Genomic DNA, 46,322 nt, shown 5'->3' on the forward strand with positions numbered 1-46,322 from the left:
ATTCTCGGACGTTACCTGCAGTGAGCGGAACCGTTTCCACGTGGGCTGCGTCGAACATGACAGGGGTTGATGTGCCTCGAAAAGGTTTCGACGGTGGGGGAATGGATCCGCAATGGAAATCGATGTCGAGAAGGTGGCCGGTGTCGCCGACGAGCTGGTCCGGTCTGCGGCCGCTCTGACCGACGCAGCAGATGCGGCGACCGAGCTGAGCTTCGGCCCGGCTGTCGCGGGCCGTGTGTACGCCGACCTCGGCGCGCGAATTGCTGCGGGTTACGGCGAGGTCGAGGCTGTGATTCGCCGGTGGAGCGAGGGCGAAGACGACAACGCGACGCGGCTTCGTAGCGCGGTGGCTGCGTACACCGCGGCTGATGGTGGGACGGCGCAGTCGATTCGCGGGGTGGCGCCGCGATGAGTCCGCCCGAAAAATCCATGGTCGAATCGCTTCTCGACGAGGGCAGTCGTGGACTCCTGTACTTCGAGCATTATCTTCCGATACTGCGCCGTGTGGACCCGGCATCGAACTGGAACCATCCCGATCTGTGCGCGCGATACGACGAACAACGTGGGCTGGATACGAACACGTTGGTCATCGACGCGAGCACGCTGTCCGGTTGTGTTGCGGTAGCGCGAGACCAGCTCGCTCTTCAGCAGGGGGCGATAGACCAGCTGGACAGCGCCTGGAGCGGTGCCGCGGCGGAATCCGCGGTAGCGGACCTCCGATCGGACGTTCGCCGTGGACGGGCGCGAACCGAGGCCCTGAACGAGCTGTGTGGAGCCGTGTCGTTCGCCGCTGAGTCACTCCACAGCGCCGTTGCGGACAAGGCAGCGGTGATCGGCCAATTCGATCCCACTTCGAGCGACTCACACGAGCGATCCTCGGTCGACGGTATGACATTCGACCAAGTCCGGGCTATCGATTTTCTCGCCACGATCGACCCGTCCGAGTCGTTGACCTTCGCTCAGGGCCTCGGTGACATCCGATCACTCGCTGCCGTGCTGCCGTCCGTCATCGCTCCGGCACCAGCCTCTCCCGGACCAGAGAATTTCGGACCCACCGAGCACGGGCCCACCGAGCAGTTGCGGCACGCACGGGCAGTAAGCGAGAAGTGGTTGCGTGAGACCTTCGCACCCATCGTGGACGGTGCCTGCCGGAATCTCGTGGACGTGTGTGCGGCGACGGATACCGAGGTGCGTGGCGTTCTGTCGACGCTCGCGGCGGTCGTCGATGCAGTGAACGGCGATGGACCTCCTGGGACCGAGGTGCCTGTACGTGCAGCAACCGCGGAGGCCACACCGCGCGCCGTAGGCGGTGAGAATCCAGCCGGCACCTCAGTCGCAGCGGAGCGTGCCCGAATGGCGGGAGGTGCACCCCTTGCGCCCGCGTCGGGTGAGGAGTCCACACCGACACCTGCTGACGAGCGACCTGCAGACGTGCGAGCTGCTGTCGAATCGGTGCTCGGAACCGAACCCGACTGCGAGCAACTCGGTCGGGCGTTCGAGCGGGCGGGGCACGAGCTGACCGAGCGGATGAAGTCACTGCTCGGCGAGGCCGTCGCTGCTCTGATGGCGAACGATGCCGGTGCATCGGATACGGGTGGGCAAGGGTGTCCAGGAGTTTCCGAAACCCCCAGAACTTCCCAAACTCCCAGAATTTCCGACAACCCCGATAACCCAGACGACCGCCCATCCGCTTCCGGCGGGGTGGGCCGCGACGAGGGCGGTGCCTCGGGAGCACGTCCGGCACCCGAGGCAGCGCCCCCGCATCCAATACCCTCGCAGCCAGCGCCCCCGGCCGGGGAGTTCGTCGAGCGCGGCCATTTCGAGGCGGCCCTCGACGGGCACAGTGCACGAATTGCGTTGGCACACAACGGGGCAGTGGCATTGGAGTTGGGTACGCCGATCGGGAGCAGTCGCTTCGAGCTGAAGCCTGGACCGTTCGGGCTGCCGATCGTGGTGTGCACGGACGAGCCGACGGACACTGTCGGAGCATTCACCCCGGCACCGGTTCAGCGGGTAGACAACGGGCCGCAAGCCCCTGCCGCACCCACACCGGCACCCGAGCCCGAGCCCGCTGCCGTTCCCACACCCACACCCACACCCACACCCACACCCACACCTGAACCCGCTGCGATGCCAGCGGCGGGGGAAGTGCACGGTAAATCCGGTGCACGATTGATGGAGGCTGGGCCGCTGTGATCACTCATACGCCGACCACTCATACGCCGTGGTGGCGCAGCGAGATGCGAAAATTCAGCGCAGAGCGTTCAGCAGCGCTTGCCGAGGCCGACCGAAAGTTCGGTCGAACAGTGCAGGCAGCGGCTCGGGTGCGCTCGGCCGGGAAATCGGTGCACACCGGCCAGCGCACGGCTCCGCAGCCGACTTCTCCCGACGAACCTACGTCGTACCTGGTGGCGGCCCATCTCGATCGCCGAACCCGCCCGACATGGCCGCAGGAGGAGGACCCAGACCTTCCTCGTACCAGCTGGCTGCAGTGAAGCCTCGGTCTCGATCCCGCAGGCAAGGTTGACCGTCAGCGACCGATCAGGGCGCGCACGGTGGAAATCGGGCTCGACTTCGCCTGGTCCTCGATGGGCTCGTGGGGATCGACGACGCGGGTGTTCTTCAGCTCTCCGCTGCCCGCGAGGTCCTCGTACTTCGACTCACCCGTGAGGTGGTAGAGCATGAATGCGGTCAGCAGTACCCGGGTGGTGTTGACCGTCCATCGCTCGGTCTTGGCGACCCCGAGCGGGCTCAGCAGCCTTCTGCCTTCCACCATCCCGTCGGATGATGCCTTCTCGAGCCGACGGAACGTGGATTGCTCTCCCATGGCCTGCGCCAGTGAGTTCGTGTTGTCGTTCAATGTGTCGGTCAGTGCTGCGTCGCCGAGAACCAACCCGGGCACGGTCAGTGTTGCGGCCGCGTCCTCCGCGCTCGGCGAGGTCGGCGCAGGGAAGAGCGCTGCGACGGCTTTGACATCGTGACGCGCTGCAGCTGCGAGAACCGCCACACCGGCGCCCATTCCGTGGCCTGCGACACCCAGCTTGTCGGGGTGGACGCTGATGTCGCCGCCGCCGAGTCGAACCCCTGTCACGATGTCGAGGACTGTGCCGAGATCGGTGGCGAGACCGCGGTGTGACGGCATCGGGCCGCGGCCGGTGTCGGGCGCTGCCGCCACGATTCCCCAGGAAGCGAGGTGTTCGAGGGTGCCCTTGTATCGGTTGGTTCCGAGAAGCCAGCCGTGGCCGAAAGCGACGGCAGGCAAGTTGTAACCCTCGGCTGGGGTGAATACCACTCCCGGTTGGCCGGCGAAAGCAAGGTCGCCGCGAAGCACCTTGTGCGGACCGCGTTTGCCGAGGAGTGCTGCAAGCTTCTTGGGTGTCGCCACGGCTGCAACGCTATCGGATCGGGTGGGCTCGAGGCAGGTATGGGGCCGATGCAATGCCGGGTACCCTGAACCACCATGTGCGGAATCGTGGGATACGTCGGACACCGCCCAGCTCTGGGTGTGGTGGTCGAGGCGCTGCGGCGCATGGAATACAGAGGCTACGACTCTGCTGGGATAGCCATTCTCGACGGTGCGGGGTCCACGGCCGTCGAGCGCAAAGCGGGGCGGTTGTCGAACCTGGAGGCCGAGCTCGATGAAATAGGCGCCGATAAGTTCGTGGGTACGACGGGTATGGGGCACACCCGCTGGGCCACCCACGGTCGTCCGACCGATCGCAACGCGCATCCACACCGGGACGCGTCGGGTGCGGTGTCGGTGGTCCACAACGGAATCATCGAGAACTTTGCGCCGCTGCGGTCGGAGCTGGAAGCAGCAGGAATCGAGTTTCACAGCGATACCGACACCGAGGTGGCCGTGCACCTCGTCTCCCAGGCTTACGCGAGCGGCGAGACCGCAGGTGACTTCATCGAGAGCGCCAAGACGGTCGTGCGTCGCCTCGAAGGCGCGTTCACCTTGGTCTTCACCCATTCCGACCACCCCGACACCATCGTCGCGGCCCGTCGTTCGACGCCCCTGGTAGTCGGCGTCGGCGAGGGTGAGACGTTCCTGGGATCCGATGTCGCTGCGTTCATCGAACACACCCGCGATGCGGTGGAGCTGGGGCAGGACCAGGTCGTGGTCATCACCGCCGCGGGCTACACGATCACCGATTTCGGCGGCGAAGAGGTGGCCGGCCGCCCGTTCCGCATCGACTGGGACCTGGCGGCAGCGGAAAAAGGTGGCCACGACTACTTCATGCTGAAGGAAATCGAAGAGCAGCCGGCTGCCGTCGCGGACACGTTGATCGGTCACTTCGATCATGGCCGCATCCTGCTCGACGAGCAGCGACTCTCCGATCAGGAGCTGCGCGACGTCGACAAGGTGTTCGTCGTTGCCTGCGGCAGCGCCTACCACTCCGGTTTGGTGGCCAAGTACGCCATCGAGCACTGGACTCGTCTGCCTGTCGAGGTGGAATTGGCCAGCGAATTCCGCTACCGCGACCCGGTCCTCGACCGCTCGACCCTGGTAGTGGCCATCTCGCAGTCCGGTGAGACCGCCGATACCCTCGAGGCCGTCCGTCATGCCAAGGATCAGAAGGCGCGGGTGCTGGCGGTCTGCAACACCAACGGCTCTCAGATCCCACGGGAGGCCGACGCCGTTCTCTACACCCGGGCGGGACCGGAAATCGGCGTGGCCTCGACCAAGGCATTCCTTGCTCAGGTCACCGCGAACTACCTCGTCGGCCTGGCGTTGGCTCAGGCCCGTGGAACCAAGTACCCGGACGAGGTGGCCAGGGAATTCGCCGACATCGAGGCCATGCCGGCGCTGGTGGCGCGTGTGCTCGAAACAGTCGAGCCGGTGCGTGAGCTGGCTCGTGAGCTCGCTCATTCGCCGACCATCCTGTTCCTCGGTCGGCACGTCGGATATCCGGTGGCGCTGGAGGGCGCGCTGAAGCTCAAGGAGCTCGCCTACATGCATGCGGAGGGTTTCGCCGCCGGCGAGCTCAAGCACGGCCCCATCGCGCTCATCGAGGACGGCGTCCCGGTCATCGTGGTGATGCCGTCGCCGAAGGGCCGCGCGGTGCTCCACTCCAAGCTGCTGAGCAACATTCGCGAAATCCAGGCTCGGGGTGCTCTCACCGTCGTGATCGCCGAGGAGGGTGACGAGGCCGTACGGCCGTTCGCCGACCATCTGATCGAGATTCCGGCGGCCCCGACGCTGCTGCAGCCACTGCTGTCGACTGTGCCACTTCAGGTCTTCGCCGCGGAGGTGGCCCAGACTCGCGGATACGACGTGGACAAGCCCCGGAATCTGGCCAAGTCCGTCACCGTCGAATAACCCGCTGGCACCGGAAGGGACGAGATGCGGCAGTACTACACCCCAGATCAGGTGAGGGCGGCCGAGCGGCCCCTGCTGGACTCGTTGGAACCCGGCGTGCTGATGCGTCGAGCTGCACAGGGTCTGGCGACCGTGGTGGCTGCCGAGCTGATCGCTCGAACCGGAGGCGTGTTCGGGCGCAGGGTGTGCGTTCTCGTCGGATCCGGTGACAACGGTGGCGACGGGCTGTGGGCGGGGGCGATCCTGCGCCGACGCGGGGCCGCGGTCACGGCTGTTTTGTCGAACCCGGATCGCACCCACCCAGCAGGGCTCGCTGCCTTCCGCCGTGCGGGCGGACGCGTGGTGTCGATTCCGGGGCCTGCCGATATCGTCATCGATGCCATCGTGGGCATCTCGGGGAAAGGCCCGCTGCGTCCGGATGCCGCCCACATGGTCGGCGCGATCGAAGCGCCGATAGTGGCGGCCGATATCCCCAGCGGTGTCGACCCGCAGACGGGGGCCGTCGACGGGCCGGCCGTCAGGGCGGCGGTCACCGTGACCTTCGGTGCGCGCAAACCCGCTCACGTGCTGGCCGTTCCCTACTGCGGTCGAGTCGAACTCGTCGATATCGGACTCTCGCTCCCGGAGCCGTATCTGTCCGCTCTCGAACCGGCCGAGGTGGGAGCGATCTGGCCGATACCCACCGCGGAGGACGACAAGTACACGCAGGGCGTCGTCGGTGTCATGGCGGGCAGCGATCGCTACCCGGGCGCGGCACTGCTGTGTACGGGCGCCGCGGTGGCTGCCACGTCGGGAATGGTTCGCTATCTGGGAACCGCCGCCGCCGAGGTTGTCTCGCACTATCCAGAGGTGATAGTCGCATCCGATCCGAATGATGCCGGACGCGTGCAGGGCTGGGTGATCGGACCGGGTTTCGGCACGGATGCGGATTCGAAGGCGTCGTTGGCCGAGGTTCTTCGATCGGACCTCCCTGTTGTCCTCGACGCCGACGCGCTCACCGTCATCGCCTCAGCGCCCGAACTGGTGAGCGGCCGTGCGGCGCCGACTCTGCTGACTCCGCATGCCGGCGAGTTCGAACGGCTGACCGGACACGCGACCGGTCCGGACCGCGTCGAGGCTGTTCGCGCGTTGGCCTCGCAATGGGGTGTGACCGTGCTGCTCAAGGGGCGTGCCACGGTGATCGCTGACCGGAACGGCAGAGTGCTCGTCAACGACGCAGGCGGGTCGGCGGCCTCGACCGCTGGGTCGGGAGACGTCCTGGCTGGCATCCTCGGGGCCCTCCTTGCCTCGGGCCTGGATCCGATGATCGCCGCGGCCTGCGGTGCTCGGGTGCACGCGCTGGCCGCGGCCACAGCCGCCTACGGGGCGGGAGGGGAGTTCGCGGCACCGATCTCCGCCGGTCCGCTGCTCGCATCGGTGCGCGACGCGATCAGGATCGTGCGTTCGGTCACGCAATGAGCGGAGAGCGAGAATGCTCCCCCTCGCGTGAACATGCACGCCCACGAGTGGCACTATCGACACTTGTGAAGAATGGACGGGTCGGTGCATCGGGTAGTTCCGACACCGTCTCCGAGACCGACAGGTTCTCCGAGACCGGGGGCGGCGGCTCGATCGTCGTCGATCTCGCCGCCATCGACCACAACGTTCGCGTTCTCCGCGAGCACGCGGGGGACGCCGCGACGATGGCCGTGGTGAAGGCAGACGGGTACAACCACGGCGCGGTCCACGTCGCGCACGCGGCTCTGGCTGCGGGTGCACTCGAGCTCGGGGTCACCACCGTCGCCGAGGCACTCGCGCTCCGAGACGCGGGCATCACTGCGCCGATTCTGTGTTGGCTGCACCGGACGGACACCGATTTCGCGCCGGCGATCGCCTCCGGCGTCGAGATCGGAGTGTCCTCGCTCGGGCAGTTGGCCGCCGTCGTCGATGCCGCTCGTCGCACGCATCGCACCGCGCAGGTCACGCTCAAGGTCGATACCGGACTCAATCGAAACGGAATAGCGGCCGGGGAGTTCGACGCCGTCTTGTCGCTACTCGCGCGGTCGGCGGCCGAGCAGTCGGTTCGCCTGCGCGGCATCTTCTCCCACCTCGCGTGCGCGGACGAGCCGGGGCATCCGGCGAACGACCGGCAGGCAACAGTGTTGCGGGAGTGTGTGGCCCGTGCCGTGGCGGCTGGAGTTCGCCCCGAGGTGGTGCACCTGGCCAACTCCGCTGCTGCAATGACCCGCCACGATCTTCACTTCGACATGATTCGACCCGGCATCGCGATGTACGGGTTGTCCCCGATTCCCGAACTCGGCGATTTCGGGTTGAAGCCGGCGATGACGGCGTCCGCACAGGTGGCGTTGGTGAAGAAGATCGGGGCGGGGGAGAGCGTGTCGTACGGCCACACCTGGACCACACCCGAGGACACCGTCGTCGGCTTGATTCCCATGGGCTATGCCGACGGTGTGCCACGGAGCTTGAGTGGCCGATTCGACGTTGCGATCGGGGGGCGCCGTTTTCCGTCCGTCGGTCGAGTGTGCATGGATCAGTTCGTGGTGAACCTGGGCCCGGATGGTGCGGGCGTGCAGGCGGGGGACACCGCCGTGCTGTTCGGATCGGGTGAGGCAGGGCAACCCCGTGCCCAGGAATGGGCAGATACGCTGGACACCATCCACTACGAGGTCGTCACCGGCGTCGGCGGACGTGCTCGACGTCGGTACGCCGGCCTGGCCCAGTTTGGACCTGTGGAAGGCGAACGGACACCGCAACCGACGGCACCCGAGGAGACGTCGACGTGAAGTTGGCACAGAACCTGGGAATTCTGAACAGTGTCGGAATCGCCCTTCGCGAGACAGTGCTGCGTTCCAACAAGGATCCGTTGGCCACCGAGAACTTCGAGTTGATGGATGCCGACCGAGGTTCGATCGTCATCGCGGACGACGGGGTTCCCCTTGCTGTGCGCGAGGTCGGTCCTGCGGACGCGCCGATCACCGCGGTGTTCGTACACGGCTACTGCCTGCGGATGGCCTCCTGGCATTTCCAGCGCCAGGCGCTGGAGCAGGAATGGGGATCGAGTGTCCGCATGGTCTTCTACGATCAGCGCGGGCACGGGCGGTCGGGTCTGCCAACACCGGAGAGCTGCACCATCGCTCAACTCGGACTCGATCTCGACGCGGTGCTCAGGTCGGTTGCGCCCCGCGGGCACCTCATGTTGATCGGCCACTCGATGGGCGGCATGACGATTCTGGCCATGACGCGTCAGAAGCCGGAGATAGTGCGAGAACGGGTAATCGGGGTCGCGCTGATCTCCACGACGGCAGCCGGCCTGACGAAGACCGGCCTCGGACGAAGCCTCTCCAATCCTGTGGTCGACGCATTTCGTCGGGCTGTGCGAACTTCCCCTGGCGTGGTCCAGCTGGGTCGCGGCGCGGCCAAGGCCATGGTGGCTCCGGTGCTGCGGGCCGCGTCCTACGGAACCCGCGTGAGCCCGAGACTCGTCGACTTCACACAGCAGATGATCGACGACACCTCCGTGGTCACGATCGTCAATTTTCTGGAGACTCTCGAGCTGCACGACGAGACCGACGCACTGGTTCACCTCGCCCGCATACCAGTCGCGGTCGTCTGTGGGGACGACGACTGGATAATCCCGTTCGACAAATCGGTTGCGCTGGCGGATGCGCTGCCGCACTCGGACATGGTGCGCATCCGCCAAGCCGGCCACCTCGTGCAGCTGGAGTTTCCGGACAAGGTCAACGCTGCGCTCGTGCGGTTGGGTACGCGGGCAAAGGAGATGCGGTCGAAGCGTCGATCCGGGCGGAGGGGCATTGTCTGATTCACACGGGGACGTGTCCGCCGCGGCCGAGAGTGCCGAGGACCGCGAGCGAGCTTTGCCCACCGTGGCGGACACCGAGGCCTTCGGGTTCGAACTCGCGCACACGTTGAACGCCGGGGACCTGGTGATTCTCGACGGCCCCCTCGGCGCCGGCAAGACGGCCATGGCGCGTGGGTTGGCCGCCGGACTCGGTGTGCAGGGCAGGGTGAGTTCGCCGACGTTCGTCATTGCGCGTGAGCATCGACCGGGACCGCGGCCCGGAGGGCTGCCTTCGGTGACCCTGGTTCACGTCGACGCCTACCGACTGGGGATGACCGGGCAGTCGGCGCTCGACGAACTCGATGCCCTCGATCTCGATACCGATCTGGTCGGCGCGGTGGTCGTCGTCGAGTGGGGCGAGGGCTTGGTGGAGACACTCACGGACAGTCACCTACTCGTCCAGTTGCGCAGAGACGACGAGTCGGATGTGCGACGTGTGCGTGTGCGTCGCGTCGGGGCGGTGCCCGCGCGCGGGGTGTGACTCTCGCGGCGCGGACCGAACCGGTAGTTGCGTGCGGGTACTCTGAACTACCGTGCTCGTTCTCGCCGTCGATACCTCCACTCCCGCTGTCACCGCCGGCGTCGTTCGTTTCGCACCCCGCTCGACGGCAGCCGAGGGAAGCGATGCCGGCATCGAGACTCTCGCGCAGCGCATCGTGGTCGATGCGCGACTGCATGCCGAGGTGCTCACCCCGAACATCGTCGAATGTCTCGAACAGTCGGCTCTCGCCCCATCCGATCTCGACGCCGTCGTGGTCGGCGTCGGCCCCGGTCCGTTCACCGGACTACGCGTGGGGATGGCTACCGCGGCCGCCTTCGGTGACGCCTTGGGCATACCGGTTCACGGTGTCTGCAGTCTCGACGCCATCGCCGCCGAATTGTTGTCGGAACCGGAGTTGCTGGTGGTCACAGACGCGCGCCGGCGTGAGGTGTATTGGGCGCGGTATCGCAATGGTGTCCGGGTGGCAGGTCCGCAGGTCTGTGGTCCCGAGTCGGTCGACCGCGGTGGAGCCACCGTGGCGGCAGGCTCCCCTGCGCACGCGGCACTGTTCGAGATGCCGGTGCGAGAAGTGACGTCGCCGACTCCGCACGGGCTGGTGCTGGTAGCGGCCACCGCATTGATCTCCGGAGCGACGCCGCAACCGCTCGTCCCGATGTACCTGCGGCGACCGGACGCGAAGACCATCGCCGAGCGGGAAGCAGCGAAGCAGGTCGGCAGATGAGCGTGGAGATCACGTCGATGGTGGCGGCCGATGCCGCGCGTTGCGCCGAACTCGAAAGCGTGTTGTTCCCGGGCGACGACCCCTGGTCCGAGCGTGCTTTCCTGTCGGAACTCGCTGCGCCGCACAATCATTACTTCGCTGCGCGAGAAGGGGACCACCTCGTGGGGTACGCGGGCATCGCTCTGCTCGGTCGGGGGGAAGCGGTCGAATCGGAGGTACACACCATCGGCGTCGACCCTGCCGCGCATCGCCGCGGAGTCGGCGGTGCCCTGCTGAAAGCGCTGCTCGACACTGCCGACCGGCACGGTGGCCCGGTGTTCCTCGAAGTGCGAATCGACAACACCCCGGCCATCGAGTTGTACAACAGGGAAGGATTCGTGGTGGTCGGCACTCGACGAAACTACTATCAACCCAGTGGCGCAGACGCTTTCACGATGCAGCGCCCGGTCGTGGGGGCGGTGAATCAAGCGTGAACGTCGACGGCCTGAAGGTTATGGGCATCGAAAGTTCCTGCGACGAAACCGGTGTGGGAATCGTGCGCTGGCATGAATCCGGAACCTGCGAACTACTCGCCGACGAGGTCGCGTCCAGCGTCGACGAACACGCACGGTACGGCGGTGTAGTGCCCGAGGTGGCCTCGCGTGCACATCTCGAAGCGATCGTGCCGACGATGCGGCGTGCACTGGCTACCGCCGATATCGACCGCCCGGACGCGGTAGCGGTGACGATCGGTCCGGGTCTCGCGGGCGCCCTGTTGGTCGGCGTCGCTGCTGCCAAAGCGTATGCGGCTGCGTGGGGTGTGCCCTTCTACGCGGTCAATCACCTCGGTGGTCACGTTGCCGTCGACACGCTCGAACACGGTCCGATGCCCTCGTGCGTGGCCCTGCTGGTTTCCGGTGGACACACTCACCTCCTGCACGTCGACGACCTCGGTGCGCCGATCGTGGAGTTGGGGACCACGGTGGATGACGCGGCGGGTGAGGCCTTCGACAAGGTCGCCCGACTCCTCGGACTGGGCTATCCCGGTGGTCCGGCTCTCGATGACGCTGCACGCGAGGGTGATCCCGCTGCGATTGCGTTTCCTCGAGGAATGACCGGCCCACAGGATGCGCGCTACGACTTCTCGTTCTCGGGTGTGAAGACCGCGGTCGCGCGCTTCGTCGAGGCGCGCCGTCGTGCCGGGGACAGCATTCCTGTCGCGGACATCGCGGCGTCGTTCCAGGAATCGGTTGCGGACGTGTTGACGATGAAGGCGGTGCGTGCGGCCGAGGACGTCGCTGTGGATACGGTTGTCCTGGGCGGCGGTGCCACGGCCAATTCCAGAATCCGATCGATGGTCGAGGCACGCTGCGGCGCAGCGGGTCTGACGCTCAGAATTCCGAAGCCGCGACTGTGCACGGACAACGGCGTCATGATCGCTGCATTGGGTGCGCACCTCGTCGCCGGGGGAGCCGAGCCTTCCGATTTGTCGGTGGCGACCGATCCGGGTCTCCCGGTTTCGACCAGTTTCGTCACAAAACGCAGCTAGCGGGTCAACCGACCGGTTCCGCCGCGTCGGACTCGGCAGTTCCGCTGCTCGGCGGCGGAGTCCATACCGTCGACGGGGGAGCCAGGGTGGGCGATGTCGGCTCGGCCTGGGCGTCCGTGGTGGGCGTGACCAGAGTGGGCGTCGCCCCTGTGGTAGCCGTGGGCGGTTCGGTCGTCGAGTCCGGCGTCGGCTCCACCGGAGTGTCCGATTCGGTGGGATTCTCGCTGGGCGGAACGGCGGTCGTCTCCTCGGGCGCCGGGGTGGCGTCGGGCTCCGTCGAATCGGTCGGGCTCGGCACTGCTGCGCTCGGTGGGGACTCCGGCTCCGTCGAGGTCGGCGCCGATCTCGCAGGGGTCGGGTCGGGCGCGAGCTGGCGGGTGGTCGATCGTGCGGGCCACTCGATGATCGGAAGGTCGGGCGCGGGCGTGAGTGTCGGGGTCGGGGTCGCGCGCGTAGTGGCAGGCCCGCCCCGAGGCATCGACGGCACACTGACGGTCGAATCAGTGCCGGTCGAGGTCGGAACCGAAGGCGCCTCGTCCTCGGGCAGTTCGGGCCGTGTCTCGTTGTTCGCCGATTCGACGGCCGAACCAGCCGGCGTGACATCGGCTTCGCCGCGCAGAGCAAGGGCCTGCACCCCGTAGGCCAGTACGATCACGCCGGCAACGAGTGCTGCGAGCACTGCGCCCGAATACTTGCCGACCGATCGACTACTGGTGTTCGTTGCGCCTCCGACGGTGTCGTAGGTGCTCGCGTAGTGCGTTCCGGCAGCATGCATACCTGCCGAGGAGTCGAGTGCGAGTCGAGCAGCGCCTTTCGCAAGCACGGTATCGGCCTCGTCGGGCACGAGCGTGGGGACCTTCAGCGCCGATTCGAACGTGGATCGCACGAGAGGAATGCTCGCGCCTCCGCCGATGAGAACGACAGCCTCTATCGCCGCGTCGACCGACGCGGCAGTCTCTCTCGTGAACTCGGCTACGCCGTCGACCCGAGGTCGTAGTGCATCCGCGAACGATGCCCGATCGACCGATGCGCCCTCGATCCCGCTCACAGCCGCGGAATCCGCAGTCGACAGGTGCTCCTTGGCCGCCCGGTATCGGGCGGAGATTCGGCTCCGCTCGCCGCGTTTGACCCCTCGGTCGTTACGCAGGCTCGGTTCCGCAATTGTGTTGTGACCGTGCACCAGGTTTCCCAGGATTCGGTCCGCCACCGTGCCGCCGAAGCGGTCGGTGCGATCGGCGGCGTGAACGGTGCCGGTGTGAGGGTCGATGATGGAAACTGTCGTACCGGAGGCGCCGATGTCGACGACGGCCACGGAGTCGTACCGCGCGACCAATCCCGAATTCTCGAGGAAAGCATGCGCCGCGGCGGCTTCGGGCACGAGAAGAACGCTGCGGTCCGAGTGGGCGAGCGCCGACCGGATCGACGAGGCTTGTTCGGTGGTGCGATACGACACGGCGATCGCGTTCGGCGCGCGTCGACCGGTTGCTTCCGGCGACGTGGGATCGGAAGGTGCGAGGGAGGCCATAAGTTCGATGGCCGAGGCCACGAGTTCGCCGATGTCGGAGTTGACATCCCCATCGGCGGAAATCGTTCGGTACTCGACCGAGTGGGTGCCATCGACGCATTCGACGAGGAGGACCGCGCACACCACGTCGGTGCCGGCGGATACTCCGATACCGATCTTCATGGTGCACCTCCCGCCTCGTTCGCATACGAACGCAGCCGGTGAGCCTGGTTCGCCGGTTCCGGCGCTTTCGGCCAGTCACCACGTGTATTCCTTCACGGATATCACGTCTCGTTATCTTAACGTTACAGAACCGAAAGGGTGAATGTGAAACGCGGCTCGCGCGAACGGGGGGCAAAAGCTGGAGCTCTGTTCGAGAATTCGAAGGTCCGGTCACAAACGATTCCTACGAAGGTGGAAAAGATGACGTCCTCGGATTCGTACCAGCAACTGGACGATTCTGCCAGGCGCGCGGTCATTCGGCGCGCAGTGCTCCGTCCGATCGCCACCGCGGTTGTGTTGACCACGGGCTACTTCGTTGTTCCGATGGACGACGTTGCCGATCTCGGTTCCGTAGTCTTGCTGGTGGCGACCCTGGTCGTGGTCGTACTGGTGTGTATATGGCAGGTGCACCGAGTGGTGCGTGCCGACTATCCGGCCCTGCAGGCCGGGGAAGCGCTCGGTGCAGTCATCTCCGTCTACCTCATCGGTTTCGCGGCGGGCTACTACCTCTTGGCTGAGCGTCATTCGGGCGATTTCTCCGAGTCGCTCACGCGCGTGGGAAGTCTGTATTTCACGCTGTCCGTTTTCTCGACGGTCGGCTTCGGGGATATCACCGCCTCGACCGATCTGGCCCGCGCAATCGTCTCGGTGCAGATGGTCTGCAATGTCCTTTTCGTCGCACTGGGCGGACGATTGCTCGTCGCGGCAGTGCGCCGCGGGCAAGCGCGGAAAGCTCGAGGCTAGTGCCGGTTAGGCTTTTTTCATGAGCAATCCCCCGTTCGAACTGGGAGTCACCACATTCGTCGAGACGTATCCGGATCCGCATACGGGCGATCTCACCTCGCACGGTGATCGACTCAGGCAGGTGGTGGAGGAAGCGCAGGCCGCCGAGGCGGCGGGTCTCGACATCTATGGCGTCGGTGAGCATCACCGTGAAGATTTCGCGGCATCCGCACCGGCCGTCGTACTGGGGGTGATCGCGGGCTCGACCCGGTCGATACGACTTACCAGCGCAGTGACCGTACTGAGTTCCGACGACCCTGTGCGGGTCTTTCAGGACTTCGCCACGCTCGATCAGATGTCGTCCGGGCGCGCCGAGATCATCGCTGGCCGAGGCTCCTTCACCGAGTCGTTCCCGTTGTTCGGCTACGACCTGCCCTGGCCGAGCTCGGCAAACCTCACGCCCCGATCGCAGCACATGCCCACGGGTATGTCGGCGATGCCACGCAGGCAGCAGCAGACGAGTTCTTTCCGCCCTACCGGGTGGCGATGTCCCACATCGGGCGCGAGCGAGGATGGGGACCGATTTCGCGGTCGTCCTTCGACGCTTCCAGGTCCCCGGATGGCGCACTCTACATCGGAGACCCTGCGGTCGTCGCCGACAAGATCGTCTCGACCGCGCAGCAACTCGGACTCGAGCGCTTCATGTTGCACATCAGCGTCGGGACCTTGCCGCACGAGAAAGTTCTGCATGCGATCGAGTTGCTCGGCACCGAGGTGGCCCCGCTGGTGCGTGCGGCCATGACGGACTGCACCTGAAGTGTTTGCACACGTTGGGGTTGAGTGCTGGCACTCGCGTGTATAGAGTGCTAGTTGGCGCTGAGCGAAGTCCCGGAACCCGCGACGACGGGAACGAGCGAAGAGCTGCGAACGTAGAACAATATCGGCAAAACACAGCAGTTCGGGGATCCGACCCCGGACGCGTACCCCATAACAATGGAGGGCTCAACGTGGCGAGCGTGAAAATCAAGCCGCTCGAGGACAAGATCCTCGTCCAGGCCAACGAGGCCGAGACGACGACCGCCTCCGGTCTGGTCATCCCCGACACAGCCAAGGAGAAGCCTCAGGAAGGCACCGTCGTCGCAGTCGGCGAGGGTCGTGTCACCGAGAAGGGCAACCGGATCCCGGTCGACGTCAAAGAAGGCGACACCGTCATCTACAGCAAGTACGGCGGCACCGAGATCAAGTACGCCGGCGAGGAGTACCTGATTCTGTCGGCACGCGACGTGCTGGCCGTAATCGGTAAGTAAGCCTCACGCATTCCGCCCCGGAGCCCGACACACTCGGTCCCGGGGCGGACTGCGTTTCGATCGACTTTCCGCACTCGAAGGAGTAGCCCCAGAAGATGTCCAAAGAAATCATTTTCAATGAGAACGCGCGTCGCGCTCTCGAGCGTGGCGTCGACAAGCTCGCCGACGCCGTCAAGGTCACGCTCGGGCCACGCGGCAGGCATGTCGTGCTCGCCAAGGCCTTCGGTGGTCCCACTGTCACCAACGACGGTGTGTCCATCGCACGCGAGATCGACCTGGAAGACCCGTTCGAGAACCTCGGCGCGCAGTTGGTCAAGAGCGTCGCGACCAAGACCAACGATGTGGCCGGTGACGGCACCACGACGGCAACCGTGCTCGCGCAGGCGTTGGTTCGCGGTGGACTCAAGAACATCGCGGCGGGTGCAAACCCCATCGCGCTGGGCTCCGGCATCGCCAAGGCTGCCGACAAGGTCGCCGAGGCACTTCTGGCTGCAGCGACTCCCGTCGAGGGCAAGGAAGCCATCGCGCAGGTCGCTACCGTTTCCTCCCGTGACCCTGAGATCGGTGAACTCGTCGGTGAAGCTCTCACTCGTGTCGGTGCCGACGGCGTCGTCACGGTCGAGGAATCGTCGACTCTGAGCACCGAGCTCACCGTCACCGAGGGTGTTCGGTTCGACAAGGGCTACCTCTCGCCCTACTTCGTGACCGATCTCGACTCCCAGCAGGCCGTGCTCGAGGACGCATACATCCTCCTGCACCGCGAGAAGATCACCTCGCTTCCGGATTTCCTTCCGCTTCTGGAGAAGGTCGCCGAGAGTGGCAAGCCGCTGCTGATCATCGCCGAGGACACCGAGGGCGAAGTTCTGTCCACCCTCGTCGTGAACTCGATCCGCAAGACGATCAAGGCAGCGGCCGTCAAGGCTCCGTTCTTCGGTGACCGTCGCAAGGCGTTCCTCGATGACCTCGCAGTCGTCACTGCCGGCCAGGTCATCACCTCCGATGTGGGTCTGAGCCTGAAGGAAGCCGGTCTGGAGCTCCTCGGCCAGGCTCGTCGCGTCGTGGTGACCAAGGACGACACCACCATCGTCGACGGGGCGGGCACCCAGGTCGATATCGACGCTCGCGTTGCGCAGCTGCGTCGCGAAATCGAGAACACCGACTCCGAGTGGGATCGCGAGAAGCTCGAAGAGCGTCTGGCGAAGCTGTCCGGCGGCGTCGCGGTCATCAAGGTCGGCGCCGCAACCGAGACCGAACTCAAGGAACGCAAGTTCCGTGTCGACGACGCCGTCAACGCGGCGAAGGCGGCGGTCGAAGAGGGCATCGTGCCCGGCGGTGGTTCTGCTCTGACGCAGGCCGCGCTGTCTCTCGCCGACGATCTGGGTCTCACCGGTGACGAGGCGACTGGTGTCGCAGTCGTGCGCAACGCGCTCAACGCTCCGCTGTTCTGGATCGCCACGAACGCCGGTATGGACGGATCAGTCGTGGTGAACAAGGTCGCCGAGCTGGCCAAGGGACACGGTTTCAACGCCGCGACCCTCACCTATGGCGACCTGCTCGCTGATGGTGTCGTCGATCCGGTGAAGGTCACTCGTTCGGCAGTGGTCAATGCAGCGTCCGTCGCGCGCATGATCCTGACGACCGAGAGCGCCATCGTCGAAAAGCCTGTCGAAGAAGAAGAGTCGGCGGGCGGGCACGGTCACAACCACTGACCTGAACTGCCGAGAACGAACGAGGACCCCGCCCGAGCAATCGGACGGGGTCCTCGTTCGTTTGATGTTCTCTTGCGTGTGCCCCGTCAGACGGCGATGCGGCGACGGTTGTGCCGTGCGTGCATTTCTCGTTCGGTCTCCGACATTCCGCCCCAGATTCCGTAGGGCTCGGAGACGCTGAGCGCGTGCGACCGGCACTGGGCGAGCACTGGGCAGCTTCGGCACATCTCTTTGGCGCGCATCTCGCGCTGGGCGCGTGCTCGGCCGCGTTCGCCGTCCGGATGGAAGAACATCGACGAGTCGACCCCGCGGCAGAGTCCGTGCATCTGCCAGTCCCAGATATCTGCGTTGGGCCCAGGGAGGTGGTTCGGTTGTGGCATGAGAGCTCCTAGGGGTGTGTGCTCGCCGGCTTCGGTTGTGGCGATGTTGCGGCGACGCGTCTGATCGACGCCCGGGATGGGGCTTTGTGTCCTCTGCGGTGAAGACGATGGTGTGGTCTACTCGTTCTGCAAAACCGTCGTGTGACGCCGGTCCGTAGGAACTGAAACAACGTTATGTGCGGCTGTGAAATGGCGTCAATAGCCCTCCACCGTGGCGTTTTGCATAGGTGAAAACCGAGAAATTAACTCCCGCGACATTTACTTGTACCACTTTTCGTGCGTGACGTCTGAGCGCTTGCGGATTCCCGGAGGCACTGCCATGGCGATGCGATGAGGATCGCAGTGTCGACCTCGGCGGTTGTCAGGTGCTGACAAGCGGTTGAGGTGGCGCTCACGTCGAACCGGCTACCGCCGTGAATCGCCTGCTCGCAGAGCTGTCAAGGAGTCATTGCGCGGATTGACGGCGGAGCCGGTACACGGCGGGGACAGGGTAGGAATTCGGGTCCCGCGCCACCGGTCCGAGTCCTCGGACGGGTGCGCCCGGCTCGAAATCGCAACCGGGTGCCTATCGACCGCAACAGTTCTGCCGAGAAGGCATTAACCTGTTGGATACGAAATGGACAGATTCAGCTCACATCGTGGTTACCGAACGAATTGTTAATTCCGTGAAACAAAGGGCCGAAGCGTCCATTTATCACCGTCGAGTCCGGGGAAAGTACCGAAACACGCAGTCGAAATGAGATCCGCAACCCCAACGGCTGGGGATCTTCTTACGTACTGTTCGACTCGTGAACGTGCCGACCGCTTGGGGACCCGATCCGGGCCGGTGGCCGTTACCCTCGGCCACCGATCCGACCGCGAAGTGGCACCGCGCAGTGGCGCTGGGCGGCCAGGGTAGATACAACGCCGCCGCCGCCGAACTCGACGCGCTCGAGGCCGAAGCAGGTGTGTCGGTAGCGTTGAGATCGCTGATGGCCTCGACGAGGGCTTCCTGGTCGAGGCAGACCGGAGGTCACGCCGTTGCCGCCGCGCACGATGGAGCCGCCCTCGCGCTGGTAGGCCTGACAGCAGACTCGGACTCGGCATCGGGGTCGGACTCGGCGGACGTCGTCGAGGCGCAGTGCGACGCGTTGACCGGACTGGCCGCAGACATGCTCGGCGTCGGACGTCTTGCCACCTCGGATGCCTTGCTCACCCGTTGTGGACATCTTTTGGATTCGGGTTGGCCCCCCGAGCCGATGTGGCGCCAGCAGCTGAGGATGCAGTGGGTACGCGCGGAACTCGCGATGGTCTCGGGTGACGGTCGGACTGCACTCCGACACGCCCTGGATGCACGTGAGCGTTCGACCGATACCATTTCGTTGCGCCACCGGGTGAAGACGGAGCTGATCACGGCGGCGGCGTACTGCACGGCAGGAGAAGTCGGGGATAGTCGCACGATCGCATACAGCGTGGTAGACGTCTGCGCCGAGCACGGGTTGGTCCCATTGCGCTGGGCGGCAGCGATGTTGCTGAACGGTCTCGGTGAGGTCACGACAGCACTGCCCATTGCCGACGAATGCGCGGTGATTCTGCGCCACCGTGGAGCGGTCCTCGCTGGTGCGTGAATCCGCGTACCGAGCGGTTCGAATCGGAGGGTGTGAGGTAGCTATTCTTACTAGGTTCCACCTACTGGTGGAAACGTCGTCGAACTCCGGCGGCGTCACTGTAACGCTGGGAAATCTTGAGCGATGAACAACACGGGTGAGGAGTTGGACTCCTTCGTCGTTGCCGCAGCGCAGGGCGAACGAGCCGCACTTTCCCGAGTGCTGGAAATCATCCGTCCACTCGTCGTGCGGTACTGCCGCGCGCGAGTGGGGTCTGCTGAGCGCGGTCAGCTCTCGGCGGACGACGTGGCTCAGGAGGTCTGCTTGGCCGTCATGACCGCCTTGCCGCGTTACCAGGATCAGGGCCGACCGTTCATGGCCTTCGTGTACGGAATAGCGGCTCACAAAGTTGCCGACGCGCATCGAAGCGCCTCGCGTAACAAATCGGACCCGGCCGCCGAAGTACCGGATGTCGTATCCACCGAACACGGACCCGAGCAGCGTGCGCTCGAATCCGAGTCCAGCAGACAGATGACCGAACTGCTGGGAACGCTTCCGGCGAAGCACCGAGAAATTCTGGTACTCCGTCTGGTCGTCGGTCTGTCGGCCGAGGAAACGGCGGCAGCAGTGGGCAGTACGGCAGGCGCGGTACGCGTGGCTCAACATCGAGCCCTCGCGAAGTTGAAGAACGAAGTTGTGAAAGCGGGTGAAATGTATGGCTAGGAACAACGGCCGTGATGGCATTCCCCGTATTGGTCGCCACGATCATTCGGCGCCGAAGCATGCCTCTGACGGGACTGTCGGCGATCTGTCGACAGAAACCGGTCCAGTAGACATTGCTGCAGTGCGACGAGACGACGAGTTCATCGAGGCGATCCGCGGTGACGGCCCGGTCGCCACGGACAACGCCGACGAATACCAGCTCGCACTGCTGCTGACGAACTGGCGAGCCGAGATCATCGCTCCAGCGCTTCCGTCGGGTCCCGAACTGGATGAGGTGGCCGCAGCGGTCGATCACGAGATCGCCGCCGCCGGTTTGTCCCGAAGGGCATCGGTCGGTAGGCGATCGAGTCTGCTCAGGCCAGTGGCGGGTGCCGCGGCGGCGATTGCCGTCGTCGTGGGCGGCTTGGTCGCCTTCTCGTACGATTCCGCGCCCGGAGATCCGCTGTGGAGTGTGAAGTCTGTCGTGTTCTCGGAGCAGGCCGATTCCACCGTCGCTCAAATTGAGACGACGTCGAAGCTGGAACAGGCCGAAGAACTGATCGCATCCGGCGATGTCGACGGAGCTCGGGCTCTCCTCGACGGGGCGGCTGCGAGTACCGGGTCGGTCATCAACCCCGCTCAGCGCTCCGATCTCGAGATCTGGATGCAACGATTGCTCGATCAAGTGCAGACGTTCGTGCCGACGATCCCGCCGATTCTCCAGGCCCCCATTCTGCCTGCACCCCCGGTCGGCACCGTGGCACCGGAAGCAATCCCCGGTGTTCCTGTGACGTCGGTTCCGCAGCAGCCGCTGCCGCCGATCACAACCGAGCCCGCGCTTCCGCCGGTATCGAGTGCGCCGGTATCGCCCGCACCCTCGGAACCGCCGGTTACCACCACCGTTCCGAATCCGACCATCTTGCGCGAGCCGAGCCCGACGGCAACTGCAAGTGGCTCGACTTCGGGCGGGACATCACAGCAACCGCGTGTCGACACGGCCGACAACGGCGGCTGAGCAGGATTCAGCCGAGTCACATGCAAAGGTGCCCTCCACGATTTCGTGGAGGGCACCTTTGCATGTTGGTCCGTACTCAGGGGCGCCGAAGCAGCCTGCGTCAGTTGTCGTAACCGTCGCCGTGCAACGCATCGTTCATCGATGCGTCTGCGTAGCCACGGCAGTAGTCCCACGTGACATACGCGTCCGGCACCGGATCGTATGCGGGCTCGTGAGGACGCACGGTGCCGTCGACGAGCAGCTGGAGAAGATTGGCTCGGAGCATGTCCCAGTCGTGGTAGTGATCCTGCTGGCAGTCCTCGCAGCACACGACGAGACCGCGGATGCCTCGGTGTCCGAGGAGAGCCTCGTACACGGCAAGGTCCGCCAAATCTTCCTCTACGGCGAGCCGCTCCTGAGGATCGAGTGGCTGGCCGGGTTCGATCGCGTCGAGGGCGGCCGAGGGGTCGGCGGGGTCACCGGCGAAGGGATCCGGCGGTAGACCTGGAGGCAATTGATCGCGCACGCCTCCACGGTACGCAGGATTGGTGGGTCTGCGCCAGCCGTTCGACTATCGGCACACCGAGATCAATGCGCGATCGTGGTTGTGCAGTCGGCCTCGACCGCGGCTCGTGCACGGGTCGAGCGCCCCCTCCGATGCGCGTTCACGCTGGTTGGGCGGAGCCGATACCATAGGCAGGCGCCGCGCGAGTGAGCGCGCGTACTCGCCGAAAGTTCTCCATCCGTTCTCGACACGCCTCTCGTCCACGCATCGTCTCTTGCGTGCAACGAGGAGCATCCAGGCTCTAGGGAGGGCCAGATCCACATGAGTAGTTCCGGAGCCCACGTCCGTACCGGCGGTGACGACCCCAACAAGGTCGCCATGCTCGGTCTGACCTTCGACGATGTCCTTCTACTGCCTGCTGCGTCGGACTTGATCCCCAGTGCGGTGGACACGTCCAGTCAGCTCACCCGTGAGATCAGGCTGAGGGTTCCGCTCGTCAGTTCGGCGATGGACACGGTCACCGAGGCGCGGATGGCCATCGCCATGGCGCGAGCCGGCGGCATGGGGGTCCTGCACCGCAACCTCTCCTGGCAAGACCAGGCCGCACAGGTGGAGACGGTCAAGCGGTCCGAGGCCGGAATGGTCACCGACCCGGTCACCTGCAAGCCGACGGACACCCTCGCCGAGGTCGACGCGATGTGCGCACGATTCCGGATCTCCGGGCTGCCCGTCACGGACGAGACCGGCGCGCTCGTCGGGATCATCACCAACCGCGACATGCGCTTCGAGGTGGACCAGAACCGTCGCGTCGCCGATGTGATGACCAAGGCTCCGCTCATCACCGCACGCGAAGGTGTCACGGCCGAGGCCGCGCTCGGACTGCTGCGACGCCACAAGATCGAGAAGCTCCCCATCGTCGACGGGCAGGGAGCGCTCACCGGACTGATCACAGTCAAGGATTTCGTCAAGACCGAGCAGCATCCGTACGCGACGAAGGACCGCGACGGTCGGCTGCTGGTCGGCGCCGCAGTTGGCGTCGGGCAGGACGCGTGGTCGCGGTCCATGGCACTGGCCGATGCGGGCGTCGACGTCCTCGTCGTCGACACTGCGCACGGGCACAACGCTCAGGTCCTCGAGATGGTCAGCAAGCTCAAGGCCGAGGTGGGCGAACGTGTTCAGATCGTCGGCGGCAACGTAGCGACCCGAGCGGGTGCGTTGGCGCTCGTCGAAGCCGGCGCCGACGGGGTCAAGGTCGGTGTCGGTCCGGGCTCGATCTGCACCACACGCGTCGTCGCAGGCGTGGGTGCGCCGCAGATCACCGCAATCCTCGAAGCGGTCACGGCGTGCAAGCAGCACGGCGTTCCAGTGATCGCGGACGGCGGACTCCAGTTCTCGGGTGATATCGCCAAAGCACTGGCGGCCGGCGCGTCGACGGCAATGCTCGGTTCGTTGCTCGCCGGTACGGCGGAGTCGCCGGGCGAACTGATTCTGGTCAATGGCAAGCAGTTCAAGAGCTACCGCGGCATGGGTTCACTGGGCGCCATGCAGGGACGTGGTGCGGTGAAGTCGTTCTCCAAAGACCGCTACTTCCAGGATGATGTGCTCGCCGAGGACAAATTGGTACCCGAGGGCATCGAGGGCCGCGTTCCTTACCGCGGCCCACTGAATCAGGTCATTCATCAGTTGACCGGCGGCTTGCGCGCGGCGATGGGCTACACCGGATCCAATTCGATCGAGGATCTGCAGAACGCCCAATTCGTGCAGATCACTGCCGCGGGTCTGAAGGAAAGCCACCCCCACGACGTCACGATGACAGCGGAAGCGCCGAACTACGCGACCCGCTGATCGCCTCGGCATCACAAGCGAATTTCATTGAACTCCAAGGAAAGGTGCGCGCGTGCGCGACCTCGTTGAAATCGGCATGGGCAGAGAAGCCCGGCGTACCTACCAGCTCGACGATATCGATATCGTGCCTTCGCGCCGTACGCGGTCGTCGAAGGAGGTGTCGACGGCCTGGCAGCTCGACGCCTATCGCTTCGACATACCGGTACTTGCTCATCCCACGGACGCGCTGGTCTCGCCGGAGTTCGCCATCGCGTTGGGCAAGCAGGGGGGCCTCGGAGTCGTCAACGGTGAAGGACTGTGGGCGCGCCACACCGATGTTCAGGCCAAGATCGACGAGCTGGTCGCCATCGCGGAGAACGACTTCGATGTCGATGCGCCCGTGGCCTTTCTGCAGAAGTTGCATGCCGCTCCGCTGCAGCCGGATCTGCTGGCCGCCGCGGTCGCTCGGGTTCGTGCGTCGGGAGTGACGGTCGCGGTGCGGGTGAGCCCGCAGAGCGCCAAGTGGTTGACCCCTGCACTGGTGGCGGCCGGTGTCGATCTGCTGGTCATTCAGGGCACCATCATTTCGGCCGAGCACGTTGCGCACAGCGACAGGGAGCCGCTCAACCTCAAGACGTTCATCTCGGACCTCGACGTGCCCGTCATCGCCGGCGGCGTGAGCGATCACCGCACTGCGCTGCACCTGATGCGTACCGGTGCCGCCGGTGTCATCGTCGGGTACGGCTCGGTCGAGGGCGGTACGACGTCGGGCGAGGTGCTGGGCATCGGCGTTCCCATGGCCACCGCCATCGCCGATGCTGCTGCTGCACGACGCGATTACATGGACGAGACGGGTGGACGCTACGTCCACGTCATCGCCGACGGTGACATCACCACCTCGGGTGCTCTTGCGAAGGCCATTGCCTGTGGCGCCGACGCTGCCGTTCTCGGCGCGCCGCTCGCTGCTGCCGCGGAAGCGCCGGGTGGAGGCTGGTACTGGCCGTCGGCCGCTGCCCACCCCTCGATGCCGCGCGGCGCTCTGCTACCCGTCGCTGCGGGTGAGCGCCCGTCCTTGGACGAGGTGCTGCACGGTCCGTCGAGTGAGCCCTACGGGTCCATCAACCTTGTGGGAGGTTTGCGTCGTTCCATGGCGAAATCCGGCTACTCGGATCTGAAGGAGTTCCAGAAGGTGGGCTTGAACGTTCGGGCGTAGCGCAATGGTGCCAGCTTGGTGACACTTCGAGTTACAGCTACAGTGGCATGTGTCAACTGTCATAAGCCCGTTGTCACCTCAGCGCGTATGTCACATACGATGTGGTCGCGATCACATCGTATGTGGGTGTCGATGAGCAACGGCTAGCTGCATCACGTACGGCGGAGGTCACCATGAGTGCACAAGCTCGGAGTTCACAGGCTCGCAAGACGGATTACGACGTATTGATCGTCGGATCCGGGTTCGGCGGCAGCGTCACCGCACTGCGCCTCGTCGAGAAGGGCTACCGGGTCGGCATTCTCGAAGCCGGACGTCGGTACGAGGACGAGGATTTCGCCAAGACCAGCTGGGATCTCAAACGCTTCCTGTGGGCGCCGAAGCTCGGTTGCTACGGCATTCAGCGCGTCCACCTGTTGCGCGACTGCCTGATTCTCGCGGGCGCGGGCGTCGGTGGTGGCTCGCTGAACTACGCGAACACGCTGTACCAGCCGCCGGAGCCGTTCTTCGAGGACAAGCAGTGGGCCCACATCACCGACTGGAGCAGTGAACTCGCACCGTTCTACGACCAGGCGACTCGCATGCTCGGAGTCGTTCGCAACCCGCACATGACACCCGCCGACGAGGTCATGAAGTCCGTTGCCGAGGACATGGGCGTCGCTGACACCTTCATCCAAACCCCGGTCGGTGTGTTCTTCGGCGACGAGCCCGGCAAGAAGGTCGACGACCCGTACTTCGGCGGCGCAGGACCCGAGCGGACAGGCTGCATCGAATGCGGCGAGTGCATGACCGGCTGCCGACACGGCGCCAAGAACACACTGCTCAAGAACTACCTCGCCCTGGCCGAACGAGCCGGCGCGGAGATCATCCCCATGACGACGGTAACCGGCCTGCGCGCCCTGTCCGACGGCACCTGGGATGTGACGACCGAGCGAACGGGCGCGTGGGTTCGTAAGGGCCCGAAGACCTTTACCGCCGCGCACGTCGTGCTGGCAGCCGGCACGTGGGGCACGCAGAACTTGCTCCACAAGATGAAGGACGAGGGCAAGCTGCCGAAGCTGTCCGACAAGCTCGGCGAGCTCACCCGGACCAACTCCGAGTCCATCGTCGGCGCGGCGAAGCTGAAAGTCGATCCGAACGTGGATCTGACCAAGGGTGTCGCCATCACCTCCTCGTTCCACCCGTCCTCGAACACGCACATCGAGCCGGTTCGCTACGGCAAGGGCTCGAACGCGATGGGACTGCTGCAGACGTTGATGACCGATGGCGGAGGCCGCATTCCGCGCTGGCTCAAGTTCTTGATCGCACTCCTGCGGAACCCGGCCGACTTCGTTCGCGTGGTCAACGTCAAGAACTGGAGCGAGCGCACCATCATTGCGCTCGTCATGCAGAACCTCGACAACTCCATCACCACGTTCACCAAGCGCGGAATCTTCGGTCGCAAGATCTCGAGCAAGCAGGGGCACGGCGAACCGAACCCGACCTGGATTCCCGAGGGGAACGATGCAACTCGGCGGATCGCGAAGAAGATCGGCGGCGTCGCAGGTGGCACGTGGGGTGAGCTGTTCAACATCCCGCTGACGGCGCACTTCCTGGGTGGATGCGCCATCGCGTCCGATCCCGAACACGGTGTCATCGACCCCTACCAGCGTGTTCACGGCTACCCGACGATGTTCGTCGTCGACGGTGCCGCTGTGTCGGCCAACCTGGGCGTCAATCCTTCGCTGACCATCAGCGCCCAGGCCGAACGCGCCGCAGCACTCTGGCCGAACAAGGGCGAGCAGGATCTTCGACCGCGACAGGGCTTGCCCTACGAGCGGGTGGATCCGATCGCTCCGAACAGCCCCGCGGTGCCCGCATCCGCTCCGGCGGCTCTGCGCTTGCCCATCGTCGAGATCCGTACTCCGGACCACAAACCGGATCACAAACCGGATCACAAACCTAAGCCTGCCACCTCGGGTGCTGCGTAATTCGCGGGCGGTGACCCCCACTAGACTGACCCGGTGACCGCATCGCAGCAGCCCGAAACTGCACTGCCCAGGCCCGTACTCGTCGTCGACTTCGGTGCTCAGTACGCACAGCTCATCGCAAGGCGTATTCGCGAGGCGAACGTGTTCTCCGAAGTCATCTCGCACACCGCTACGGTCGAGGAGATCGCCGAGAAGAACCCGGTCGCGTTGGTGCTCTCGGGCGGACCGTCCAGTGTGTACGCCGAGGGCGCTCCCGCTCTCGACAACAAGGTGTTCGACCTCGACATCCCGGTCTTCGGCATCTGCTACGGGTTCCAGGCGATGGCCCAGGCGCTCGGCGGAACGGTCTCGCACACCGGAACACGCGAGTACGGCCGGACGCAGTTGAGCGTCGACGGCGGTGTGCTGCACAAAGGTCTGCCTGCCACACAGCCGGTGTGGATGTCGCACGGCGACGCCGTCACAGCGGCACCGGACGGGTTCACCGTCACGGCGACGAGCGCGGGCGCACCCGTGGCAGCGTTCGAGAACACCGAGCGCCGCCTCGCGGGCGTGCAGTACCACCCCGAGGTGATGCACTCGCCGCACGGGCAGCAGGTTCTGAGCCGCTTCCTGCACGAGACGGCGGGCATCAAGGCCGAGTGGACGGCCGCGAACATCGCCGACGCTCTCGTCGAGCAGATTCAGGAGCAGGTCGGCCCCGACGGGCAGGCGATCTGCGGACTGTCGGGCGGCGTCGACTCGGCAGTGGCCGCCGCTCTCGTTCAACGCGCCATCGGCGACCGTTTGACCTGTGTGTTCGTGGACCACGGTCTGCTGCGCGAGGGTGAACGTGAGCAGGTTCAGCAGGACTTCGTGGCTGCGACCGGCGCCAAGCTCGTCACCGTGGACGCCGTCGACACCTTCCTCGGGGCACTCGACGGAGTCTCGGACCCCGAGGAGAAGCGCAAGATCATCGGCCGCGAGTTCATTCGCAGCTTCGAAGGCGCTGTCGCCGAGGTGCTGGGCGAGAACGCCTCGCACGGAGCCGAGGTGGAGTTCCTCGTGCAGGGCACCCTCTACCCCGATGTCGTCGAATCCGGTGGAGGTTCGGGTACTGCGAACATCAAGAGCCATCACAACGTCGGTGGTCTGCCTGACGACCTCCAGTTCGCGCTGGTGGAGCCGCTGCGGACGCTGTTCAAGGACGAGGTTCGTGCCGTCGGTCGTGAACTGGGTCTGCCCGAGGACATCGTCGGTCGCCAGCCGTTCCCCGGACCCGGCCTCGCGATCCGAATCGTCGGTGAGATCACCCGAGACCGGCTGGCTACGCTGCGTCAGGCCGATTCGATCGTGCGCGAGGAACTGACGGCCGCCGGGCTCGACGAGCAGATCTGGCAGTGCCCGGTGGTACTGCTCGCCGACGTGCGCAGCGTCGGTGTGCAGGGCGACGGTCGTACCTACGGTCACCCGATCGTGTTGCGTCCCGTGTCGAGCGAGGATGCGATGACGGCCGACTGGACCCGTCTGCCCTACGACGTGCTGGAAACGATTTCGACTCGGGTGACCAACGAGGTGTCGGAGGTCAACCGAGTCGTTCTCGATGTGACGAGCAAGCCACCGGGCACGATCGAGTGGGAGTGAGTAGCTAGTTTTTCTTGCGGCTCGGAGCCACCAGCAGAGTCAGTCCGATGACGATCGCCGCTATGACGAACACCCAGCGGAACTCGACGTTGCCGAGCGCTTCGATTGCCGGTGGCCCGATCAGCGCGCTCACGCTGACGATCATCGCAGCGAGGCCGACGAGGAAGAGCAGTGCCGACGGGCGGGAGCGGGCCATGTTCTGTTCGGGGGTGTCCTCGTCGCTGTCGCCGTATTGCCATGTCTCATTCACGGATGACCTCCAGGTTTCCGAATTGTACGTTTCCGTCGATCGTCAGGACGTGCGTGTTCTCGGCTGAGTTGCCGCGCTGGCGAACACTTTCGGGCTCGCACGAGGTCGAGCCGAAGACGGCTGTGCACTCGGTCAGCACGTTCATCGACGACGGGACGATCACGGTGGCGTTGCCCGCCGCGACGGTGATCTCGACCGTGGCGTCCTCGGTGAGCTCGAGTCCGAGCAGGTCGAGCTGCAGATCACCCAGCTGCACGGCGTAGCTCGGCTGCAGTTCGGCCAACGTGGTGGGCGCCACTCGCTGCTCACCCGAGTTGGCGCCGTCGATCGAAATCGGCCCCACGATCGAGGCGAGGACCACGAACGCCAGCAGGGGCCCGGTTACCACGAGCAACCCGTACCCCCTGCGTAGGAACGCACCGAGGATGAGTCCGACTGCGACGACGGCGAGAGCTACCGCGCCGATACGCGCGGGCGTCAGCCACGTCGAATCCGAGGCGTACGCGATACCCGCCGTCACGGCCGCGGCCACCAGTGCCAGTCCGATGAAACTCGTCGTCCACCGTGATCGGTGCTTCTTCTCCGCCGCCTCGGGTACCTGCGCCGACGCCGGTTCCGGCAGGTCCCAGGCGAATGGTGCGACCCCGAGCGGATCCCAGGACGGGGGTGTCGGCTGATCTGGGATCGCCGACTCGCCGGTGTCCTTCGTCAGATTCACCGATGTGGACTCCTCCGGCGGCGCGGCCGGACTCGGGTTCGGGACGTAATTGCTGGGAAGCGTCGTATACGGGGTGTACGGGGGGCGAGTGGCGTCATAGTTTGGTGGCCGGTAGTTGGCACCTGCCCAGGGGCTGTTCGGCACGCCCACGTTGGGGCCGTACGGGGAGTTGAACGAAATCGGAAAGCCCTGCTGGAGATAGGCCTGGGCGCCGTCCGGAAGAAACTCGGGAGGTTCGGGCCGGCGTTGATACAACAACCACCACCCAGCCAACAGAGCCACCATGCTGATCAATCCGGAACCGCCCATGCCGACTCCGACCGGTCCGATCGTCGAGACCACGATGACCAGAGCGACGATCAGAACCACGACCTTGGTCGTGGAGTCCGAGCTGCCGCCTTTGCCGATGAGAGATTCCGCGGGCGAGGCTGTGTCGCCTGCTTTGCTGAAGAGAAGCCAGGCCGCGAGGTAGAGGACGATCCCGGCGCCGCCGAAGATGGTTCCGACGACCAGGGCGACACGAACGAGAACGGGGTCGATGCCGTAGCGGTACCCGATGCCTGCGGCGACTCCCGCAATGTGGCCTCGCTGCGGCAACCGGTACGGACGAGTTCGCCACATATGTTGTAGCTGGTCGGAGACGGTTGCGTTGCTCATAGAACCATCGTGGTCCGTCTCGGCGGCAATTGCATCAGGGATCGCCCTGATCTTCTCCTGACCGAGTCTCGTCCTCGGTTCGAGTCGGTGGGCAGTGGAACATCAGGGCAGTGGAACATCAGGGGAGACCCTGATGCGGCAGACCTCCGATTCGTGCCAGGATCGGAGACGTGAACCATGTCGAGCTACTGCCCACGTCCGCGGGCCCCGATCCGGTGAAGTTCTACCGGCGGGGTGGCGGTCGCATCGTGGGTGGGGTGGCCGGCGGCCTGTCGGATCATTTGGGCGTCGACGTGTTCAAGGTCCGGGTGGCGTTCGCGTTGCTCGCCGTCATGGCCGGTGCCGGCATCTTCGCCTATGGGCTGCTGTGGGTGTTCACACCCGCGGGCACCGATGTGGACCGCCCGAGCGACGCGGAACGCCAGCGGGCGCTCGGACTCTCGGCGCTCGGTCTCGGTCTCGCCGCCGGATTGGCATGGTTGCTGGACGGCACCGCAGCATCGGTTCTGGTTCCGATCGTGGTGGTCGTGATCGGTGCGGCGCTGGTATGGCGCGAATTCGATTCCGACGGCCCACGTTCGGTTCTGGGCATGCCGAAGAAGCCGACCGTGCTCAGCTGGGCCCGGGTGGTAGGAGGTGCGACTCTCATCGTTCTCGGCCTGGGTGTCGTGGTTCTCGCACGTGTCGACATCGCAGCGGTCCGATCGTCGTTGTTGGCCGTCATCGTCACCCTTGTCGGTGCCGCGTTGCTCACCGTTCCGGTGTGGTTGCGGATGTGGCGCACGTTGAATACGGAGCGCTCGGCCCGTATTCGCAACGACGAACGAGAGGAGATCGCCTCTCACCTGCACGATTCGGTGTTGCAGACGCTGGCGTTGATTCAGAAGCAGTCCGATCAGCCGCAGGAGGTGATGCGGCTGGCGCGTGGTCAGGAGCGCGAGCTGCGAAAGTGGTTGTTCGAGGGCGGCGACCCGGACCACTCGTCGCTGTCCGAGGCGCTCAAGACCATCTCCGGCGAGGTCGAGGACCAGCACGGTGTGACGGTTCGGCCGATCACGGTCGGAGACGTGCAGCTTTCGGCAATCGACTCGGAATCCGGTCTGCCGCGTGAGCATTTCACCGCCTTGCTCGGCGCCACGCGTGAAGCACTGGTCAATGCCGCCAAGCATTCCGGGGAGACCAACATCGATTTGTTCGCCGAGACAGAACCGGACAAGGTGACGGTGTTCGTTCGCGACCGAGGCGCCGGATTCGACGAGGACCTCGTGCCGGTGGATCGGCAGGGCCTCGCCAAATCGATCCGAGGAAGAATCGAGAGGCGCGGTGGCGAGGTATCTGTACGCTCCCAGGTGGGCAAGGGAACGGAAGTCCGAATTCTGATGCCCCGCAACCGCACACCAGAGGAGCCTCAGCCAGCGGAACACGTCGATACCGAACAACCGCTACCGCAGCAGCCGATACCGCAGGAGCAGCCCAGGTGACCGACACTCTTCGTGTCTTTCTCGTCGACGACCATGCAGTGTTTCGTTCCGGGGTGCGCGCCGAACTGGGGCGTGAACCCGATCTCGAAGTGGTCGGTGAGGCAGGTGGCGTCGCCGACGCGGTGGCGGGCATCGAGGCCACCAAGCCCGACGTCGTGCTGCTCGATGTCCACATGCCCGACGGCGGGGGCGTCGCCGTCCTCGGGCGAATATCGGCCGGTCCGGTCTGCCTGGCGCTGTCGGTATCCGACGCGACCGAGGACGTCATCGCTGTCATCCGTGCAGGTGCGCGCGGCTATGTCACCAAGACCATCTCTGGGGCCGAGCTCGCCGACGGTGTGCGACGCGTCGCCGGGGGAGACGCGGTGTTCTCCCCTCGGCTCGCCGGGTTCGTGCTCGACTCGTTCACCGGAAAGTCGGCGGCGCCGGAGCCTCCCCTCGATCCCGAACTGGATTCGTTGACGCCACGCGAGCTCGAGGTGCTTCGGCTCCTCGCGCGTGGTTACACCTACCGAGAGATCGCCGAAGACCTGTTCATCTCGGTCAAGACCGTCGAAACCCACGCGTCCAACGTTCTCCGAAAGACGCAGCAGTCGAACAGGAATGCGCTCACGAGGTGGGCACACAACCGGCGCATCGATTGAGGGCGCTGACGCGCATGTGAGTGGAAATACACAGTGGGACACGTATTTCCGCGCACATGCGCGAAGCGCCTACAGGGCGATTGCGAGGATCGACAGTAGAACGATCACCGCGACGATTCCGGCCAGGATCACCGCGGGTGAGACGTCGACCTTGTCGCCGACGGCGTCGTCGATGCGGTCCAGGACCACATCGAGCGGATTCTTCTTCCTCGGGGGGTCGAATGGCGGCGGCGCGTACGGCTTCGGCTCGTGTCCGTCCAGGTTGCCACCGGAACGTACGGCGGGGAGTCCGGCGATGGTCTTGCCGAATTCTCGCGAGGGGCGGCGGGTTTCGGCGACGGGTGTGGACCGATGAGCCCAGGTGGGCACTGTGCCTTTGGACGAGGTGAGGGGTACACCTCGTAATTGCGCGATGCTCCCTCGGCTGTTGATTGCGCCGAGGATCATCTCGTCGCGTGCCTGCGTCATCGACGGTCGGCGCGACGGATCGGGTTCGAGCATGTGCAGCAATGCCTGGGTCAGATCACCGGACCTGGTGGGGGCGATGATCTGGCCTCGGGCAACTCGGTGGAGCAGCGCGATGGAATCCTGGTCGATGTCGAACGGCGGCTTGCCTTCGATGGCTGTGTAGAGCGTCGCGCCGAGGGAGAACACATCGCTCGCCTCGGTGGGATCCTGCCCGCGTGCGACCTCGGGGGCGAAGTAGGCCGGCGTACCGGTGATGACGCTCGAATCCGATTCCTCGACATCGCCTCTCGCGCGCGAGATGCCGAAGTCGCTGATCTTGACGATGCCCAGGGTGCGTCCGCGATCGGCGATCAGAATGTTACCGGGCTTGATGTCGCGATGGACGATTCCCGCCTCGTGCGCCTCGATGAGTGCGTCGGCCACCTGCGCTCCGACCTGTGCCACCTCGTACGGCGGTAGAAAGTCCGTGGTGTTGAGTGCCTGCGCGAGGCTGCGTGAGGGCATGTACTCCATGACCAGCCAAGGTTCACCGTCTTCGATCGCGACGTCGTACATGGCGATGGCGTGGGGGCTCGACAAGCGGGCGGCGATGCGGCCCTCGCGCATGGCGCGGTTGCGTACCTCGCGAGCCGCTTCGTCGCTCAGGTGCGCCGTCGAGGTGACCTGTTTGACGGCGACCTTGCGGGCGAGAAGTGTGTCCTGCGCAAGCCAGACCGCGCCCATTCCGCCACCGCCGAGCTTGTAGGCGAGGCGGTACCTGCCGGCGAGAAGGTAGTCGGGTCCCACAACCCGTGCGGTGCGTTGCTGCTCGGTCACGACCACAGGTTAGTGGACGGTGAGCATCACTGCCCGCAGGAGCCTTGTCATGGTCTCTACCAGCGAAAACGCTGTCGCCTTGACGAGCTGGCACCAGACCGGCTTTACTTGGAACGAGAATCGAAAGTGTGTTCGAATACTCCACTTCCCGTGTGTTCGAGCTCGCGAAATTCATGTGCTGGTTTCAGTGTGCAAGGGGAGTGACATGTCTGTATCGGATGCTTCCGCTTCGCCGGATGCGCTGGGTGGCCTGTCCCTGCCCGAGCGGGTTGCGTTGCTGCGTCGACGGATGGCAGAGGTGCCCTCGCGAGGGGAATCGGCGTCGGAGCGTATCGAGCATCATGAGACACAACCGGTCGAGGAACGATCGACTGCTTCATCCCCGAAGGCGGCCGGGCGCACGCGTTCTGTTCTCCCGGTGCCCGAGGTCATAGCCGGTGTGCTGCCGCATGGCGGGTTGGTCCGGGGGACTGTGGTCTCGGTGTCGGGCGCAGGCTCGTTGTTGCTCGGTGTGGTGGCTGCGGTGACGAGTGCCGGAGGACACGTCGCTGTCATCGGGCTGCCGCGGTTCGGCGTTCTTGCTGCCGTCGAGATGGGGGCGCAGTTGAACAAGTTGGCATTGATTCCCGATCCAGGGTCCGATCCGGTGGAGGTCGCGGCCATCCTGCTCGACGGTGTGGACCTGGTCGTGCTCGGTCTCGGTGGTGAATCGGTCGCGCCCACCCGAGCTCGGGCCGTGGTGGCGAGGGCGCGCAGCAAAGGCGCGACGTTGCTGGTCACGGACGGACGCTGGGACGGAGCCGAATTACGACTCGAAGCCTCGGTGCACGGGTACGACGGGCTCGGGAGCGGCCGGGAGTTGGGGCGAGGACGGCTTCGATCGATTCGGTTGTCGGTGTCCGCTCGAGGCAAGGCGATGCGTACCCGCACTGTTCGGCTCGACCTGCGCTCCGTCGGTGGTCGTGTCGAGTGGTTCGCCGACGAGCGTGACGCTGCGCCCCTATCGCTGCCCGTCGCGGTGTCGACATGAGCCGCGTTCTTGCGCTGTGGTGTCCGGATTGGCCTGCGGTGGCTGCGGCCGCTCTGGCGGACCTTCCAGCCACCCACCCGGTGGCTGTCACGTCGGCCAATCGCGTCATTGCCTGCTCTGCGACAGCACGAACGTTCGGCGTCAAGCGTGGTGTGCGGCGGAGGGAAGCTCAGGCACGCTGCCCGGAGATACATATCGCTCTGGCCGACGCCGATCGAGACGCTCGGGTGTTCGAGCCGGTGGTATCGGCCATCGCGGCCATCGCGCCCGGCGTCGAAGTGCTGCGGCCGGGACTGCTCGTCCTTGCCGCCCGGGGCGTTGCGCGTTACTTCGGGTCCGAGCATCTGGCCGTGGAACGGCTGATCGACGAGGCCTCGGCAGCGGGCGTCGAATGCCAGGTCGGGATAGCCGACGAGCTGTCCACCGCAGTGATCGCGGCGCGGCATGCGCAGGTGGTGCCGCGTGGTGGAGGCGCCGGATTTCTGTCACCGCTGCCGGTGGCCGAGCTTTCTGCCGAACCGAGCATGGCTGCAGCGAATCGTGATGAACTCGTCGACCTACTGCGACGCCTGGGTTTGCGAACCATCGGAGATTTTGCTGCGCTGACGCCGGGGGATGTGGCGTCGAGGTTCGGTACCGACGCGATCCTGGCGCACCGGAGTGCGCGGGGAGAGCCCGAACGTCCGCCGTCGGCTCGAGCACTGCCGCCGGATCTCGATGTGGAGTATCTCTGCGATCCGCCGATCGATCGAGTCGATGCGGCTGCCTTCGCCGGTCGCGGAATGGCCGAGCAACTGCACACCAAGCTCGCTGCCGCCGCCGTCGCATGTACTCGACTGCTGGTGCACGCAAGTACCGGTAGCGGCGAAAGCCTGTCACGGACATGGCGGTGCGCCGAGCCGCTCACTCCTGAGGGGACGGCCGATCGAGTTCGTTGGCAGCTCGATGGATGGTTGACAGGACGAAGCGAGAACAAACCGACGTCGGGCATCGTGGTCCTACGGTTGGAGCCGGTCGAAGTCGTCGCAGCCGAGGAATTGCAACTGGGGCTCTGGGGGAGCATCGGCGACGAGGACGAGCGGGCGCGTCGAGCGCTCGTGCGAGTGCAGGGCCTGCTCGGTGGCGACTCGGTACTGGGCGGCGTGCTCAGCGGGGGGCGGGGTCCGGCCGAGCGGATCACGTTGCGTCCCCTCGGCGACGAGCTGGTACCGCTGACGGATCCAAGCGCTCCGTGGCCTGGGCGATTGCCCGAACCAGCGCCGGCAGCGGTGATCGTTTCGCGACCGGCAGTGACTCTGATGAATCGCGCCGGGTCGGGCGTCGGTGTCACCGAACGTGGCCACTTCGACACTCGACCGGCGCGCATGCGTTGGGGAACGAAGGAGTGGGACCTCGCCGGGTTGGCCGGGCCATGGCCGGTCGACGAGCGTTGGTGGGACGGTGGTCTCACAGCGACCGGACCGGTGGCTCGTGTGCAGGTGCTGCTCGCGGACGATCGAGCGTTGTTGCTGGTGTTCGATGGGGGACAGTGGCGGGTGGAAGGTATCTACGAATGACAGACCGCGCGACAGACACAACGGCCGCTACTGTCGAAGCAATGGAGATGACGACGGAGACTGTCGAACTGGGTGGCATCGATATTGCGTATCGCTCGTTCACCCCGGCGCTGAAAGCCGATGACGTGCCCGTTGTGCTGGTGCACGGGATGGGCGGCGACGGCGGTACATGGGATCGTTTCGCGCGGACGCTGACCACCAACGGCCGCCACGCCATCGCCGTCGATCTACGCGGACACGGCCGTAGCGCGCACACGCCGACCTACGAATTCGAGTCCTTCGGAGGAGATCTTCTTGCGTTGATCGACCATCTCGGGCTCACCGAGGTCGACATCGTGGGACATTCGCTCGGCGGTTACGCCGCCACCGTGGTGGCGCAGCGCCGTCCGACGCTCGTACGTCGGCTCGTTGTCGAGGAACTGCCGATTCCGATCAGACCAGGTGATGCGCCACCGAAGCTGACCGGGAAGTTTCCGTCGATCACCGAACTGTGGCATGCCGGAACCACCGTCATTCGGCACCCGCGCGCCGCGCTGGCATTCGATCGGTCGATGACCGCACCTGCGCTCGAACAGTTCCGCAAGCCCAATGCGCAGTGGTGGAAAGCGCTGTCGGATATCGCTGCTCCTACTCTGATTCTCCGCGGAGGTCCAGGTGGGATGGTCGATCCGGTACGTCTGGAGCTCATGACAGGTGCGATACGCGATTGCCGAGTCGAGGTGTTTCGCAGCGGACACAGCATCCACCGCGATGCCTACGCGGCGTTCGAAGCGACAGTTCTGCCGTTCTTGACCTACTAGGATTCGGCAATGGCCCTGAGCGTGCTCGACCGGAAACTAATCGTGTGGTCGGCGTTGTTCGTCGTCTCACAGGCCAACATCGTCCGGCTGCTCGGTCCTGCCGGACCGAAAGTGCTCCAGGTGCAGACAGCGTGGTCGGAAAGACGCTACCGAGAGATCTTGGCGAGCATGGGCGACGCCGAAACCGCGCGGTTCCGCAGCCACTACTTCCCGGATCTCGTCCACCCCGCGATCTACGCCATGGCGCTGCGGGCGGGTGCGAGGAGTCTGACCGCCAAGGCATCGCTGAACCCCGAGTCAGTCCCGGGACCCGCCACCGTCAGGGCGCTGGCAGTCGCGCCGGTGGTATCGGCTGCCTGTGACTACATCGAGAACATCGTCGGGTTGACCCTCGTCGACAATCGAAACCTGATCAGCGACAAAGTCGTTCGATCCACCACCGTTGTCAGTACCGTCAAGTGGGTCACCGCAGCCGGTTCGCTTGCTTACCTGAGCCAAGGATTCGTGCGTCACTGGCGACGGAACCTGTTGGGCTGACCCGGTCAGCGGATCACCAATACGTGCCGGGCACGAGCCTGCCTAGCCGGCGGGCGAGTTTAGCTACCCGCGCGGAGGGAGTGGAGGCGTCGTACACGTCCTTCGGAGCGTAGTCGGCTGGGAGGGAAGTCTCGGTCTTGTCGCCCTTGGCGGCAGCAGAATCAGGGTACCGGCGGTAGAACTGGTGCAATGTCCGATCCTTGCCTTTCGGAGTGAATATGCTGCCGAACTGACCGAGTGTGCCCAGTGGCGTATCGATTCTCTTCGGCTTGTCGATCAGCGCACGCATCACCATCGCCGCGGCCTTCTCTGCGGACACCACCGGGCCGACGTTCTTGTCACCGGTCGGAGTGATCATCGGTGTCGCAACAAGAGGCATGTGAATGGTCGTGAAGGTGATTCCGTCGGACAGTGTTTCCGCTGCAGCGACATCGGCGAACCCGTCGAGGGCCGCCTTGCTCGCCACGTAGGCGGCAAATCGAGGCGTGTGCCCCTGTACCGCGGCGCTGCTGATGTTGACGATGTGACCGAATCTGCGCTCACGCATGTGTGGCAGCAGAGCCAGCACCAATCGAACCGCGCCGAAGTAGTTGACGGCCATGGTGCGTTCGAAATCGTGAAGTCTGTCTGTGGACCTGTACAACGAACGACGAATCGACCGGCCCGCATTGTTGACGAGCATGTCCACGTGGTCGTGCTCGCTCAGAATGCTCTTCACTGTCTGTTCCACCGACTCGCTGTCGGTTACATCGCACGGATAGCCATATGCGTCGCCGCCCTTGGCGCGAATCCCCGCAACGACTGCCTCGAGCTGTTCAGCACCTCGTGCGAGCAGGATCACGGTGGCACCCTTGCGCGCTGCAGCTTCCGCACTGGCCTGGCCGATTCCGGACGAGCCGCCCGTGATGACGATGGTGCGTCCGACAAGCGGTCCACGTGGATCTGTGCGGCGTGCACGGACGGGATCCAGATGGTCGTGCCAGTACTTCCACACCGCGTCCGCGTACGACGCGAGCGGGGGCACGCTGATCTTGCTTCCGCTCAATGCATTTCGCGTTCTCGTGGAGTCGAACGTGGTGGGCAGTGTGACGTGGTCGAGCATGACGGGCGGGACGCCGAACCGGGCGAGCAGGGCATCGCGACCTGCTCGAATCGCATCGAACCGAGGTGAGAGAACTGGGGCTGCGACGGCCCCGGGCATCTCGACGATTCTGGCTTTCGAGCCCGCGGCCGCGCTGAATGCCGCATATACCTCGCGCATCGACTGCGGCCGCGGATTGACAAGGTGAAAAACTCTTTGGCCCAACGGGTTGCGGTGCATCAACTCGACGATGGCGGCGGCTACATAGTCGACCGGAACGAGATTTGTCGCGCCGATGTTCGGGACGGTGATGGGCAGCGCGTCGGGCAGTTTGGCGAGTTCGGCGAAGAATGGAAAGAAGAAGTACGGCCCGTCGATCTTGTCGATCGCTCCGGTCTCGGAATGGCCGAGTACCGCAGAAGGGCGATACACCCGCCAGTCGGTCGCCGATTCGCGAACGATTTTCTCGGACTCGTACTTGGTCCGGTGATACGGCGTCGGGAATTGTTGGCCCTTGTCGAAGTCGTCCTCGGTGAACGTTCCGGCATGGTCGCCGGCGACGGCTATCGAGGAGATGTGGTGCAGGCGAGCGCCGAGTCGTACCGCGAGTTCGGCGACCGATCGGGTGCCGTCGACATTGGTCGAGGCCTGTTCGTCACCGGCTGTGATGTCGTAGATCGCGCCGAGATGAACGATCTGATCGATGTTCGACGGTGTTTCCTCCAGCCCCAGCCCCAGCCCGGGCTCGGTGAGGTCGCCGATCAGCGGATGCACCCGGTCTTTCCCGCTCAGTGCAGCTACCTGCTGTTCGAGTTTGGCGACCGACTGTCGACGCACCAGTACGTGTACCTGCGCGGACGGGTCACGCTCCAGTAGCAGTGGCAGCAGATTCTGCCCCAGGAAGCCCGTACCGCCGGTAACGATGTAGTTCGCCATAAGGTGAACTTACTCCAAGGTAAGTTCCGGAACCACCCTCTCGAGTGACCGAATGTGACATTCGGTCACCATCGCGGGTGGACCACGCCCCGAGCCCGCCGAGTGTACGAGGCATCTAGTGTCCGATTCCTACTTTCGAGTGGACTTTTTTCATCCAGGTCGGGGCCCACCAGTTCGCTTCGCCCATCAGCTTCACCAGCGACGGGACGAGCAGCATTCGGATGATCGTGGCGTCGACGATCAGCGCGAAGATCATTCCCAGGCCGAGGAATCGCATGATCGACAGGTCCGAGATGGTGAAGGCGCCGGTGACGGCGATGAGAACGAGGGCGGCTGCTGTCACGATGCGTCCGGTGCGTTGTGCGCCGAAGATGACCGCTTCTTCCGTGGTCGCGCCGGCGGTGCGGGCCTCGACCATCCGGGACATCAGGAACACCTCGTAGTCGGTGGAGAGCCCGAACACGACGGCAAGGATGAGGACGACGAAGGTTGCTTCGAGTGGTGCCGGGGTGACCCCGATCAATTCGGCGCCGTTGCCTTCCTGGAAAACCCAGGTCAAGACACCGAATGTGGCGCCGAGGCTCAATCCGGCCATCAGTACCGCCTTGATCGGCAGCACGATCGACCCGAATGCAAGGAACAGCAGGATCAGCGTCGAGACGACCATGATCGCGATCATCACGGGCAGCCACTTCGCGATGGCGGCGTTGCCGTCGTCGACGAGGGCTCGGGAGCCACCGACGAGAAGTTCGGTGCCGTCGGGTGGGGTCATCGCGCGGAGTTCGGCCACCGCATTGCTGGACGATGCCATTTCGGTTTCGCCTTCGGACGGTTCACCGAACGTCGCTTGAATAGCGACGAAATCGTCACTCGAACCGGTGAATTGGACTCGCGCGATACCGTCCAAGGACTCTGCTTGCCTCGTGATGTCTGCGATTGGGGCACCCTGTGGCTTCTGTCCGTCGAGGCCGCGCAGAACAATCGTGGCTCCTTCGCCGGTGGTCGGGAACTCGGTGTTGAGTGTCTCGACAGCGATGCGGGCGGGATCGTCCTGCGGGAGCGCTGTGTAGTCGACCTCGCCGAGCATGATCTTGAGCACCGGCGCGGACAGCACGAGAAGCGCGGCGATGATGACCGTGGCGACGATTCCAGGTTTGCGCATCACCTTGGCGACGACGCCACCCCAGAACTTCTGTGCGCGAGCCTCGCCGCGATCGGACGCGGTCTTGCTCCACGTCAGCGAGTTGATGCGGTGTCCGAGGAGGGCGAGCAGTGCCGGTACTGCCGTCAGCGACAGGATTGCAGCGCACGCCACTGCCGCCATCGCGCCGAAGCCGAGAGATTTGAGGATGGGTTGAGGAAATACGAGCATCCCGGCGAAGGCGCAGATCAGTAGCAGGCCCGAGAAAGCGATGGTGCGCCCCGCGGTGAGCACGGTGCGCACGGCTGCGTCGGCGGGTTCGGAGCCCGATCGCATTTCCTCGCGGAATCGGCTGACGATGAACAGTCCGTAGTCGATTGCCAATCCCAGCCCGAGTAGTGACGCGACGTTGATCGAGAACGAACTGACCTCGGTGAAGGAAGTGAGCACTCGAAGTATTGCCAGGGCGCTGAGGACGCTGAGAATGCCGACGAACACCGGCACTGCGGCTGCGACGACACCACCGAAGATGAAGATCAGCAACACCAGAACGACGGGGATGGCGATTGCCTCGGAGCGAACGAGGTCGCTCTGCAGGGTTGTGCTGAACGAGACGCCGACGACCGAACCGCCGGCGAACTGAGATGTGACGCCGGGGACTTCGAGCTGTGGCGGTAGGTCGCCGAAGGTGGCGAACGTGACACCGGAGTTGGGCCCGAGGGTGACTGTCGCCAGCGCTTTGGTGCCGTCCTCGGACACGAGAAACGGCTGGGCAGCGGCGTTGGCCGTCCAGTAGGAAGCAACGTTCTGAACCGAGTAGTTGCTCTGGAATTCGTCCAGGACGGCGGTGACGTCGGGACCGATATCGTCGATCGTCTGTCCCTCGGGCGGAGTGTAGATGGCGACGATGTCCGGGGTTGGCTGCCCAAGGTCGGTGACGAGGGAGCTGACCTCGGCGGCCTCGCTACTCGGGTCGACGAAGCCGCCCTCGCTGAGCTTGCCGAACACGCCCAGGCCCCATGCGCCGGTCAGCGCCACCACGAGGACGGTGAAGGTAAGAACCCATCTCTTGTGGGAAACAACGAACGAAGCCCAATTTCTCACGTGCATCTCCGGCTCTCTCGGTGTGCTACCCGACGAGCGAGCCTATCGGCTACGTCCCGGTTGAGTTGTGTCGGTGCCGTGCGATCTAATGGGAACACACGTTCGAACATTGCCTTCGTCGTCGTTCGAGGGCAGGGGAGTCGATGGGCAGGAAAGGGGTGAGCGATGGGGTGGAACGAGGGTCCGCCGACGTGGTCGGAGATGGAGCGTGTCCTCTCCGGCCGTCCCGCGCGCCCGAAACCCGACATCATCGGCGACGGTGGAGACAGTCCGGCATGGTCGCGCAAACGCGGAGCGTACGAGAGAAGTGCGATCTCGACCGAGCCGTCGACGGTTGCGTACGCGGAGCTACATGCGCATTCGGCCTTCAGTTTTCTCGACGGTGCCAGTCATCCTGAAGCAATGGTCGAAGAGGCTGTGCGTCTGGGCCTGGAAGCGATTGCGATCACCGACCACGACGGCTTCTACGGAGTTGTCAGGTTTGCCGAAGCAGCCAAAGCGCTCGGCATCAAGACCGTGTTCGGCGCTGAGCTGTCGTTGGGAACGGCCAGATCCAGGGCAGGTGAATTGGATCCGGACGGCACGCATCTGCTCGTGCTCGCGCGTGGGCAGGAGGGGTACCGACGGCTCTCGCGCGAGATCGCGGCAGCGCATCTGGCGGGCGGTGTGAAAGGAAAACCTCGCTACGATTTCGACGCTCTGTCGGAGGCCGCCGGCGGTCACTGGCAGATTCTCACCGGTTGTCGAAAAGGGCATGTACGACGCGCTCTGGCGAGGGACGGCCCCGTTGCTGCAGAGGCGGCATTGGTCGATCTCGTCGACAGATTCGGCGCCGACCGTGTCACCGTGGAGCTCACCGATCACGGGCTACCGGAGGACGACGAACGCAACGACGCGTTGTTCGAGCTCGCGACTCGGTATCGACTGTCGGTTGTCGCCACCACCGCGGCGCATTACGCCACACCGGACAGTCGCCACCTGGCGATGGCGATGGCGGCGGTGCGGGCGCGAACGAGCTTGGACGAGGCCTCTGGATGGTTGTCACCCACAGGTGGGACACACCTACGGTCGGGGGAGGAAATGGCTCGGCTGTTCGGGCACTATCCGGGCGTCGTGGGTGCGGCGGCGGAGCTCGGTCGGGAGTGCGCATTCGATCTTCGTCTGATCGCACCGCAACTTCCCCCGTTCGACGTACCTGCCGGCCACACGGAGATCAGCTACCTTCGTACGCTCGCGCAGCGGGGTGCGGAGCGGCGGTACGGTTCGCCGGCCGACCACCCATCGGCGTACGCGCAGATCGAGTACGAACTAGACATCATCGAGAGGTTGCATTTCCCGGGCTACTTTCTCGTCGTTCACGACATCGTCGCCTTCTGCAAGGGCCGTGACATTCTTTGTCAGGGAAGAGGATCGGCAGCCAACTCGGCGGTGTGTTTTGCCATCGGAATCACCAATGTCGATCCAGTGGCGAACAAGCTCCTTTTCGAACGTTTCCTGGCCCCCGAAAGAGACGGGCCACCGGACATCGATGTCGATATCGAATCGGACAGACGTGAGGAAGCGATTCAGTACGTCTACGAGAAATACGGCCGCACACACGCTGCGCAGGTCGCAAACGTCATCACCTACCGTGGAAAGTCCTCGGTTCGTGACATGGCTCGCGCCCTCGGATTCTCGCAGGGGCAGCAGGATGCTTGGAGCAAGCAGGTCACCCGTTGGTCCGGTATCGGTGAGCAAGAAGATAGCGACATCCCCAAGCCCGTTCTCGAACTGGCTCAGCAGATCGAGGGCTTTCCCCGCCATCTCGGTATCCACTCGGGTGGCATGGTGATCTGCGACCGTCCTATCGCCGACGTGTGTCCGGTCGAATGGGCGACGATGGCGAACCGGAGCGTATTGCAGTGGGACAAGGACGATTGCGCTGCAGTCGGGTTGGTCAAATTCGACATGTTGGGCCTGGGCATGCTGTCGGCTCTGCACTACATGATCGATCTGGTGGACGAGCACAAAGGGATCCGAATCGATCTTGCGGACATCGATCTGGGCGAGAAAGCCGTCTACGACATGTTGCAGCGGGCCGACTCGGTGGGGGTGTTCCAGGTGGAGTCTCGGGCTCAGATGGCAACGTTGCCGAGGCTCAAACCCCGGGAGTTCTACGATTTGGTCGTCGAGGTGGCGCTGATCAGGCCCGGTCCCATCCAGGGCGGTTCGGTGCATCCATACATCAAGCGGCGCAACGGAATCGAACCTGTCACGTTCGATCATCCGTCGCTCGAGAAGGCTCTCGACCGCACGCTCGGAGTGCCGCTCTTCCAGGAGCAGCTCATGCAGATGGCCATCGACGTCGCGGGATTCAGCGCTGCCGAAGCCGATCGACTACGTCGGGCAATGGGCTCGAAACGATCCCCGGAAAAAATGAACGAGATGCGTGGTCGTTTCTACGACGGTATGCGCGAACTGCACGGCATCGTCGGTGAGGCTGCAGATCGCATCTTCGAAAAGCTCTTTGCATTTGCGAATTTCGGTTTTCCCGAAAGTCATTCGCAGAGTTTCGCCTCGCTCGTGTTCTACTCGTCCTGGTTCAAGCTGCATCATCCGGCAGCGTTCTGCGCAGGTCTGTTGAGAGCGCAGCCGATGGGGTTCTACTCGCCTCAATCCCTGGTCGCCGATGCGCGAAGACACGGCGTTCAGGTCCACGGCCCGGATGTCAACGTGAGTTCGTGGTACGCGGATCTCACCGGAGGTGGTCTCGAGATCCGGATGGGTCTCGCGGACGTGCGGCACATCGGCCAGGATTTCGCCGAGCGTATCGTCGAGGAGCGAGTCCTGGGCGGTGCGTACACGTCCTTCGTCGATCTCGCGGGACGGGTGGAGCTCTCGACCGCCCGAGCCGAATCGCTGGCCACAGCAGGCGCGCTGGGTTGCTTCGGTATCACTCGGCGGGAAGCGCTGTGGGCGGCCGGGGCGGCAGCCGGTGAGCGATCGCATCTGCTTCCCGGGCTCGGAGCGTCGACGCGCGCACCTGTCCTTCCAGGCATGAGTGACTTGGATCTGGCATCGGCGGATGTGTGGGCGACAGGTGTGTCGCCGAACTCGTACCCCACCCAGTTCTTTCGTGAGCAGCTCGATGCGCTCGGGGTGCTTCCGGCCGATCGGTTGCTGTCGGTTCCGGACGGAGATCGTGTACTCGTCGGTGGCGCGGTGACTCACCGACAGAGACCGGCTACGGCAGCCGGTGTCACCTTCGTCAACCTGGAGGACGAGACGGGGATGGTCAACGTCGTCTGCTCGGTGGGTCTGTGGGCGAAGTATCGGAAGCTCGCTCTCACTGCACCTGCTCTGCTGATCCGCGGGAAAGTACAGAACGCCGAGGGGGCAGTGACCGTGGTCGCCGACCACCTGCAGCTCATGGACCTGCGAGTTCGAACCTCATCCCGTGATTTCCGATGAGGGTCGCCGATCTGGGTACTGCGCCAAGGCGCGAGAAGCGGATGGCGGCTGCGTATCCGGACACGGACGTGCTCGTCTTCGGGCACAGCCATATCCCGTGGGACACGTTCGCGGAGAACGGGCTCGAAATTGACCGGCGTCGAAATTCATGACCTGCCGCCCAGGTCGTGGGCACCCGCTGTCAGCGACTTGTCCCGTGCCTGGTTCACGAGGTCGTGGACCAAGCGAATGATGACATCCATGTCGGTCAGGACACCGGCGCGGAGCTCGTCCTGCTCGGTGGGCGTCATGGGGGGAGCGTGGTCGGTGTCGAGCGACATGACTGTATCGATCTTCGCTCGGAGCGCAGACAGAGGCTCTATCAGCTCCTCACCCGCATCGGTGATGAGCTTGTTCTGGCGCGCACCGGAGGCGGCGAGCGCCTCCAGCATTTCGTTGAAACTCCTGGCAAGTGAGGCGAGTTCGTCGTCACCGGTGACGGGTATGGGCTCGAGATGCCCGGTGCGGGCCACCTGTTGGGTGGCGTTCGTCAGTCTTTTCACCGGCCGCAGACCGGTTCGGGCAACAGCAGATCCGGCGATACCTGCCAGGGCTACGAGGAACGCGCCGATCATCACCAGCGCCAGAGTCAGTTTGCCGAGGAGGGGAGCATTCGTATCGAGTGACTCGGCGACCATCACCGTTTCACCGGTGATGGTTCGCTTGGCCGAGATCATGTAGCCCCGTACTTCGCGGAGCGACTCGGCGGCTTCACCGTCGACGACCTGTTGCTCGGGCTCGTCCAGAACTCCCGTCGCTCCGGTGAAGGGTTGAGATTTTGTGGTGAAGGTGACGAATTCGCCCGAAGAAGTCACCAGCGCCACCTTGATGGCCGGGCCATCGACGCTACCGACACCGAAGCCGTAGAAGGTCGAGGGAACTCCGAGGGTTGCACCGGCGATCAGTGCATCGGCGTTGCGGGTGACACGATCGGCAAGCTGATCGCGAAGCGCCTGCTCGGCGACGAGATAGATGGCCAGAGCACTCACGGCGACCGCAAGCGTTGCCAAGCTGATCGTCAGGACGCGGATCCGTGTGTGAAGCGAAACGTTGCGACGAAACGCGAACATCATCGGCCTTGCCCACAGCGGTACGGGTGTCGACTGCGCAGGGGTGGACGATGGCATCGGTCGAGTATCGCTTGCTCTGCTGTGAGAGATCTGAGAGCGCCTCGGCCGCGTCCCGACGCCGTTCGGGGCACGTTATTTGACGTCGTCGTCCCCGGAGCCTTCGTGGTCGCTGGTGGCGATGGGTGCCCGGCGTGCCTGTTCGAGGACTTCGGTGGTCTCGCCACCGTGTGACCCGGGACCGACGTGGGCTTCGGCGCGCATCCGGTCGACCATATGCGGGTAATGCAACTCGAACGCCGGACGCTCGGAACGGATACGAGGCAGCTCGGTGAAATTGTGCCGCGGCGGCGGG

The 46,322-nt window shown here is 64.8% G+C and carries 38 protein-coding genes and 3 pseudogenes; 30 read left to right on the plus strand and 11 right to left on the minus strand.

Annotated elements, in window-relative coordinates; all coding sequences use genetic code 11:
- Window positions 1-112: 112 nt before the first annotated feature.
- The 3 genes from KVY23_RS17610 to KVY23_RS17620 are packed head-to-tail and all read left to right on the plus strand — an operon-like array spanning window position 113 to window position 2,495.
- Complete coding sequence (locus KVY23_RS17610) at window positions 113-412, plus strand: hypothetical protein (RefSeq protein WP_230557609.1); 300 nt, start codon at window positions 113-115, stop codon at window positions 410-412.
- The gene (locus KVY23_RS17615) at window positions 409-2,196 is read left to right on the plus strand and encodes a hypothetical protein (RefSeq protein ID WP_230557610.1); all 1,788 of its coding nucleotides are present in this window, start codon (window positions 409-411) and stop codon (window positions 2,194-2,196) included. The genes KVY23_RS17610 and KVY23_RS17615 overlap by 4 nt, the downstream gene beginning before the upstream one ends.
- A complete protein-coding gene (locus KVY23_RS17620) occupies window positions 2,193-2,495 on the plus strand; it encodes a hypothetical protein (RefSeq protein WP_230557611.1) in 303 nt (100 codons plus the stop codon). The genes KVY23_RS17615 and KVY23_RS17620 overlap by 4 nt, the downstream gene beginning before the upstream one ends.
- A 35-nt stretch (window positions 2,496-2,530) precedes the next feature.
- On the opposite strand, the gene KVY23_RS17625 is transcribed toward KVY23_RS17620, so the two are convergent.
- Complete coding sequence (locus KVY23_RS17625) at window positions 2,531-3,385, minus strand: dienelactone hydrolase family protein (protein ID WP_230557612.1); 855 nt, start codon at window positions 3,383-3,385, stop codon at window positions 2,531-2,533.
- A 75-nt stretch (window positions 3,386-3,460) separates the two neighbouring features.
- Here KVY23_RS17625 and glmS point away from each other — a divergent pair, with 75 nt between their 5' ends.
- From glmS to tsaD, 8 genes are all read left to right on the plus strand, one after another.
- On the plus strand, window positions 3,461-5,323 hold the full coding sequence (glmS, locus tag KVY23_RS17630) for a glutamine--fructose-6-phosphate transaminase (isomerizing) (RefSeq protein ID WP_075838854.1): 1,863 nt from the start codon (window positions 3,461-3,463) through the stop codon (window positions 5,321-5,323).
- Window positions 5,324-5,347: 24 nt separating this feature from the next.
- A complete protein-coding gene (locus KVY23_RS17635; RefSeq protein WP_230557613.1) occupies window positions 5,348-6,781 on the plus strand; it encodes an NAD(P)H-hydrate dehydratase in 1,434 nt (477 codons plus the stop codon).
- A 65-nt stretch (window positions 6,782-6,846) separates the two neighbouring features.
- Window positions 6,847-8,106 (plus strand): alanine racemase, encoded by a 1,260-nt coding sequence (alr, locus tag KVY23_RS17640; RefSeq protein ID WP_374108738.1) that lies wholly within the window; start codon window positions 6,847-6,849, stop codon window positions 8,104-8,106.
- Window positions 8,103-9,143, plus strand: coding sequence for an alpha/beta fold hydrolase (locus KVY23_RS17645; protein WP_075838856.1), 1,041 nt, complete (start codon window positions 8,103-8,105; stop codon window positions 9,141-9,143). The genes alr and KVY23_RS17645 overlap by 4 nt, the downstream gene beginning before the upstream one ends.
- Window positions 9,144-9,156: 13 nt before the next feature.
- Window positions 9,157-9,663: a tRNA (adenosine(37)-N6)-threonylcarbamoyltransferase complex ATPase subunit type 1 TsaE gene (gene tsaE / locus KVY23_RS17650; RefSeq protein WP_206510025.1), complete on the plus strand. Its 507-nt coding sequence runs from the start codon at window positions 9,157-9,159 to the stop codon at window positions 9,661-9,663.
- A 52-nt stretch (window positions 9,664-9,715) separates the two neighbouring features.
- Complete coding sequence (gene tsaB / locus KVY23_RS17655) at window positions 9,716-10,405, plus strand: tRNA (adenosine(37)-N6)-threonylcarbamoyltransferase complex dimerization subunit type 1 TsaB (RefSeq protein ID WP_075838857.1); 690 nt, start codon at window positions 9,716-9,718, stop codon at window positions 10,403-10,405.
- Window positions 10,402-10,878, plus strand: a complete 477-nt coding sequence (gene rimI, locus KVY23_RS17660; RefSeq protein WP_230557614.1) for a ribosomal protein S18-alanine N-acetyltransferase — start codon at window positions 10,402-10,404, stop codon at window positions 10,876-10,878. The genes tsaB and rimI overlap by 4 nt, the downstream gene beginning before the upstream one ends.
- A gap of 20 nt (window positions 10,879-10,898) precedes the next feature.
- Window positions 10,899-11,933, plus strand: a complete 1,035-nt coding sequence (gene tsaD / locus KVY23_RS17665; protein ID WP_374108740.1) for a tRNA (adenosine(37)-N6)-threonylcarbamoyltransferase complex transferase subunit TsaD — start codon at window positions 10,899-10,901, stop codon at window positions 11,931-11,933.
- A 4-nt stretch (window positions 11,934-11,937) separates the two neighbouring features.
- On the opposite strand, the gene KVY23_RS17670 is transcribed toward tsaD, so the two are convergent.
- A complete protein-coding gene (locus KVY23_RS17670) occupies window positions 11,938-13,620 on the minus strand; it encodes an Hsp70 family protein (RefSeq protein WP_230557615.1) in 1,683 nt (560 codons plus the stop codon).
- Window positions 13,621-13,860: 240 nt separating this feature from the next.
- On the opposite strand from KVY23_RS17670, the gene KVY23_RS17675 reads away from it, so the two are divergent.
- The 4 genes and pseudogenes from KVY23_RS17675 (at window position 13,861) to groL (ending at window position 17,398) form a co-directional block, all read left to right on the plus strand.
- On the plus strand, window positions 13,861-14,403 hold the full coding sequence (locus tag KVY23_RS17675; protein ID WP_206509655.1) for a potassium channel family protein: 543 nt from the start codon (window positions 13,861-13,863) through the stop codon (window positions 14,401-14,403).
- Window positions 14,404-14,422: 19 nt separating this feature from the next.
- A pseudogene (locus tag KVY23_RS17680) lies at window positions 14,423-15,198 on the plus strand (LLM class flavin-dependent oxidoreductase).
- A 191-nt stretch (window positions 15,199-15,389) separates the two neighbouring features.
- Entirely contained in the window at window positions 15,390-15,689 is a 300-nt protein-coding gene (groES, locus tag KVY23_RS17685; protein ID WP_075838861.1) for a co-chaperone GroES, read from the plus strand.
- Between the two features lie 95 nt (window positions 15,690-15,784).
- Window positions 15,785-17,398, plus strand: a complete 1,614-nt coding sequence (gene groL, locus KVY23_RS17690) for a chaperonin GroEL (RefSeq protein ID WP_206509656.1) — start codon at window positions 15,785-15,787, stop codon at window positions 17,396-17,398.
- A gap of 86 nt (window positions 17,399-17,484) precedes the next feature.
- On the opposite strand, the gene KVY23_RS17695 is transcribed toward groL, so the two are convergent.
- Window positions 17,485-17,778: a WhiB family transcriptional regulator gene (locus tag KVY23_RS17695; RefSeq protein WP_075838862.1), complete on the minus strand. Its 294-nt coding sequence runs from the start codon at window positions 17,776-17,778 to the stop codon at window positions 17,485-17,487.
- 788 nt (window positions 17,779-18,566) lie between these two features.
- Between KVY23_RS17695 and KVY23_RS17700 the strand changes: the two genes are divergently transcribed.
- The 3 genes from KVY23_RS17700 (at window position 18,567) to KVY23_RS17710 (ending at window position 21,081) form a co-directional block, all read left to right on the plus strand.
- Entirely contained in the window at window positions 18,567-19,385 is an 819-nt protein-coding gene (locus KVY23_RS17700; RefSeq protein WP_230557616.1) for a hypothetical protein, read from the plus strand.
- Between the two features lie 123 nt (window positions 19,386-19,508).
- Complete coding sequence (locus KVY23_RS17705; RefSeq protein ID WP_075838863.1) at window positions 19,509-20,087, plus strand: sigma-70 family RNA polymerase sigma factor; 579 nt, start codon at window positions 19,509-19,511, stop codon at window positions 20,085-20,087.
- A 121-nt stretch (window positions 20,088-20,208) separates the two neighbouring features.
- A complete protein-coding gene (locus tag KVY23_RS17710; protein WP_230557617.1) occupies window positions 20,209-21,081 on the plus strand; it encodes an anti-sigma-D factor RsdA in 873 nt (290 codons plus the stop codon).
- Between the two features lie 100 nt (window positions 21,082-21,181).
- On the opposite strand, the gene KVY23_RS17715 is transcribed toward KVY23_RS17710, so the two are convergent.
- Entirely contained in the window at window positions 21,182-21,586 is a 405-nt protein-coding gene (locus KVY23_RS17715) for a DUF5319 domain-containing protein (RefSeq protein ID WP_075838865.1), read from the minus strand.
- 300 nt (window positions 21,587-21,886) lie between these two features.
- On the opposite strand from KVY23_RS17715, the gene guaB reads away from it, so the two are divergent.
- From guaB to guaA, 4 genes are all read left to right on the plus strand, one after another.
- Window positions 21,887-23,410, plus strand: a complete 1,524-nt coding sequence (guaB, locus tag KVY23_RS17720; protein WP_075838866.1) for an IMP dehydrogenase — start codon at window positions 21,887-21,889, stop codon at window positions 23,408-23,410.
- Between the two features lie 52 nt (window positions 23,411-23,462).
- On the plus strand, window positions 23,463-24,602 hold the full coding sequence (locus KVY23_RS17725; protein ID WP_075838867.1) for a GuaB3 family IMP dehydrogenase-related protein: 1,140 nt from the start codon (window positions 23,463-23,465) through the stop codon (window positions 24,600-24,602).
- Window positions 24,603-24,775: 173 nt separating this feature from the next.
- On the plus strand, window positions 24,776-26,569 hold the full coding sequence (locus KVY23_RS17730) for an FAD-dependent oxidoreductase (protein ID WP_075838882.1): 1,794 nt from the start codon (window positions 24,776-24,778) through the stop codon (window positions 26,567-26,569).
- Window positions 26,570-26,602: 33 nt separating this feature from the next.
- Entirely contained in the window at window positions 26,603-28,192 is a 1,590-nt protein-coding gene (gene guaA, locus KVY23_RS17735) for a glutamine-hydrolyzing GMP synthase (protein WP_075838868.1), read from the plus strand.
- 4 nt (window positions 28,193-28,196) lie between these two features.
- Here guaA and KVY23_RS17740 read toward each other — a convergent pair whose 3' ends face one another.
- Together KVY23_RS17740 and KVY23_RS17745 are read right to left on the minus strand one after the other, a co-directional pair.
- Entirely contained in the window at window positions 28,197-28,442 is a 246-nt protein-coding gene (locus KVY23_RS17740) for a hypothetical protein (protein WP_075838869.1), read from the minus strand.
- Entirely contained in the window at window positions 28,435-29,817 is a 1,383-nt protein-coding gene (locus KVY23_RS17745; RefSeq protein WP_230557618.1) for a PspC domain-containing protein, read from the minus strand. The genes KVY23_RS17740 and KVY23_RS17745 overlap by 8 nt, the downstream gene beginning before the upstream one ends.
- Before the next feature lie 170 nt (window positions 29,818-29,987).
- Between KVY23_RS17745 and KVY23_RS17750 the strand changes: the two genes are divergently transcribed.
- Together KVY23_RS17750 and KVY23_RS17755 are read left to right on the plus strand one after the other, a co-directional pair.
- A complete protein-coding gene (locus KVY23_RS17750) occupies window positions 29,988-31,298 on the plus strand; it encodes an ATP-binding protein (protein WP_083667625.1) in 1,311 nt (436 codons plus the stop codon).
- Window positions 31,295-31,942, plus strand: coding sequence for a response regulator transcription factor (locus KVY23_RS17755; RefSeq protein WP_230557619.1), 648 nt, complete (start codon window positions 31,295-31,297; stop codon window positions 31,940-31,942). Before KVY23_RS17750 ends, KVY23_RS17755 begins: the two co-directional genes overlap by 4 nt.
- A 69-nt stretch (window positions 31,943-32,011) precedes the next feature.
- On the opposite strand, the gene KVY23_RS17760 is transcribed toward KVY23_RS17755, so the two are convergent.
- On the minus strand, window positions 32,012-33,232 hold the full coding sequence (locus tag KVY23_RS17760; RefSeq protein WP_371829833.1) for a serine/threonine-protein kinase: 1,221 nt from the start codon (window positions 33,230-33,232) through the stop codon (window positions 32,012-32,014).
- A 199-nt stretch (window positions 33,233-33,431) separates the two neighbouring features.
- Here KVY23_RS17760 and KVY23_RS17765 point away from each other — a divergent pair, with 199 nt between their 5' ends.
- Genes KVY23_RS17765 through KVY23_RS17780 form a run of 4 tightly spaced genes read left to right on the plus strand, consistent with a single transcriptional unit; the run spans window position 33,432 to window position 37,149 of the window.
- Complete coding sequence (locus tag KVY23_RS17765; protein ID WP_230557620.1) at window positions 33,432-34,256, plus strand: hypothetical protein; 825 nt, start codon at window positions 33,432-33,434, stop codon at window positions 34,254-34,256.
- Window positions 34,253-35,812 (plus strand): DNA polymerase Y family protein, encoded by a 1,560-nt coding sequence (locus KVY23_RS17770; protein WP_230557621.1) that lies wholly within the window; start codon window positions 34,253-34,255, stop codon window positions 35,810-35,812. The genes KVY23_RS17765 and KVY23_RS17770 overlap by 4 nt, the downstream gene beginning before the upstream one ends.
- A gap of 41 nt (window positions 35,813-35,853) precedes the next feature.
- Entirely contained in the window at window positions 35,854-36,612 is a 759-nt protein-coding gene (locus KVY23_RS17775) for an alpha/beta fold hydrolase (protein ID WP_230557622.1), read from the plus strand.
- Window positions 36,613-36,621: 9 nt separating this feature from the next.
- Window positions 36,622-37,149 (plus strand): hypothetical protein, encoded by a 528-nt coding sequence (locus tag KVY23_RS17780; protein WP_230557623.1) that lies wholly within the window; start codon window positions 36,622-36,624, stop codon window positions 37,147-37,149.
- Between the two features lie 13 nt (window positions 37,150-37,162).
- On the opposite strand, the gene KVY23_RS17785 is transcribed toward KVY23_RS17780, so the two are convergent.
- Together KVY23_RS17785 and KVY23_RS17790 are read right to left on the minus strand one after the other, a co-directional pair.
- Window positions 37,163-39,166, minus strand: a complete 2,004-nt coding sequence (locus KVY23_RS17785; protein ID WP_230557624.1) for an SDR family oxidoreductase — start codon at window positions 39,164-39,166, stop codon at window positions 37,163-37,165.
- A gap of 115 nt (window positions 39,167-39,281) precedes the next feature.
- Window positions 39,282-41,411 (minus strand): MMPL family transporter, encoded by a 2,130-nt coding sequence (locus tag KVY23_RS17790; protein WP_230557625.1) that lies wholly within the window; start codon window positions 41,409-41,411, stop codon window positions 39,282-39,284.
- A gap of 165 nt (window positions 41,412-41,576) precedes the next feature.
- Between KVY23_RS17790 and KVY23_RS17795 the strand changes: the two genes are divergently transcribed.
- Together KVY23_RS17795 and KVY23_RS17800 are read left to right on the plus strand one after the other, a co-directional pair.
- Window positions 41,577-44,861, plus strand: a complete 3,285-nt coding sequence (locus KVY23_RS17795) for an error-prone DNA polymerase (protein WP_230557626.1) — start codon at window positions 41,577-41,579, stop codon at window positions 44,859-44,861.
- Between the two features lie 2 nt (window positions 44,862-44,863).
- Window positions 44,864-45,004 (plus strand): annotated as a pseudogene (locus KVY23_RS17800) (YfcE family phosphodiesterase); the annotation flags it as partial.
- A 3-nt stretch (window positions 45,005-45,007) separates the two neighbouring features.
- Here the strand turns inward: KVY23_RS17800 and KVY23_RS17805 are convergent.
- On the minus strand, window positions 45,008-46,027 hold the full coding sequence (locus KVY23_RS17805; protein ID WP_230557627.1) for a HAMP domain-containing protein: 1,020 nt from the start codon (window positions 46,025-46,027) through the stop codon (window positions 45,008-45,010).
- Between the two features lie 75 nt (window positions 46,028-46,102).
- Window positions 46,103-46,322, minus strand: a pseudogene (locus KVY23_RS17810) (cytochrome ubiquinol oxidase subunit I); the annotation flags it as partial.

The organism is Rhodococcus sp. I2R (genome assembly GCF_020889545.1).
In the GTDB taxonomy this organism is placed as follows: Bacteria; Actinomycetota; Actinomycetes; order Mycobacteriales; family Mycobacteriaceae; genus Rhodococcoides.

Bases quoted from the DNA above. Each gene is read 5' to 3' on its own strand.
- KVY23_RS17765 (WP_230557620.1), top strand. From the start codon at position 33,432: ATGTCTGTATCGGATGCTTCCGCTTCGCCGGATGCGCTGGGTGGCCTG.
- KVY23_RS17695 (WP_075838862.1), bottom strand. From the start codon at position 17,778: ATGCCACAACCGAACCACCTCCCTGGGCCCAACGCAGATATCTGGGAC.
- KVY23_RS17770 (WP_230557621.1), top strand. From the start codon at position 34,253: ATGAGCCGCGTTCTTGCGCTGTGGTGTCCGGATTGGCCTGCGGTGGCT.
- KVY23_RS17635 (WP_230557613.1), top strand. From the start codon at position 5,348: ATGCGGCAGTACTACACCCCAGATCAGGTGAGGGCGGCCGAGCGGCCC.
- tsaD (WP_374108740.1), top strand. From the start codon at position 10,899: ATGGGCATCGAAAGTTCCTGCGACGAAACCGGTGTGGGAATCGTGCGC.
- KVY23_RS17795 (WP_230557626.1), top strand. From the start codon at position 41,577: ATGGGGTGGAACGAGGGTCCGCCGACGTGGTCGGAGATGGAGCGTGTC.
- rimI (WP_230557614.1), top strand. From the start codon at position 10,402: ATGAGCGTGGAGATCACGTCGATGGTGGCGGCCGATGCCGCGCGTTGC.
- KVY23_RS17705 (WP_075838863.1), top strand. From the start codon at position 19,509: ATGAACAACACGGGTGAGGAGTTGGACTCCTTCGTCGTTGCCGCAGCG.
- guaB (WP_075838866.1), top strand. From the start codon at position 21,887: ATGAGTAGTTCCGGAGCCCACGTCCGTACCGGCGGTGACGACCCCAAC.
- glmS (WP_075838854.1), top strand. From the start codon at position 3,461: ATGTGCGGAATCGTGGGATACGTCGGACACCGCCCAGCTCTGGGTGTG.
- KVY23_RS17675 (WP_206509655.1), top strand. From the start codon at position 13,861: ATGACGTCCTCGGATTCGTACCAGCAACTGGACGATTCTGCCAGGCGC.
- KVY23_RS17670 (WP_230557615.1), bottom strand. From the start codon at position 13,620: ATGAAGATCGGTATCGGAGTATCCGCCGGCACCGACGTGGTGTGCGCG.
- KVY23_RS17785 (WP_230557624.1), bottom strand. From the start codon at position 39,166: ATGGCGAACTACATCGTTACCGGCGGTACGGGCTTCCTGGGGCAGAAT.
- KVY23_RS17610 (WP_230557609.1), top strand. From the start codon at position 113: ATGGAAATCGATGTCGAGAAGGTGGCCGGTGTCGCCGACGAGCTGGTC.
- groL (WP_206509656.1), top strand. From the start codon at position 15,785: ATGTCCAAAGAAATCATTTTCAATGAGAACGCGCGTCGCGCTCTCGAG.
- KVY23_RS17745 (WP_230557618.1), bottom strand. From the start codon at position 29,817: ATGAGCAACGCAACCGTCTCCGACCAGCTACAACATATGTGGCGAACT.
- KVY23_RS17805 (WP_230557627.1), bottom strand. From the start codon at position 46,027: ATGCCATCGTCCACCCCTGCGCAGTCGACACCCGTACCGCTGTGGGCA.
- KVY23_RS17615 (WP_230557610.1), top strand. From the start codon at position 409: ATGAGTCCGCCCGAAAAATCCATGGTCGAATCGCTTCTCGACGAGGGC.
- KVY23_RS17780 (WP_230557623.1), top strand. From the start codon at position 36,622: ATGGCCCTGAGCGTGCTCGACCGGAAACTAATCGTGTGGTCGGCGTTG.
- KVY23_RS17775 (WP_230557622.1), top strand. From the start codon at position 35,854: ATGGAGATGACGACGGAGACTGTCGAACTGGGTGGCATCGATATTGCG.
- KVY23_RS17730 (WP_075838882.1), top strand. From the start codon at position 24,776: ATGAGTGCACAAGCTCGGAGTTCACAGGCTCGCAAGACGGATTACGAC.